This window comes from Seonamhaeicola marinus, assembly GCF_008085455.1.
The window spans coordinates 57880-115550 of the sequence record NZ_VSDQ01000409.1 but is presented as its reverse complement, the minus strand read 5'-3'; the positions used below and the strand labels follow the sequence as shown (position 1 = coordinate 115550).

General features: G+C 32.8%; 56 protein-coding genes and 1 tRNA gene (2 of these 57 only partly in view). 26 read left to right on the top strand and 31 right to left on the bottom strand.

Annotated features, from left to right (window positions below):
* A protein-coding gene (tamL, locus tag FUA24_RS05755; protein WP_148540477.1) for a translocation and assembly module lipoprotein TamL crosses the window boundary here: on the bottom strand, positions 1-2010 show its 5' portion. It extends 525 nt beyond the left edge of the window; only the first 2010 of its 2535 coding nucleotides appear in the window; the start codon lies at positions 2008-2010; its stop codon lies beyond the left edge, outside the window.
* A gap of 174 nt (positions 2011-2184) precedes the next feature.
* On the opposite strand from tamL, the gene FUA24_RS05750 reads away from it, so the two are divergent.
* Positions 2185-2904 (top strand): TrmH family RNA methyltransferase, encoded by a 720-nt coding sequence (locus tag FUA24_RS05750; RefSeq protein ID WP_148540475.1) that lies wholly within the window; start codon positions 2185-2187, stop codon positions 2902-2904.
* A gap of 6 nt (positions 2905-2910) precedes the next feature.
* On the opposite strand, the gene porT is transcribed toward FUA24_RS05750, so the two are convergent.
* Complete coding sequence (porT, locus tag FUA24_RS05745; RefSeq protein ID WP_148540473.1) at positions 2911-3642, bottom strand: type IX secretion/gliding motility protein PorT/SprT; 732 nt, start codon at positions 3640-3642, stop codon at positions 2911-2913.
* Positions 3643-3648: 6 nt separating this feature from the next.
* Positions 3649-4374 carry a bifunctional demethylmenaquinone methyltransferase/2-methoxy-6-polyprenyl-1,4-benzoquinol methylase UbiE gene (gene ubiE, locus FUA24_RS05740; RefSeq protein WP_187388182.1) on the bottom strand — a complete coding sequence of 242 codons (726 nt, stop codon included), beginning with the start codon at positions 4372-4374 and terminating at the stop codon, positions 3649-3651.
* 147 nt (positions 4375-4521) lie between these two features.
* Here ubiE and trkA point away from each other — a divergent pair, with 147 nt between their 5' ends.
* Positions 4522-5871, top strand: a complete 1350-nt coding sequence (trkA, locus tag FUA24_RS05735; protein ID WP_148540471.1) for a Trk system potassium transporter TrkA — start codon at positions 4522-4524, stop codon at positions 5869-5871.
* A complete protein-coding gene (locus FUA24_RS05730; RefSeq protein WP_148540469.1) occupies positions 5871-7364 on the top strand; it encodes a TrkH family potassium uptake protein in 1494 nt (497 codons plus the stop codon). Before trkA ends, FUA24_RS05730 begins: the two co-directional genes overlap by 1 nt.
* A gap of 11 nt (positions 7365-7375) precedes the next feature.
* On the opposite strand, the gene FUA24_RS05725 is transcribed toward FUA24_RS05730, so the two are convergent.
* Positions 7376-8032 (bottom strand): response regulator, encoded by a 657-nt coding sequence (locus FUA24_RS05725; protein WP_148540467.1) that lies wholly within the window; start codon positions 8030-8032, stop codon positions 7376-7378.
* A gap of 329 nt (positions 8033-8361) precedes the next feature.
* Between FUA24_RS05725 and FUA24_RS05720 the strand changes: the two genes are divergently transcribed.
* Both FUA24_RS05720 and FUA24_RS05715 read left to right on the top strand, forming a co-directional pair.
* A complete protein-coding gene (locus tag FUA24_RS05720; RefSeq protein ID WP_148540465.1) occupies positions 8362-8580 on the top strand; it encodes a hypothetical protein in 219 nt (72 codons plus the stop codon).
* Positions 8581-8831: 251 nt separating this feature from the next.
* Positions 8832-9101: a hypothetical protein gene (locus tag FUA24_RS05715; RefSeq protein WP_148540463.1), complete on the top strand. Its 270-nt coding sequence runs from the start codon at positions 8832-8834 to the stop codon at positions 9099-9101.
* A gap of 54 nt (positions 9102-9155) precedes the next feature.
* On the opposite strand, the gene FUA24_RS05710 is transcribed toward FUA24_RS05715, so the two are convergent.
* Both FUA24_RS05710 and FUA24_RS05705 read right to left on the bottom strand, forming a co-directional pair.
* On the bottom strand, positions 9156-10340 hold the full coding sequence (locus tag FUA24_RS05710) for a pyridoxal phosphate-dependent aminotransferase (protein ID WP_148540461.1): 1185 nt from the start codon (positions 10338-10340) through the stop codon (positions 9156-9158).
* Between the two features lie 37 nt (positions 10341-10377).
* Entirely contained in the window at positions 10378-11475 is a 1098-nt protein-coding gene (locus FUA24_RS05705) for a fatty acid desaturase family protein (protein WP_148540459.1), read from the bottom strand.
* Between the two features lie 186 nt (positions 11476-11661).
* Between FUA24_RS05705 and rsmG the strand changes: the two genes are divergently transcribed.
* Positions 11662-12291 (top strand): 16S rRNA (guanine(527)-N(7))-methyltransferase RsmG, encoded by a 630-nt coding sequence (gene rsmG / locus FUA24_RS05700; protein WP_148540457.1) that lies wholly within the window; start codon positions 11662-11664, stop codon positions 12289-12291.
* On the opposite strand, the gene FUA24_RS05695 is transcribed toward rsmG, so the two are convergent.
* The 7 genes from FUA24_RS05695 to pruA form a co-directional block, all read right to left on the bottom strand.
* Positions 12288-13178 (bottom strand): tetratricopeptide repeat protein, encoded by an 891-nt coding sequence (locus FUA24_RS05695; RefSeq protein ID WP_148540455.1) that lies wholly within the window; start codon positions 13176-13178, stop codon positions 12288-12290. The two genes, rsmG and FUA24_RS05695, sit on opposite strands and share 4 nt — an antisense overlap.
* Before the next feature lie 57 nt (positions 13179-13235).
* A complete protein-coding gene (locus FUA24_RS05690) occupies positions 13236-14192 on the bottom strand; it encodes a tetratricopeptide repeat protein (RefSeq protein ID WP_148540453.1) in 957 nt (318 codons plus the stop codon).
* Positions 14193-14279: 87 nt separating this feature from the next.
* Positions 14280-15524, bottom strand: a complete 1245-nt coding sequence (locus FUA24_RS05685) for an RNA polymerase sigma factor (RefSeq protein WP_148540451.1) — start codon at positions 15522-15524, stop codon at positions 14280-14282.
* Complete coding sequence (locus FUA24_RS05680; protein ID WP_148540449.1) at positions 15524-15871, bottom strand: YciI family protein; 348 nt, start codon at positions 15869-15871, stop codon at positions 15524-15526. Before FUA24_RS05680 ends, FUA24_RS05685 begins: the two co-directional genes overlap by 1 nt.
* Before the next feature lie 126 nt (positions 15872-15997).
* The gene (locus FUA24_RS05675; protein WP_246146962.1) at positions 15998-16981 is read right to left on the bottom strand and encodes a hypothetical protein; all 984 of its coding nucleotides are present in this window, start codon (positions 16979-16981) and stop codon (positions 15998-16000) included.
* A gap of 50 nt (positions 16982-17031) precedes the next feature.
* Entirely contained in the window at positions 17032-18750 is a 1719-nt protein-coding gene (locus FUA24_RS05670) for a peroxiredoxin family protein (protein ID WP_148540448.1), read from the bottom strand.
* 134 nt (positions 18751-18884) lie between these two features.
* Entirely contained in the window at positions 18885-20510 is a 1626-nt protein-coding gene (gene pruA, locus FUA24_RS05665; protein WP_148540446.1) for an L-glutamate gamma-semialdehyde dehydrogenase, read from the bottom strand.
* A 238-nt stretch (positions 20511-20748) separates the two neighbouring features.
* On the opposite strand from pruA, the gene FUA24_RS05660 reads away from it, so the two are divergent.
* Entirely contained in the window at positions 20749-21474 is a 726-nt protein-coding gene (locus FUA24_RS05660; RefSeq protein ID WP_148540444.1) for an NRDE family protein, read from the top strand.
* Positions 21467-22459 carry a DUF6695 family protein gene (locus FUA24_RS05655; protein ID WP_148540441.1) on the top strand — a complete coding sequence of 331 codons (993 nt, stop codon included), beginning with the start codon at positions 21467-21469 and terminating at the stop codon, positions 22457-22459. The genes FUA24_RS05660 and FUA24_RS05655 overlap by 8 nt, the downstream gene beginning before the upstream one ends.
* A 59-nt stretch (positions 22460-22518) precedes the next feature.
* On the opposite strand, the gene FUA24_RS05650 is transcribed toward FUA24_RS05655, so the two are convergent.
* The 4 genes from FUA24_RS05650 to FUA24_RS05635 all read right to left on the bottom strand — a co-directional run bounded on the left by FUA24_RS05650 (position 22519) and on the right by FUA24_RS05635 (position 26324).
* The gene (locus FUA24_RS05650; protein WP_148540439.1) at positions 22519-23475 is read right to left on the bottom strand and encodes a T9SS C-terminal target domain-containing protein; all 957 of its coding nucleotides are present in this window, start codon (positions 23473-23475) and stop codon (positions 22519-22521) included.
* Positions 23476-23663: 188 nt separating this feature from the next.
* Entirely contained in the window at positions 23664-24470 is an 807-nt protein-coding gene (locus FUA24_RS05645; protein ID WP_148540437.1) for a hypothetical protein, read from the bottom strand.
* Positions 24471-24600: 130 nt separating this feature from the next.
* Positions 24601-24987, bottom strand: coding sequence for a Co2+/Mg2+ efflux protein ApaG (gene apaG / locus FUA24_RS05640; protein WP_148540435.1), 387 nt, complete (start codon positions 24985-24987; stop codon positions 24601-24603).
* Positions 24988-25073: 86 nt separating this feature from the next.
* Entirely contained in the window at positions 25074-26324 is a 1251-nt protein-coding gene (locus FUA24_RS05635; protein WP_148540433.1) for a type IX secretion system plug protein, read from the bottom strand.
* Between the two features lie 165 nt (positions 26325-26489).
* On the opposite strand from FUA24_RS05635, the gene FUA24_RS05630 reads away from it, so the two are divergent.
* The 6 genes from FUA24_RS05630 to nqrF all read left to right on the top strand — a co-directional run bounded on the left by FUA24_RS05630 (position 26490) and on the right by nqrF (position 32641).
* The gene (locus tag FUA24_RS05630; protein WP_148540431.1) at positions 26490-27845 is read left to right on the top strand and encodes a Na(+)-translocating NADH-quinone reductase subunit A; all 1356 of its coding nucleotides are present in this window, start codon (positions 26490-26492) and stop codon (positions 27843-27845) included.
* Positions 27846-27917: 72 nt separating this feature from the next.
* Positions 27918-29135 (top strand): NADH:ubiquinone reductase (Na(+)-transporting) subunit B, encoded by a 1218-nt coding sequence (locus FUA24_RS05625; RefSeq protein ID WP_148540429.1) that lies wholly within the window; start codon positions 27918-27920, stop codon positions 29133-29135.
* A gap of 3 nt (positions 29136-29138) precedes the next feature.
* Positions 29139-29888 carry a Na(+)-translocating NADH-quinone reductase subunit C gene (locus FUA24_RS05620; protein ID WP_148540427.1) on the top strand — a complete coding sequence of 250 codons (750 nt, stop codon included), beginning with the start codon at positions 29139-29141 and terminating at the stop codon, positions 29886-29888.
* A gap of 3 nt (positions 29889-29891) precedes the next feature.
* Positions 29892-30539 carry an NADH:ubiquinone reductase (Na(+)-transporting) subunit D gene (locus tag FUA24_RS05615; protein WP_148540425.1) on the top strand — a complete coding sequence of 216 codons (648 nt, stop codon included), beginning with the start codon at positions 29892-29894 and terminating at the stop codon, positions 30537-30539.
* Between the two features lie 73 nt (positions 30540-30612).
* The gene (gene nqrE / locus FUA24_RS05610) at positions 30613-31329 is read left to right on the top strand and encodes an NADH:ubiquinone reductase (Na(+)-transporting) subunit E (protein WP_148540423.1); all 717 of its coding nucleotides are present in this window, start codon (positions 30613-30615) and stop codon (positions 31327-31329) included.
* Position 31330: 1 nt separating this feature from the next.
* Positions 31331-32641, top strand: coding sequence for an NADH:ubiquinone reductase (Na(+)-transporting) subunit F (gene nqrF / locus FUA24_RS05605; RefSeq protein ID WP_148540421.1), 1311 nt, complete (start codon positions 31331-31333; stop codon positions 32639-32641).
* 80 nt (positions 32642-32721) lie between these two features.
* On the opposite strand, the gene FUA24_RS05600 is transcribed toward nqrF, so the two are convergent.
* Positions 32722-33171 (bottom strand): Na(+)-translocating NADH-quinone reductase subunit F, encoded by a 450-nt coding sequence (locus FUA24_RS05600; RefSeq protein ID WP_148540419.1) that lies wholly within the window; start codon positions 33169-33171, stop codon positions 32722-32724.
* Positions 33172-33283: 112 nt separating this feature from the next.
* Here FUA24_RS05600 and FUA24_RS05595 point away from each other — a divergent pair, with 112 nt between their 5' ends.
* Entirely contained in the window at positions 33284-34153 is an 870-nt protein-coding gene (locus tag FUA24_RS05595; protein ID WP_148540417.1) for a DUF4846 domain-containing protein, read from the top strand.
* A 52-nt stretch (positions 34154-34205) separates the two neighbouring features.
* On the opposite strand, the gene FUA24_RS05590 is transcribed toward FUA24_RS05595, so the two are convergent.
* Entirely contained in the window at positions 34206-37475 is a 3270-nt protein-coding gene (locus tag FUA24_RS05590) for a S41 family peptidase (RefSeq protein ID WP_148540415.1), read from the bottom strand.
* Positions 37476-37683: 208 nt separating this feature from the next.
* A complete protein-coding gene (locus FUA24_RS05585; protein ID WP_148540413.1) occupies positions 37684-39123 on the bottom strand; it encodes an SLC13 family permease in 1440 nt (479 codons plus the stop codon).
* Positions 39124-39199: 76 nt separating this feature from the next.
* On the opposite strand from FUA24_RS05585, the gene FUA24_RS05580 reads away from it, so the two are divergent.
* On the top strand, positions 39200-39577 hold the full coding sequence (locus FUA24_RS05580) for a Na(+)-translocating NADH-quinone reductase subunit F (RefSeq protein ID WP_148540411.1): 378 nt from the start codon (positions 39200-39202) through the stop codon (positions 39575-39577).
* Positions 39578-39579: 2 nt separating this feature from the next.
* The gene (locus FUA24_RS05575; RefSeq protein WP_148540409.1) at positions 39580-40557 is read left to right on the top strand and encodes an FAD:protein FMN transferase; all 978 of its coding nucleotides are present in this window, start codon (positions 39580-39582) and stop codon (positions 40555-40557) included.
* Here the strand turns inward: FUA24_RS05575 and FUA24_RS05570 are convergent.
* From FUA24_RS05570 to gpmI, 5 genes are all read right to left on the bottom strand, one after another.
* On the bottom strand, positions 40554-40922 hold the full coding sequence (locus FUA24_RS05570; RefSeq protein ID WP_148540407.1) for a DUF423 domain-containing protein: 369 nt from the start codon (positions 40920-40922) through the stop codon (positions 40554-40556). The two genes, FUA24_RS05575 and FUA24_RS05570, sit on opposite strands and share 4 nt — an antisense overlap.
* Position 40923: 1 nt before the next feature.
* Positions 40924-41688 carry a class I SAM-dependent methyltransferase gene (locus FUA24_RS05565; protein WP_148540405.1) on the bottom strand — a complete coding sequence of 255 codons (765 nt, stop codon included), beginning with the start codon at positions 41686-41688 and terminating at the stop codon, positions 40924-40926.
* A gap of 2 nt (positions 41689-41690) precedes the next feature.
* Positions 41691-42509 carry a type I methionyl aminopeptidase gene (gene map, locus FUA24_RS05560; protein WP_148540403.1) on the bottom strand — a complete coding sequence of 273 codons (819 nt, stop codon included), beginning with the start codon at positions 42507-42509 and terminating at the stop codon, positions 41691-41693.
* Positions 42510-42577: 68 nt separating this feature from the next.
* The gene (locus FUA24_RS05555) at positions 42578-42982 is read right to left on the bottom strand and encodes a BT0820 family HAD-type phosphatase (RefSeq protein ID WP_148540401.1); all 405 of its coding nucleotides are present in this window, start codon (positions 42980-42982) and stop codon (positions 42578-42580) included.
* A 170-nt stretch (positions 42983-43152) separates the two neighbouring features.
* Positions 43153-44667 (bottom strand): 2,3-bisphosphoglycerate-independent phosphoglycerate mutase, encoded by a 1515-nt coding sequence (gene gpmI, locus FUA24_RS05550; RefSeq protein ID WP_148540399.1) that lies wholly within the window; start codon positions 44665-44667, stop codon positions 43153-43155.
* Between the two features lie 252 nt (positions 44668-44919).
* Between gpmI and FUA24_RS05545 the strand changes: the two genes are divergently transcribed.
* Positions 44920-45324 (top strand): ankyrin repeat domain-containing protein, encoded by a 405-nt coding sequence (locus tag FUA24_RS05545; protein ID WP_148540397.1) that lies wholly within the window; start codon positions 44920-44922, stop codon positions 45322-45324.
* 71 nt (positions 45325-45395) lie between these two features.
* Here the strand turns inward: FUA24_RS05545 and FUA24_RS05540 are convergent, their stop codons facing one another.
* Positions 45396-46163, bottom strand: a complete 768-nt coding sequence (locus tag FUA24_RS05540; protein WP_148540395.1) for a M48 family metalloprotease — start codon at positions 46161-46163, stop codon at positions 45396-45398.
* Positions 46164-46304: 141 nt separating this feature from the next.
* On the opposite strand from FUA24_RS05540, the gene FUA24_RS05535 reads away from it, so the two are divergent.
* Together FUA24_RS05535 and FUA24_RS05530 are read left to right on the top strand one after the other, a co-directional pair.
* Positions 46305-46739 carry a GNAT family N-acetyltransferase gene (locus tag FUA24_RS05535; protein ID WP_148540393.1) on the top strand — a complete coding sequence of 145 codons (435 nt, stop codon included), beginning with the start codon at positions 46305-46307 and terminating at the stop codon, positions 46737-46739.
* A 43-nt stretch (positions 46740-46782) separates the two neighbouring features.
* Positions 46783-46855: transfer RNA gene (locus tag FUA24_RS05530), tRNA-Gly, on the top strand.
* A 34-nt stretch (positions 46856-46889) separates the two neighbouring features.
* Here FUA24_RS05530 and pepE read toward each other — a convergent pair.
* Positions 46890-47597, bottom strand: a complete 708-nt coding sequence (gene pepE / locus FUA24_RS05525) for a dipeptidase PepE (protein ID WP_148540391.1) — start codon at positions 47595-47597, stop codon at positions 46890-46892.
* A gap of 153 nt (positions 47598-47750) precedes the next feature.
* On the opposite strand from pepE, the gene FUA24_RS05520 reads away from it, so the two are divergent.
* The 6 genes from FUA24_RS05520 to FUA24_RS05495 all read left to right on the top strand — a co-directional run bounded on the left by FUA24_RS05520 (position 47751) and on the right by FUA24_RS05495 (position 55118).
* Positions 47751-48554: a carboxypeptidase-like regulatory domain-containing protein gene (locus FUA24_RS05520; RefSeq protein WP_148540389.1), complete on the top strand. Its 804-nt coding sequence runs from the start codon at positions 47751-47753 to the stop codon at positions 48552-48554.
* Positions 48555-48597: 43 nt separating this feature from the next.
* Positions 48598-49338: a carboxypeptidase-like regulatory domain-containing protein gene (locus FUA24_RS05515; protein WP_246146961.1), complete on the top strand. Its 741-nt coding sequence runs from the start codon at positions 48598-48600 to the stop codon at positions 49336-49338.
* A gap of 56 nt (positions 49339-49394) precedes the next feature.
* Positions 49395-49898 carry a DUF6702 family protein gene (locus FUA24_RS05510; RefSeq protein WP_148540385.1) on the top strand — a complete coding sequence of 168 codons (504 nt, stop codon included), beginning with the start codon at positions 49395-49397 and terminating at the stop codon, positions 49896-49898.
* A gap of 110 nt (positions 49899-50008) precedes the next feature.
* Positions 50009-52327: a M1 family metallopeptidase gene (locus tag FUA24_RS05505; protein WP_148540383.1), complete on the top strand. Its 2319-nt coding sequence runs from the start codon at positions 50009-50011 to the stop codon at positions 52325-52327.
* An 86-nt stretch (positions 52328-52413) separates the two neighbouring features.
* A complete protein-coding gene (locus FUA24_RS05500) occupies positions 52414-52692 on the top strand; it encodes a Sec-independent protein translocase subunit TatA/TatB (RefSeq protein WP_148540381.1) in 279 nt (92 codons plus the stop codon).
* 164 nt (positions 52693-52856) lie between these two features.
* Positions 52857-55118, top strand: coding sequence for an ATP-binding protein (locus tag FUA24_RS05495; protein ID WP_148540379.1), 2262 nt, complete (start codon positions 52857-52859; stop codon positions 55116-55118).
* Between the two features lie 3 nt (positions 55119-55121).
* Here FUA24_RS05495 and FUA24_RS05490 read toward each other — a convergent pair whose 3' ends face one another.
* The 4 genes from FUA24_RS05490 to FUA24_RS05475 all read right to left on the bottom strand — a co-directional run.
* Entirely contained in the window at positions 55122-55763 is a 642-nt protein-coding gene (locus tag FUA24_RS05490; RefSeq protein WP_148540377.1) for an O-methyltransferase, read from the bottom strand.
* Entirely contained in the window at positions 55763-56848 is a 1086-nt protein-coding gene (locus FUA24_RS05485) for an amidohydrolase family protein (protein ID WP_148540375.1), read from the bottom strand. Before FUA24_RS05485 ends, FUA24_RS05490 begins: the two co-directional genes overlap by 1 nt.
* A 90-nt stretch (positions 56849-56938) precedes the next feature.
* Positions 56939-57478 (bottom strand): 3-hydroxyanthranilate 3,4-dioxygenase, encoded by a 540-nt coding sequence (locus tag FUA24_RS05480; protein WP_148540373.1) that lies wholly within the window; start codon positions 57476-57478, stop codon positions 56939-56941.
* Positions 57479-57616: 138 nt separating this feature from the next.
* Positions 57617-57671: the final stretch of an SDR family oxidoreductase gene (locus tag FUA24_RS05475; protein ID WP_148540371.1), read on the bottom strand. It continues 728 nt past the right edge of the window; 55 of the gene's 783 nt are visible here — the last part of the coding sequence; its start codon lies off the right edge, out of view; it ends in the stop codon at positions 57617-57619.

Sequence of the window (57671 nt, the reverse complement as noted above, 5' to 3'; positions counted from 1 at the left end):
TTCAAATTCTGTTTTAGCGTATTGCGAATAGGCTACATCTAGTAAACGGTATCTACCATTTTCATCTTTTTTTAAACCTAGAAGTTTAGAGGTATTTGCCAGCAAATTTCCTGCAAATTCTATTTTAAACTTAAATATTGAAAAGTTTTCATCAAATAAGTTTGTTCTACCGTCATTTGTAAAACTAAATGCCGTTGATAAAATTAAGTTGTTTTCAGTAAGACGATCTCGTCGCTCTTTAATGCCATTTATGGTCTGTCTTTGATCGTTTGTTATCTCGGAAGGTGTTGGGTCAGCTAAGGCGTAATCTATGAATTCATTAGCTTCATTAACAGGGTTATCGGCATTCGGAATGTTTAAATCGTCTACAGTGTAGTCAACGTCTTTAGCAATGTTATTTAGAAGACTAAATGAGTTCTGATAAATATTAAAATATTTTTCAGGATTTAAATTTCTAACATATTGAACATTAAATAAATCTAATTTATTAGTCTTTCCATTACTTGGAAACCAGTTGTAATTAAAAGTTCCGCTAAGTGATTGCTTATCTAAACCAATATTAGTTTGGCTTGTAAGTGCTAAGCCAATTTTGGTATTGGGAGACATGTGTTTTGGTATGATGCGTTCTGTGTAAAAAGGGGAAAGTAGTCTTGGTATGGTTAGTTTTAAATCTACACCATACTCCAGAATATCAAAAAAGGCATCATCGTTGTTATCATCTTTGGAAGCTCCTAAAGAACCAAGAGCAGAAATTTGAAATGTTTCTGCACCTCTAAAGACATTTCGTATTAATAAACTCGGATTAACAGAAAAACCTACAGTCTGAATATTACTTTGAGAGATATCTGCACCTAAGCTTAGACTGAATTTTTTTAAGGGAGCAAGTCGTATTATACTTGAAAGTGAATTGTCTAAATTTTCAGCATACTCAATATTAGGGTATTTAAACGTTCGTAATTGATTTATATGTCTGTAAGTTAATGTACGATCTTTTTCTCGAAACAAATCTCCCGGTGTTATAAAAATAGCATCTGTAAGTGCTCGGGGTTTGTAACGCATTTTACCGAAACTATACAGATTGTAACCTCCAAATCTAATAGAGTCTTGAAAAGGTTGATTTCTTTTACTATACGAATAATCGGTTATGATATTGACTTCGCGAATGTCATAAATTTTAAAAGGTTCTCTTCGTATTGAATCTGGAGTTGTAATGGCTCTATCACTAATAAGAACATCAATATCTACATTTTGATCTTGAAGATTTTTTATAACATCAAAACTAATATTGTCTTGGGTAAAATGAAACACGCCAGAGTTTCTAAAAGCATTAGTTAAGCGTTCTCTTTCATTAATTAAGTGAATGTCTCTGTACTGTTCCCCCTTTTCTATGAAGCTCTCAGGTAGAGAAGCTTTATAAATTGAGTCGATAACTTCAGATCCAATAGTAGAATAAATAGAATCTATGATTTTTGGAGCTCCGGTAGTAACATTATACGTTACACTAGCTCGCTTATTATCGGTTTTATTTTCTTCAAAAGTAACTTCATTATCAAACCAACCATTAGCCTTGTAATAAAGCTCTAAATTTCTTTTACTTTTTTTCGTTTTTGCTGAATTTAAAACAACAGGAGCCTCACCAGTCTTTTTTAACCAATTATTAAACCCTACCGAAGTTTCTTTTAATTGATTAACCTGCTTTTTAGAAATGTTTTTTGTTAACCTTGCCCTACGTTTTGGTTTACTATCTAACCATACTTCGAAAAGCGAATCTCGATTAGGCCTAGCCAAGTTATAAATATGAAGTCTAAGAGGTACTCCTAATATTTTTCTATTAGGACTTTGGCTAATTAAATTGTTTATAGTTTCGGAACTTGTTTTCTTACCATTAACAATTACTTTGTTATTGGTAAGTAAATATTGGTCTTCGGCAACTCTTTTGGTAGATTCGCAACCCGTAAAACATTCAATAAAAACTATAAGTAATAATATTTTTGAAAAACGTTTTTTCAAATGAAAACAGTTAAATTAGGTTATGTTTTTTTAGTTTACGGAAATAGAGAGGTCTAAAAACCTGTTCAAAAATAAACTATTTCCAAATATTAATTCAATAATTTTGCTCTCGGATAAGCTTAACCAGATATTTTCATTTTCTTTATAAAATAATACCAATCTATTATAGTTTATATGCTCTCTAAAAGTCAGATAAAATTAATAACGAGTTTAAAGCAAAAAAAATATAGACAACAGCATGGTTTTTTTGTTGTTGAAGGTGTTAAAACAATAAAAGAACTTTTGCAATCTAGTGTGAAGCTTTACGCTTTATATACGACTGAAACCTTCAATATTGATGCCAAACGAGAATTTTTAATTTCAGAAGCTGAATTAAAAAAAATTAGCTTCTTAAAAACGCCAAACAAAGCCTTGGCAGTTTTTAATATACCCAAGGAGCACCCCATAGACACTTCGAAATTAATTGTAGCATTAGATAGTGTTAGAGATCCTGGAAATTTAGGAACTATAATAAGACTGTGTGATTGGTTTGGAGTAACAGATTTGGTCTGTAGTAAAGAAACGGTAGATTGTTTTAACCCCAAAGTAATTCAAGCCACCATGGGCTCAATTACACGAGTAAATATTAGTTATGTTGATTTAGTATCTTTTTTAAAGACTACTAAACCGCCTAAATATGGGGCATTTATGAATGGTGATAATGTCTATAAAACTACATTAGTAGATAACGGTATTCTAGTTATGGGGAATGAAGCTAATGGAATATCTAAGGCCGTTGAAGATTTAATAACAGATAAAATCTCTATACCTAGGTTTGGAGAACTTCAAGAAACTGAAAGTTTAAATGTAGCCACTGCAACGGCTATTCTTTTGAGTGAGTTTAGAAGAGGATAGTTTAGTTTATTGAAATGTGAAATTCACAAAAACACCTCTAGTTTTCATGCTAGTAATATTGCTTGTCCAAGGACTATTAGGATCTTCATCTCTTACTAATTCGTCGTTTAGTCCAAAGATACCCCTAATTGATGGTGTGAATTTAAAATTGTACAAATAGAGGTCAATACCAAAACCAAGTTCATAAAAGAAATTATTTTTTTTGGTCCTAAACTGTCCGTTCTTATTGTCTTCGGGGTTATTTTCGTTGCTAGAAAGGTTTAGAGCTGTTGAAACGCCACCGACTATAAACGGTTTAAAATTATTTATACGTTTTGTTGAAATCTTTAAAAGTAAAGGTACATGAATGTAAGTGGATTTTACTTCTCTAATAAAGTCATTGTCTCTTAGAGTAGTTGTATTGTCAAAATTATCGGCACCATAATACAGCTCTCTATTTGTAATAAATAATCCAGGTTCTAAACGTAAATCTAAAAAGCTATTAATTCTTAAATTACCAATTAAACCAACATTAAAACCAGGACTTCTTTTTACATAAATATCACGTAAATCTTCGTTATAATCAAAGTTGAAGTCATAATGACTAAAACCGAGGAAATACCCCCAACGTAATAAGTTATTATCTGTAGACCCCCTACCTTGATTGGCATCATAAGTTACTTTTTCTTTTTTAAATAACTGGGCATTAGTAACTTGTATTACTAGTAAAAATGCTATCAATAGAAAAAGTCGTTTCATTAGGAATTACTTAGATGATTTATAAATTGTTGCCACACCAAAGGTTTGCGGAAAATCTTCAACATTAATAAACCCAATTTTACGCAAAATATTGTTTAAAGCCTCACCATGAGGAAAAACAGAGGCAGATTCGCTTAAATATTTGTACGCACTTCGGTCTTTGGAGAAAATCTTACCTATAAGAGGTAAAATACTTTTAGTATAAATCTTATAACCCTGTTTGTAGGGAGCCTTGGTTGGTACAGAAGTTTCAAGAATTACAAATACACCATTAGGTTTTAAAACTCTTAAAATTTCTTTTAAACCATTTTCAAGGGTTTCAAAGTTCCTGATTCCGAAAGAAACAGTAATGGCATCAAACGTATTATCTTCAAAAGGCATGTTTTCACTATCACCTAAAACCATTTCAATTTTATCATTAAGACCTTTGCTTTTAATTTTTTCTTTACCAATTTCTAGCATTCCGCTGCTAATATCTAAACCTATGATTTTAGAAGCGTTAGTTTTTGCTAAATTAATGGCAAGGTCTCCAGTTCCGGTGGCAATATCTAAAATAGATTCTGGATTGGTAGCTCTAACAAGTTCAACTACTTTTTTTCTCCATTTAACATCAATACCAAAAGAAATAACACGATTTAAACCATCATAATCACCAGAAATGGTATCGAACATTTTGGTTACTTGTTCCTTTTTGCCTAAATCGCTGTCTTTGTAGGGTTTTATTTTTGACAAACCAATAATTTTTGGCAAACCTACACAATTTATCGCTACTATAAAAAACCTAAAATGAATACTTAAGTAAATATTATATTGGCATGAATTAACAACGCTCTATGTAATTTATACTATATTTGCCCTACTTTTTATGATAAATAGGAAATGAAAATAATAATTGCTGGAGCCGGAGAAGTAGGGTTTCATTTGGCTAAATTATTGTCTTACGAATCTCAGGAAATCACGTTAATAGACCCCAATAAAAAGAGTTTAGCCTATGCAAATTCTCAGTTAGATATTAGAGTTGTTAAAGGAGATGCAACCTCTATATCTGTTTTAAAAGAGGCTAGAGTAGAACAAACAGATTTATTTATTGCAGTTACATCTAGTGAGACTACTAACATTACCATAAGTGTTTTAGCTAAGCAGCTTGGGGCTCAAAAAACAATTGCCAGAATTTCTAATACGGAATTCATAAAATATAAAGATGAGGTTGGGTTTACCAAGTTTGGTATTGATGAACTTATTTCACCACAAGCACTTGCCGCAGCAGAAATTGAGTTGTCTTTAAAACAATCTTCTTTTAATGAAAATTATGAGTTTGAGGGTGGAGCCTTAACTATGGCAGGATTAACATTATCTAGTACGGCATCTTTTGTTGGTAAATCGGTAAAAGAGGCTGCGGATATTTTTCCAGAAATTCATTTTGTTCCTATTGCTATTCAGCGTTTTGGAACCCAGTATACGATTATCCCTAGAGGAGATACAAAGTTTAAAAGAGGAGATACCGTTGTTTTTATAACTTCAGAAGGAGGAGCAGATGAACTTTGCAGACTTACCGGAAAGGTAAATCGTGAGATTAAAAATGTGATGATTTTGGGAGGTTCTCCTATAGCTTTTAAAACTGCTAAAGATTTAAGTGAAAAAGGTTTAAATGTAAAGCTTTTAGAGGGAAATAGAGAGCGCGCTTTTGAAATAGCAGATGAACTAACCAAGGTTCTGGTAATAAATAGTGATGGAAGGAATGTTGATATGTTGGATGAAGAGAATATTAGCGAAATGGATGCTTTTGTTGCTGTTGGACCAAATTCTGAGGCTAACATAATGTCTTGTTTGGTGGCTAAATCTAAAGAAGTTAAAAAGACTATAGCTTTGGTTGAGAATATGGATTATTTTGATTTATCTCATTCTATAGGCATAGATACTTTAATAAATAAAAAGCTTTTAGCTGCAAACAATATTTTTAGATATATACGCAGGGGAGAAGTAGTAGCCATGACCAAGCTTAGTAATTTGAATGCCGAATTATTAGAATTTGAGGTTAAAGACACATCTGAGGTATGCTACAAAGCCATAAAAAATATCGATTTTCCAAGAACTGCTATTATAGGAGGCGTTATTAGAAATGGTAAAGGTATGATTGCTCTTGGTGATTTTGTTATTCAAAAAGGAGACCGTGTAGTTGTATGCTGTTTACTTAAGTCCATTAAACGTGTTGAAAAACTATTCCTTTAATGAAGCTTAATTATAAAATTATTTTTCACTTTATGGGGCTATTGCTGCTATTTAATGGTGGCTTTATGTTATTGGCTTCTTTGGTGAGTCTTTTGTACAAAGATGGTGTTACCCCTCAATTGTTTTTAGCAGGCATTATCACTTTGGTTATAGGGGGTGTAGTAATGTTTTTTACAAGAAAACATGAAAAGGAAATTAATAAAAGAGAAGGCTATATCGTTGTGGCCTTTGGTTGGGTAGTAATGTCGCTTTCAGGGACTTTGCCCTATGTATTTACTCAAAGTATTCCTGAGTTTACGAATGCCTTTTTTGAAACCATGTCTGGGTATACAACCACAGGGGCTTCTATATTAAATGATATTGAAGCTATGCCAAAAGGAATTCTCTTTTGGAGAAGTTTAACGCACTGGATTGGTGGTATGGGGATTATCGTTTTAGCCATAGCTATTTTACCTTTACTTGGAATTGGAGGAATGCAGCTTTTTGCCGCAGAAGCGCCTGGACCTAGTGGTGATAAGTTACATCCAAGAATAACAGATACAGCAAAAAGATTATGGCTTATATATTTTGGTTATACTGCAGCTGAAACTATTTTGTTAAGTGTTGCAGGAATGTCCTTTTTTGATGCCATTAACCATGCTTTATGTACGTTGTCTACAGGTGGTTTTTCAACGAAGAATGCTAGTGTTGCATATTGGAACTATTCACCACTCATTCAATACATTATTATAGCCTTTATGTTTTTAGCGGGAACTAATTTTGTATTGAGCTACTTTGCTTTTACAGGTAAAGTAAAAAAGATTTTAGCTGATGAAGAAGTTAAACTTTATTTTAAATTCATTACTGTTTTTACCGTTATTGCCGCTCTTATAATATATTTTAGGGCAGATGTAAGTGCCTCTTCTATTGATCATCCCATGGTACTAGGAAAGGCAGAAAGTGCATTTAGGCATGCGCTGTTTCAAGTTCTGGCAATAGTAACTACAACTGGATTTGTAACCGCAGATTATACGTTATGGACTCCGTTTTTAACAGTTTTCTTCTTTGGATTGATGTTTCTGGGAGGTTCTGCAGGAAGTACCTCTGGTGGTGTAAAGGTGGTTCGCCATTTAATTCTAATTAAAAACGGGTTTTTAGAGTTTAAGCGTACACTTCATCCTAACGCTATTGTTCCTGTACGTTACAATAATAGAGCAATTAATAGATTTATTGTGTTTAATGTATTGGCATTTTTTATTCTTTACATGCTGTCTTTTATTATAGGTGCACTGGTTTTTTCAATGTTCGATATAGATTTTGATTCAGCAATAGGTCTTTCTGCCTCTACTTTAGGGAACGTAGGACCTGCTTTGGGAGATTTTGGGCCGGTAAATAATTACGCTGCATTGCCTGCTTTAGCTAAATGGTGGGCTTCGTTTTTAATGCTTATTGGACGTTTAGAGCTGTTTACAGTATTAATTCTATTTACACCTTTCTTTTGGAGAAATAGGTAAAAAATACGCGGTTATACGTAACCTAACTTCTTAGCGCTTTTAACTAAATTAAAAGTGCCATTATCCTCGGAATCCAATAGCGTTTTTAGCTTAGTTTTTCTCACTTCTATTGCTCTTGTAGACAATGGTATAAACTTAGTAAGATCTTTGGTTTTTTCTCCCATTGACAAATGATACAGAATTTGTCTATCAAAATCATCTATAGTAAGCCCATTTACCGTTGTAGTGTTTGAAAGGGCTTGAATAGTTTTGCTGTAACTTTTTTTCCCATTAAGTATATTTACTATAGCTGTTTTTAAATCTTTAGACTCAATGTCGGATTTAATCATAAAACCTTCAGGGTTAATCTCACTGATAATACTTAGAACTCTAGCTTGGTCCGTTATACTGGTTAGAATTAATATTTTGGTATTTGGTGATTTTTCTCGGATAAGAAGCCCTAAATCCTCACCGCAAATAAACCTTTCATTTTCCGAGATTGGTAATTGTAAATCTAAAATTGCGATTCTATTTTTTGATGTGTTTATTTGCTTAACGGCGTCATCGCAATTATGGGCAAAGGATATGTTAAAATCAAATTCTTCAATCGTATTTATAATAGTTTCATAAGCCTGAGCTATAATTTTATGATCTTCAATAATTAAAAGCTTAGTATGTTTAGCGGCCATGAATATTTTTTTTAACAGTTTTGTAGTTAAATTTTTAACAATTGGATAAACAAAAATATATATTGTTTTAGTGTAAATTGATATAAGTGAAGAAAATATGTGGGAAAACCACAATGGATAAATGGATAAAACCCATTCCTTTGTGTCGGTTGTTTTAGATATTTTTTGGGCTTTAATTAATTTATCTAATAACAGAGAGAATTTAAAACCATCAATTTTTATTGATGGTTTTATTGTTTAATATATTGATTTTTAGAGTCTTATGTTTGGTTTGTAACAAAATTGAAGTTAATTCGTTGATATTGTATAAACTAAAAATAATCAACATTATGGAAACTTTAATTACAGAACAAGATTTTGAACCAGAAGGGATTTTAAACTCAACTTATAAACGTATTGTAAGAGTAAATCTTCGCAAAAACAATAAAAACTCTTTGTTTAGTATTAAACGACAAATTAAAAACAGACAATACTACTTAATCTCAGGTGTTGGTGTAATGCTAAAAGTAGGTCTGTTTGCTTCTCTTCTTATAGCTGTGTTTTCATAAATTTCTTTAGAGAGACATCTGTTAATGATGTTTTACAATAGAACTAAGAGTATCCACTTTCTTTTTTACCTGTTAGTGATCTTTTTGTAACACTTTTAAGTGTTTTACTACATATATGGTGTAGGGCTATGAATTTTGATTTAAATGAGCTTTGTGATTTATTCAAAGGCTAGCCTAGATTTTGACTTTATTCAATAAATAAAATTGAATGATTACGCTATACATTGGTTTAACTTAAAATAAATGAAATTATGGGTGGAGGTGGAGCAATGATGAGTGCAATAGCCTCATTAAAAAATAATAGAAATTTACTATCCAAGAAAGGGAAATTAAAAAACACTTTATCTGGGAGTAAAAATAAGGACAAATTAGTGCTTAAGGTCTCTGAAACAAGTCCCCATCAATTAAAGTTGATTAGGGAAAAAGTTATTCAGGAGAATAAAAGAATTAGAAATAAAAGACTAGTTGCTATCTCAATAATTATGGCAATTGTTATTGCTGTATTTCTATATTATGTATAAATAAAAAACCACTGTAACAACAGTGGCTTTTTATTTAAATAAGAATATATTTTTCTAGCTAACAGCAGCTTTTATTCTGCTAATAGCTTCCTTAATTTGTTCTTGAGATGCAGCATAAGAAATTCTAATACAATTAGGGTTTCCAAAAGCATCACCTGTTACGGTTGCTACTAAAGCCTCTTCTAACAGATATAAAGAGAAATCTGTAGCATTATTAATAGTTTTTCCTTTTAAGGTTTTTCCAAAGAAAGCAGACACATCTGGGAATACATAAAATGCACCATCAGGAGTATTTGTTTTAAACCCTTCAATGTCATTTAAAAGTCCTAGAATCATATCTCTACGCACGTTAAACTCATCAATCATATATTTAATACGAGATGGAGACTCGTTTAAAGCAGTTATAACAGCACGCTGCGCAATACAGTTAGCTCCACTGGTAGTTTGTCCTTGTAATTTATTACATGCTCTCGCAATTTTTTCAGGAGCGCCAATAAACCCAATACGCCATCCAGTCATGGCATAAGCTTTAGAAACACCATTTACAGTAATCGTGCGATCGTACATGTCTTCAAATTCTGCTATGCTAGTATGTCCTTTTCCGTAATTAATATGTTCGTAAATTTCATCAGAAACAACATAAATATCTGGGTATTTTGCTAAAACATTTACTAAAGCCTCTAATTCTTCCTTACTGTAAACAGATCCACTTGGATTACAAGGTGAACTAAACCACATCATTTTAGTATTTGGCGTAATGGCAGCTTCTAATTGTTCAGCAGTCATTTTAAAATCTGTGTCAATAGAAGTTTTTACTTCTACAGGAACACCTCCAAATAATTTTACGATATCAGAGTAGCTTACCCAATAAGGACAAGGTAATATAACTTCATCACCATCGTTCAGCATTACACCTGCTACATTAAATAGAGCTTGTTTAGCCCCAGTTGAAACTACAATCTGAGAAGGGGAATAGGTTAAATTGTTATCGCGCTTAAATTTCGTAATTATAGCGTCTTTTAAGTCGCCGTAGCCATCTACAGGAGTGTAGGAGTTATAACCTTCGTTAATTGCGTCTATAGCCGCGTCTTTTACAAAATCAGGTACCTTAAAATCAGGTTCGCCAAGGCTTAAACCAATGATATCTTTTCCTTCGCCTCTTAATTCTCTCGCTTTAGCTGCCATAGCTAAAGTTGCAGAGGTTGACATGCTCAAAATTCTGTCAGATAGTAAGTTCATTTTTAGTTAATAAGTGTTAGTGTAAGATATTTATTTGTTATGCAAAACTAGGTTTTTTACCTAGTTCTTTAAGTTGATTATAGTGCTCAGAAACGGCTTTCCAAAAGGTGTTGTACTCGTTATATGGTAGACTAAACTCCTGAGCTGTTTCTTTAACTATTTTAGCTATTTTTTTGTAGTGTATATGGCTAATGTTAGCAAATAAGTGATGTTCTACTTGTCTGTTTAAACCGCCGGTGTAAAACCCAACTAACCAACTTTTTGGAGAAAAGTTAGATGTTGTAAACAATTGGTGTATTGCCCATGTGTTTTTCATATTACCATCTTCATCTGGTAAAGGCATTTCTGTATTAGGCATAACATGAGCTAATTGGAAAATTACACTTAAAATAATTCCAGCGGTATAGTGCATAATTAAAAAGCCAATTAAAACTTCCCACCAAGCAAAACCTAAGAAAAGAGGTAAAACTATCCAAACAGCATAATAAACAATTTTTCCAATAATTAATTTGGTCCATTGTGTTGCCGGATTAGGAAACTTACCATAAGCCAGTTTTCTTTTTAGGTAGTTATAAGTTTGTGTAAAATCTGTTGTTATAGCCCAATTTGCTGTTAATAGACCATATAAGAAAAAGGCATAATACTTTTGGTATTTGTGAAATTTAAACCATTTAGCGTGCTTAGAAAACCTAATTACTCTACCCGCATCAATATCTTCATCATGTCCCTGAATATTAGTATATGTATGGTGTAGTACATTGTGCTGTACTTTCCAGTTATAGTCATTTCCAGCTAAGATATATATGCTGCTTCCCATTAGTTTATTAACCCATTTTTTACTTGAAAATGAACCATGGTTAGCATCATGCATAACATTCATTCCAACACCTGCCATTCCAATTCCAACGGTAATCATTAAAAGAATTTGAGCCCAAGCAGGGAGATCTCTTAGGGTGAACACAATAACAACAGGCGCAACAAATATTGCAAACATAATAATAGCCTTAGTGTAAAGTTTCCAGTTTCCTGTACGCTTTATGTTGTTTTCTTTAAAGTAGTTATTTACACGTTTGTTTAATGTTTTAAAAAACTTTGCAGAATCAACTCTTGAAAAAGTAAGGGCTTGTTTAGTCATACTATTAATTTTTTTCTAAATCGTTATAGCTCATTCCTATCGACCGGCAAAGATAGGTATAAACCAATTTAAGTAATAACGTTTTTTTGTAAAAAAGTGGATATGAAAACATATTTTTGTTGAAAATTTAACAGAATTATTCAACTATATAAGAAAATTCAATTTTTGTTTAAAAAGTAGAAGTTAATGGAATTAATCTTAAAATATTTCCCAAACCTTTCAGAAGATCAAATATCAAAGTTCGAAAAGTTAGAAGCTTTATATCAAGACTGGAATTTAAAAATAAATGTAGTTTCTAGAAAAGATATTGATGAGTTGTATTTACGTCATGTATTACATTCATTGGCTATTGCTAAGCTTATTTCGTTTAAAGAGGGGGCTAAAATAATGGATGTTGGTACTGGAGGTGGTTTTCCTGGAATTCCTTTAGCTATCATGTTTCCTGATTGTTCTTTTCATTTGGTTGATAGTATTGCCAAAAAATTAAAAGTGGTTAATGAGGTTGTGGACGGATTAGGTTTAACTAATGTAAAAACAACACATAGCAGGGTAGAGGAGATTAATGATACGTATGATTTTATTGTTAGTAGAGCAGTAGCAGCAATGCCTACTTTTGTTCATTGGGTAAAGGGTAAAGTTTCAAAAAAACAGAACCATGACATAAAAAATGGAATTTTGTATCTCAAAGGGGGCGATTTAACGGAAGAACTCAAGGATTATACTACAGCCAAAATTTATAATCTAACAGACTATTATTCCGAAGACTTTTTTGAAACTAAGAAATTAGTGCATTTGCCGCAAAAATTTAAAGTTTAGTTAGATGATGATATTAAATTCATTTTTAATGCTTTCATGTTTTCGTCAAAGAAATTGGGGTGATTTTCGTACCAATACGTGCCTTTAAAATTGTTTTTGTTATACAAAATGTATTGAATATTTAATAGGGCTTTGGCATGTTTTAAGTTTATTTCTGCATTTTGTGAATCATTAAGTTTGTAATATGACATCACCAGCCCAAGGTGAGAGTCGTAGTCATTTTTATCAAAACTTAAAGCGTTTTTAAAATTTCTAACAGCTTTTCTAGGTTTGTCCAGCAATAGATTAGAACAACCTAGGGCAAAATGCACAAAAGGGTTGTTGTTATCTAGAGCCTTAGACTTAAGAAACTGCCTATGAGCCTCTTCAAATTGTTTTCTCTCCATTAAGAACAAACCGCTTTCGTAATAACTATGAGCACTTGGATAAATTGAAGTTGCCCAATGGTAATTAGCATGTGCTTCTTTGTATTTTTTTAAGTATTTGAATGAATGGGCTTTAATTAAAAAAATATCTGGTAAGGTTAAAACAGCATTTTTAGGAGTGTATTCAATAACCTTGTTTATATGTTTTATAGTGCCGGTATAATCCCCTAGATCAAAAAGTAAGCAAGCCATATCGTACCTCGCTTTAAGGAATTTAGGACTTATAATACAAGCTTTTTTATAATCTTCTAAGGCATCTTCTAAATTACCCAAATCGTGTTGAGCCAACCCTCTTTGATGATAGGCATGCGAATGTAAAGAGTCTATGGCGATTACTTTGTTAAGAATCTCAATTCTTTTGGTTAAATCTTTAGTGGTAAAAGATTTAAGATATAATTCTTTGGTTTGGCTAAAAGCTAACACAAAAGAAAAACTAAGTAAAAGTAGCAGGCGGTATTTCATAGCTGAGAAATATCAAAAACTATGCCGATGTAAGAGAATTTGTATTTAAGGTTTTTGTTAAATTTTTTCCATTTCCGCTATATTATTAACGAAAAAGTAATATTGATTTTGATACCAATAGGTGTTCTCATAAACCTCTGGAGATGTCGAACTATTGTCGGTATTTATAATCTGTTTTGCCCTATCCAAATTTTCTTTAGCCTTAGGAAAATTGTTCATTTTGTAATAGGTGAGGGCTAAACCTAAATAGGCATCAAAGTCTAAAGAGTCTAATTTTAAAGCGTTTGAAAAATCTTCAATGGCATTTTCGTATTTTCCAAGTAATAGAAAAGAAGCGCCTCTATAAAAATGCGCAAAAGTATTGTTGTTGTTTAAACGTAATGATCTAGATAAATCTCTATTGGCCTTAGCATAATAATTAATATCCATATAAAAAACACCTCTATTATAATAAGTGTTTGCGTTTGGTGAAATATAGATAGCCAAAGAATAATCTGCTAAAGCTTTTTTGGGTAGATCTAATTCTTTATAACAAGATGCTCTTAACATGTAAACATTGGGGAAATTAGGCGCTATTTTCAATACGCTGTTAAAGTTCTCTATTGCCCCTCTATAATCTTCTAAATCATATTTTACACAAGCTAAACTGTAAAGTGCATCAATGAAGCCTGAATCTAATTCATAGGCCTTTTCATAATCATTTTTCGCCCCAACCAAATCCTTTAGGCTGAACCTTGAGTTTCCTCTATTAAAATAAGAGTCTGCATCGGGTTTGTTCAAAATGATTTTAGAATAATCTAGAATAGCTCCACTATAATCGCCAACATCATTTTTAGTTAGAGCACGCAAGAAGTAGGCGTCCAGGTGGTTTCCGTCTAGTTTTATAGCTTCGTTTAATAGCTTAATTTTCTCATCTAAATCAACAGTTCTAAGCGCTTTTCTGTACAATTTGTTAGCTTGACCAAAAGACAGGAAGGGTAGAATAACAATAAAAAGGAATAGAAGTTTTTTCATATGCAAACCAAACCACAAATAATATGCCGCAATTTTATTGGAAAGATAATTAAATTTTAAATGAAAACGGAATACGGTTTAAAGATATTATAGCAAGTTTAAGATATTGGCCTTCTTTTGTTTTAAATGTTCTTTTTCAAGTGTGTTATTCACCGTATTTATGGCAAGATCAATATTTGTAAGTGCATTTTTAAATTCATTAATAGCACAATAGTAATCGGATAAGGCTCCGTAAAATAGATAAACTCTAGATTCAAAGTCTAATGGAGAGAGTTGATCAAAATAGGTTTTTGCTTGTTTTAAATTGTTCTTTTGAAGACAAACAACTGCCATGGTTAATAGATTAGATGGCATTGGTTTTAGGGTATTAAGGCACTCGTACCAATATAAAATTTTATCCCAATTTGTATCGTTAAAGGTTTTGGAGCGAAGATGTTCTGATGCAATGGCAGCCTCATAATGGTAGCAGGATAAATTACTGGTATTAACAGCTTTGTTCATCATGGCATTTCCAAGTTTTATGAGTGGGAAATACCATGTGCTCCTATCTTGACTTTTTAAATCAAGAATTTTGTTTCCTGTATTTATTTTACTTTCTAATCTAGAAGAGTGAAAACACATTAAAGCACAAAGAGCATATACATCTGGAGTTCTTGTAAGCTCTTTTTTTAGCAGAAGTTGTGTTAACCTAAGTGCCTCTCCACATAATTCTTTTCTAATTAGTATTTCCTTTTTGTTAGAATGAAATCCTTCGTTAAATATTAAATACAGAACTTCCATAACGCTCTCTAAACGGTCTGGAAGTGACTTTCCTTGTGGTATTTTGAATTTTAATGCTTTGTTTTGTATGGTTTTACGCGCTCTAGATAAGCGTTTTTTTATAGTGTCTTCTTTAGTGAGTAAGGCTGAAGAAATCTCCTTAATACTGAAACCAGATACGGTTTTTAGTGCAAACGAAATACGGTCCCTAGGATCTAACTTGGGGTGGCAAGCTGTGAAAATCATGCGTAACTGAGCATCTTCAATTTCAGAATCTAAAAACAGTTCGTTTATGGCAATAGCGTTCGTTCCTTGATTGATGTTTGGAAGATGTTTTTGCTCTGTTTTTAACTTTCTAAAAATGTCAATTACTCTATTTTTTGCAGCTTGAGTTAACCATGCTTCGGGATTTTCAGGTTGTTTTTGTCGCCAAGAAATACTAGCCTTTATAAAGGTATCTTGAACGGCATCTTCAATTATCTCTAAATTGGATAAGCCAAAAATTCTTGTTAAAACAGAAACCATCTTTCCGCTATGATAGCGAAAAAGATGGTCTATGAGTTGGTTGTCCATTATTTGTCAAAAACCATAATTTCTCTAATTTCTACTGTACCACCTAAGTCGTAATCTGGGTAGTCCTCCGCAATTTTTTGTACTTCTTCAAAGTCTTTGGCTTCCACTAAATAGTAGCCTCCCACAATTTCTTTAACTTCAGCAGATGTTAAATCAGTTACTGTTCTGTCGGCACCGACCACACGTCTAATTTGAGGCGTTAGGGCATTACCTCCCCTAAGTACTCCTGCTTTTTCCATTTTGTCATTCCACCCAAACCATTTGCCCATTCTTGTTTGCAATTCTTCTGGAGATAAACCTAAATCAGTGTAATCCGCTCCAATAAAAATCATCATAAATTCTTTCATAATTCTAAAGTTTTTAAATGTTATACTATTAAGACGTGCGCAAAAAACAGAAAGGGGACACTTATTTCAAATTTAATTTAAAAAACAATGTAGGCCATCATTTAGAGGTTAATAAATCATTAGCGTCTATTGCTTTTCAGATTCTTTTAGAATCCATTTCATAAGTTCGGTTTTGTCTAGGGCATCCCAAGTAGATTGGGTGTTCTTTTTGGGAGAAGGGTTGTCTCCTGGATATAAAACAATGAGCTCTGTGTTTTTATTTCCTGCTAATTCCAGTTCTGCCAAAAAACTTACCATATCTGTGGCATTGTTTTCATAAAAGGTTCTAAATTGTTTTTTAAGCTTATATTTTATAGAAGGTTCAATATAGGCTCTTACAGCATAGTCTTTATAAAGCTTAATGTTGTTGTTCTTTTCACTAAAATAGCTATATGATGAGAAATCGTGATAATTTTCTGGAACGGTTTCTGGCGTGCCTTTTAAATGGGTTTCCAGCATATAGTTTATAAATTTGGGTTCCCAAAGGTTGATCCTATTAATTCTTATATCTCGTCTGTGTTGGTGCCATTTTCTTGTAAAATCCAAGGTGAAATTGCAAATAACAATACCTGTTATATTAAGTTGAAACTCAAAATTGCGTTCTTTCATAAATTTAATGTAGCGCATTGCTCTATGACCAACTAAACTTGCTCCTAGGAAGAAGACATTAGTATTTGGTAGTTTATATTTAAGAAAAACGTCTTCTATGATATGATGTGTTGAAGACATTGACGATTCGCTAAAATAAAAGTCGAATGGAATTTCTGATGAAACAGATAATACCGCAAAGCCTTCTTCTGAAGCTTGATTATACATTTGCTTTGCACTGTTATTTTTTTTGTCATAACCGGAATCTTCCAAAAAAATGAGCACACCTTTAACTTTTTGGTTTTCTGGAAGCATAAGTGTATAGCCACTTTGAATATACGGTAAAAGGTCATTGGGGTCTTTACCAATTCTAAGACTATCATTTTTTAATGGGTTATATTCTTCGGCCATTTCTTGCGAAAAAGACATGTTGTTTATTGAAACAAAGAATATGAGCAGTAATAGGTTAATATGTGTTTTCACAGGTGCTTGATTCTTTAAAATGGTGATTTTAGATACGAATTGATATATCTCTACTTATCATTATAAATAATACGCTTAACATCATTAGATAAGTTAAAACCTCTAAGGTTTTTTCTAATTATTTTTCCTTCTTTATCTATTAAAAATGTTGTTGGGTAAGAGTTAATGCCGTATTTAGCTTGTATTTCGGAATTAGAAATAGCATTTAAATAATTCAAATTATTGTCTTTGGCATATTGCTCTACTTTTTCTTTTGTATCCCTGCAAGCAACGCCTAAAATAACTAAATCTTGTTCTGGTATTTCTTCTCGCAGTTTCTTAATATTGGGAATTTCACCTCTACAAGGTGGGCACCAGGTTCCCCAAAAATCTAAAAACACATATTTGCCTTTAAAAGAATCTAATGTAACTGTTGTACCTTCTAAAGTAACAAGGTTGAAATTGGGAGCTTTTAAACCCTCTTTAACCGATAGACCTAGGAGTGTTTTTTTAATTCTTCCGTTTTTTACCTGACTGTAATTTGGGCAATCTTTAATGATTGAGTTTAGAATTTCCGAAGCCTTTTTCGGATTTGATCGTTTAATTCTATAGGCTTTTAAATATAGGATTTCACCTTTTACTTCATCATTTTTTGTGTCCTTAAGAATGTCTTCCAATAGATTATCAAAATACCCAAACGGAATGTTTAATTCTTCATTTATTAAATGTATTCTCATTGGAGATGAAACTCTAGCAATTCCTTGAATTAAAGATCTGGTAAGTACCAAATCGTTATAATCTATGCCATGTAGGAGAGAGGCTTGTTTTTTTAACAACGCAATACTCTCATCGTTGTTTTTAAGTTTGTTGTATTCATCTTTTTTCTTTGATTTATACAAAAGGTACTTTTTTAGTTCAATAGGTGATATTTTAAGGAGGTCGTACCTGTAGCTAGCAAATAGCCACGGAAAATCCTTTTTGTATGTTAACTCTAATAAGTCTAACTTATCTGAAACACTATTAAAACTATTTCTATAATTATATAATTTATCTAAACTTTTGGTTCTAGAATACGAACTAATAATAGAAGATTTTAATTGACGCAATTCTTTACAGACTGTATTGTATTTTGAATTATTGCCTTTTATTTTTATTTTATAATTGGAGCTCTCATGATTGTATAAAGCAGGATTGAAAATTATTTCATTTTCACCTTCATTTAAATAATTGTGAAAATCTGCCCAAGCCTCCGTTTTTGAAGCAACAGGTAACTGCGTGCTGTGTGTTTTTTCGTTTCTGTTTAGTAAAAAGTAGAATTCACCATAATCGTTATTTGTATTGTCAACTTTTAACTTCCAAACCTTTTCTGTTTCATCAAAAACCATACTTTGATGATTTTTCCAATGACTCCATTTATTAGATTTGCCAACCACCCTAACACTATCAATTTGTTTTGAAATTTTTACATTTTCTAGTTCAACATTTATTTCAACTTTAGAGTTTTCTTTCGGAATATAAATATGATATAATAAAATTTCAGATGAAGGATGCATAATAGCTATCATATATCTGCCAACATTGAGGTCTTCAATTTTAAAAATACCATTGATACTATTATAAAGTTTATCCATTTTAGAATAATAACCAGAACTATAGTTGTATCGTTCTAAGGAAATAGAGAATTCTGAACCTTTAATATCCTTATATGGTTTTATTTTTACTTTTAAATCGGCAGAAAAAACAAATGATGAGAAAAAAAGAAGGTAGATTAGTATAATGGTATGTTTCATTAGTTGGGTTGTAGTTTATAATAAATGTCTAACTAATATATAACGAAATTTTCTACATCAATATTTTTTTAAAATACTTTAACAAAAAAACGACCTCATTTCGAGGTCGTTTTCAATACGTTATAAGCTCAATTTTATCCTAAGAATGGATATCTATAATCTGTAGGTGTTACAAATGTTTCTTTTATTAATCTTGGAGATACCCAACGTAATAAGTTTTGCGCGCTACCAGCTTTATCATTTGTTCCAGATGCTCTGGCGCCACCAAACGGTTGTTGCCCCACAACGGCTCCAGTTGGTTTGTCGTTAATGTAGAAATTACCAGCACTGTTTTGTAAAAGGTTAGTAGCTTCTACAATAGCATACCTATCAGTAGAAATAACAGCACCAGTTAAGGCATATTCACTAGTTTCATCTACAAGTTTTAAAGTTTCTGTATAGGCATCGTCTTCATAAACATAAATTGTAACTACGGGACCAAATAATTCAGTACACATCGTAGTGTATTTCGGATCTTTAGTCACTAAAACGGTTGGTTCTATAAAGTAACCTTTACTTTTATCGTAATTTCCACCAGCAATAATAGCAACATCTTTATCTTCTTTTGCTTGGTCTATGTACTTGGCCAATTTATCAAAAGAACCTTCGTGAATAACAGCTGTAATAAAGTTGTTCATATCTTCTGGAGATCCCATTTTAAAGGATGTAAGATCGGCTAATAAATGGTTTTTAACTTCACCCCAAATGCTTTGGGCAACATACACCCTTGATGCAGCACTACATTTTTGACCTTGAAATTCAAAAGCGCCTCTAGAGATTGCAGTGGCCACTTGCTTAGGGTTTGCAGATTTATGAGCAATGATAAAATCTTTTCCACCAGTTTCCCCTACAATTCTTGGGTACGTTTTGTAGTTGTGTATGTTTGTTCCAATTTGTTTCCAAAGTTCCTTAAATATAAATGTAGAACCTGTGAAGTGTAGTCCAGAAAAATCCGGACTAGCTAAAACAGTATTTGTAATCATTACTGGGTCTCCAAATACAACATTAATAACTCCTGGAGGTACACCAGCTTCTTCAAATACATCCATAATCACTTTGGCAGAATATACCTGGCTATCACTTGGTTTCCATACAACAACATTACCCATTAAGGCCATACATGCTGGTAAGTTCCCCGCAATAGCGGTAAAGTTAAAAGGAGTAACTGCATATGTAAATCCTTCTAGTGGTCGGTATTCAACTCTGTTCCAAGCGTCACTCGTACTTTCAGGTTGTTCCATGTAAATGTCTGTCATGAACTGAACATTAAACCTTAAAAAGTCTATGAATTCACAAGCGGCATCAATTTCTGCTTGGTGAATGGTCTTAGATTGTGCAATCATAGTTGCAGCATTAATTTTTGCTCTATACGGACCAGCTATTAACTCTGCCGCTTTTAGGAATATAGCAGCACGTTGCTCCCAAGGTGTTTGGGACCATGTTTTTCTAGCCTCTAAGGCAGTACTAATGGCATCTTCAACATGAGATTGTTCCGCTAAATGGTAAGAACCAACAATATGTTGGTGGTCATGAGGAGGAGACATTGTTCTGGTGTTTCCAGTTTCAATATCTTTTCCATTTATGTAAAGTGGTACATTTACTTTACTATTAAACATGTCTTTATATGTCTGTAAAACAGCTTCACGCTCTGGAGAACCAGGAGCATAACCTTTTACGGGTTCATTAACCGCAACAGGAACATTAAAAAAGCCTTTTCCCATGATTTATGTGTTTTTGTTAAAAAATTTTCAATGAATTTGCTGCAAATTTAAAAATAATTAAATTATTAATTGCGAGTTAATTTGATAAAATGGCGTTAATTTTATCGTTTTAGAATGTTTTTGGTTTTAATGTATAATTATATAAGTTTTTAGGGTTTCAGGTTATTTTATTTAAATATAGAACTTCCTAAAGTATATTTTTTGTAAGTTGGCACTTTGTATTTAGACTACAAATGGCATGTGTACCGTAACGATAATTCCCAAAGAACATAATAGTTTTATACTAACCTCTAATAGAGATGAAGCACCAGATAGAGTGTCTTTATCTCCTGATTTTTATGCTGTAGATGGTGTTAAAGTATTATTCCCTAAAGATGAATTGTCTGGAGGAACATGGATTGGAGTTAGTGAAAAAAACAGACTAATTTGTGTACTAAATGGAGGTTTTATAGCCCACACAAGAAAACTGAACTATCGAAAAAGCAGAGGTATAGTGGCAAAAGATTTAATGATTGCTGATGATGTTTTAAAGACCATTAAATCATATGATTTTTCTGATATAGAACCTTTTACAATAGTTCTTGCAGATTGGAATGCTACTTTAAAGTTTTTTGAATTGGTTTGGGATGGTAGTGAAAAGCATCTTACCGAATTACCTTTAGAACCAAGAATATGGTCATCTTCAACTTTGTATGATGAAACAATGAAAACAGAAAGAGCAAAATGGTTTCAATTGTTCAAAGAGAAAAATGAATTAAATGGTAGCGCTATGCTATCCTTTCATAAAGGTGCTGGAGAATATAATTTAGATTACGGCGTGGTAATGGATAGAGGCTATGTAAAAACGACTAGTATAACTCAAGTTGAAAAAACAGGCAGCTCTGTACACATGGCTTATGAAAACCTTCAAGATGGCGTTGTTGCTAATCAAACATTTAATTTACCTCAAATAGTTAATGAATAATACAGGTATTATTTTAACATTGGCCTACCCGGAAACTATTGTAATGGTGGCAGATGAATGGTATTCCCCTTTTTTAAGATATCTTGGAGTTGGAAAAAAAGATTATTTAAGGGCAGGACATGCGGCTTTAGTACTAATTGATAAAGCAACAGGTGTTTTAGAATACCATGATTTTGGACGCTATATTACACCAGAGCCTACAGGCCGTGTTCGTGGAAGTGACACCGATAATGAACTGTATTTTCCTTTGAAAGCTGAAATAGAAAATGATGAGATAAAAAACTTAAATGATATTTTGGAGTTTTTAGGTACACATCCTAAACTTACGCATGGTGATGGTAAACTTGTAGCTTCGGTTTGTAATGCTGTTAATTATGAGAAGGCCAGAACACATATTACCACAATGCAAAACAAACATTTTATTAGGTATGCCGCTTTTATTAAGGATGCTTGTAATTGTGCACGGTTTGTAACGGATAGTTTAATTGCTTCGGTTACTGATGGTAAAATTAAAAAGCAACTTATAAAGTCAAAATGGTTTACACCGAGTACAGTTGGAAATGTATTGTTGGCTGATACTGAAAACTATGCTTTTGAAGTCTCTGAATCTGGTGAGATTAGTCAATTTAAAGGTTCTCAAAAAAGCGAAAACCTAAGGTGTTTTTTAGATAAACTTAAAGGGCATAAAGTAAATTTGGTTGGAACTCTTGAGCCAAAACCTGCCGCTGGAGTGCATGAAAATGCACAATGGCTCTCTGGAATTGCGGCTGGCGCTTGGTTTGAATTACATGAAACCAAAAGCAAGATGGAATACCGATTTAGACGTATTTCACCTTACGGAAATGTAGATTGTGATGCAATTTTTAAGTTAGAAAAAGAAGGTTTTGATTATAGTTCGGAGTATCGGTTTGTGCATTACTCTAATTGCAAATTTTTTCATGTAGAGCAAGATGGGGAGGTTTACAGGTTTGGTATAAAACTTTAAAAAAAACACCCAATACAATAGTATTGGGTGAGTGTTTTCACTAATAAGCTATTAATGAATTAATCTTGTGAGTTGTAAAACTGATTTAGTTCATTCCAAATAAAGTCAACAATGTCATTATAATTATCTCTAACTTCTGAATGAATTGTGTCTGGCACGTTAAAGTTACTAGGAGCTTTGGTGTTATAAATACCCATGTATGATGTGAGTCCGGCTAAAAAGTAAATAGTAGCTGTACCATGAGGGGCATCATCAACGTAGAGTTCAGAACTTGGTATGGTAGTATCAAGATGATTTTCAAATATTTTACTAATTATAGAACCTACTGGGATTAGTTTTACATGAGCATCTGGTCTAGATGACCTTATAAAGTCATAGTATTCTAACCACCAATCATGGAATTCACCCATAGTATGGTTGTTATAATTTGAAAATTGTTGAGCAGTGGCTGGAAATTGTTCATTAGTTAAAAAAGGTGCCATATCTGGCCAGTTTTCATATATGTAAAATTTCATGCCATCTTCTTCTTGGGTATTGGTCCAGTCCATTAGAATCTCTGTCTTTGTTAGTAAAGAATGATTGTTATCATTTGGGTCTGGGGTATTAGCAGGTCGCCATTGCATAAAATTTCCTGGAGTAATTAATATTGAGTTGAAATTGGCATCAGAAAAAGGGGCAAGATCAGAATCCCAAACAGAAGGTATAATTTCACTTCCCCAAGCAGAAATAGGGGGTAAAGAGCCAGCGTGTCCTCCTAGAAATCCCCATTGTCCGGTATATGTGAAACTCTGATTATTTTGTTGAGAAAGAAGGTAGATCCAGTAGCCAATTTTACCTTCATCTTTTCTAGGGGAATTTTCAATTTCAATATCTACCAAGCTATGGCCAAACATGTACATTCTGACAGCTTCATGATTATTTGATTGTTCATCATCGGTTTCTTCTTCTTCCTCCTCCTCGCTATTATCTGGGTCTGTTTGTTCTTGATTAGGGTCATCATCTTCTATCGGGTCCATGGTTTGCGAACAATTAAATAGTGTAGTAAATAGTAATAGGCACAAAAAAAAGTTTGTAATTTTCATAGGTTAAGATTTGTGGGTTTATATTTTACCAGTAGAACAGTTGTGATAAACCATTTCCTACCCTAACATTTAAAGATTTTAAGTTTTTTTTAATGTTTTTGTAATTCGTCGTAGTTATTGCCTTATTTGATATTTGAATGATAGTCTTTTCCTATTTCAGATATTTGAAAATCAAATGATTTAATATGTTTTTTATAAATTAATTTAAAAACTAAAAACGATAGTAGTCCACTAATGTAAAAAAGAGGAGGGTTAATTAGGGTCAGTAAATCCGAAATATAAATGTAACCATATCCATAATTTTCAGCAGCTTCTGTTTCTTCTGTAGCGGGGTAAAAAACATCTCCAATAAAGCTAACGCTATCTAATCCCAAAAAATATAACCAACCGGCAAAAAATCTGTAATAAATAAACATAAAGGAAAGGAAAACCCAAAATTTGATTAAAAGTATTTGAGGTAATTTAGGTTTAAGGATTTTTACTATTTGAATACCGATAGAGAAACTGTTGATTAAGGGAATCCAGTTTAGGAAGTAGAATTTGTTTTTACGTTTTTTATTAATAAAGGTAATAAATAAAATAGTTGAAAAAACAGATAGAAAACCAGTTACTGTAGATAGTATATTAAAGATAGCTTGGGCAGTTGGATAATAACCTAATTTTTCATCATCAGAGGGATATAGAAGACTTCCGCTACCATCATTATAATAGAAGTCCGAAGGCCATAAAAATGGTGTTTTCCAATATGCCCAATAATCTAATAAAGGGATATATACTATCAATAAAATAATGAAACAAACGTTAAGTATTTTTTCTAGTAAATTTTTGGCATATTTCACTACTACAATAGCTGAAAGAACATATAAACATAAAAGAAAAATTGGAATAAAAACTAATTCAAAATTATTGGTGGTAAATTGACCTTCCATCGGTGAAATTTCTTTCTTAAATTTTAAATAAAGATAATAATTAGCCTAAATCAAAATGTTTAATTTTAACTATAGTCGTTTGCTTTAAATAGAAGCTAGAGAAAAATCAAAGGAGCGAGAAGTTCACGAATTAATTTATAGCAAAAGGAGCACTAAGCTTAAATAATGGAATATCTACATTAAACTGTTTGGTAGTCGTAAAGTTAACCATGGTGTAATATCCTTGCATTGCTCCAAAAGGAGATGTGAGTAAGCAACCAGAAGTATACGTATGAGATTCTCCTGGTTTTAGCACAGGTTTTTTGCCAATAACACCTTCACCATCAACTGTTTCTTCATTGTTTAAAGAATCAAGAATTTCCCAATGGCGAGATTGTAATTGAACCGAATCTTTACTTTGATTTTCAATAGTAACCTTATAACCAAAAGCATATTGTATTTTATAGTTTCTATAAAATGAGCCTTCAAAAGTGGTTTCCACCGAAATTTTTATGCCTTTTGTTATTTGTTGTACCATGTTAAGGACTGATAAACATTAAGTTTAATGAGCAAATGTAATGATTTTTTAGAGTACGCTTCAAAAAACTAGGTGAAATGCCTCTTTTAATTGCTAATATTGATAGAGGTAGTTTCACCAAGACCAATGATTTTATCATAACGTCCGCCTAAATCTCTATAGTATACTAGTACCTTATAGTTGTTTTCCGTTTGATAAAAGTTACCGCTAATGGCTCCTTCGTTAAGTGTCCCATCACTAAGAGTTACGTATTTATAATTGTAAAATCCTTGTTTTAATAAAATGGAAGCCATATAAATACCTTTTGAGGCATCATATGTCATTTTATTGGTTTCATTAACAGCGTAGTTATTAAAGTTGCCATAAACAAATAGCGTGCTGTTGGTATCAAAATCACTGTTAGGTCTTAAAGAAAAATGAATCCAAACATAATCCGACTCAATACTAACATCCGCATTGTTAACATTTGTGATAAGATAATTTCCGTTAATATCAGGATTGTAAGTGTAGGGGAGATTACTACGTTGTAAATTAGTATAAAGGTAATTATGATATAAATCTTGCAAATCTATACGGTATACTCCCGTTGCTGCTGCTCTTACATCTTTGTTTTCAAAGTATAGGTATTCATTACCTCCCCAAAAGCTTGCTTCCTTATCGTACCTATAAATAAGTTGATTACCAACTGTATATTGAGGTTTTAAGTTTGAGATTGCTGTATTTAAATTGTTATTTTGGACTACCAGCGTGTTAACGGTTTGCATGGGGTTGTTTAATTGTATAGATTTTGGGTCTATTATTATTTCCACGCGTTGTTTTTCATTTATAAAATCAATGTCTCTAGAACGTTTCATACCAATACCAACATTAGCTTTGTCTTCATAAATCATGAATTTTCTTGAAAACACTAACTCGTCATAGCTATTGTAAATACTAACTAAATAGTTGCCAGATTTTTTTAAACGTCTTGTGAATTGATTGGGGATGCTAAGTTTGTAATGCGAATAAATTTGGAGCGTATTATATGAGTTTTCATAATCTCTTATGCGTTGATTATCAAAACCATCTAAATACTCTGATTTTGCCAAGATAGAGGGAGTCCAATCAAAATTACAATGTTGAATTTTATAATAATAATCTTCTTCATCACCATTTAAAGCATCAAATTCTAGAACAACTGGTTCTCCCAATCTAATAACTGGTAACTGTGTTACAGCGGTGTTGCCTTTAAAATTTATGGTCTTAATATATTCAGGCGGATTAACTTCTTTAAGCTGACAATTAGCAAGTTGCGTAATTAAGAAAATCCCCAAAAAATAAATGGTTTTATGTAACATGAAAATGCTGTTTGCTGTAAATATAATCAAATTTGATGCCTAACCGTATTTTCTTATTTAGAATTGGTATAAATAATAAAAGGTTAACGGTTTTCAATAAAAAATTGTGTTATTAATTCGTATTTTTGCCCCGATTTTTAGACAACTAATTTCAAAGAAAAAAATATGTCAAACGACATTCGCATTAAAAAAGGTCTAAACATAAACCTTAAGGGTGCAGCTGAAAAAACGTTAGATACGGCTATAGTAAGCAACTTTTGCACCATTAGACCTGAAGATTTCCACGGCATTATTCCTAAAATGATTTTAAAAGTTGGATCTAAAGTAGAAGCAGGAGGAACTGTTTTTTATGATAAATCTAACGAAAATGTAAAATTTGCTTCTCCAGTTTCTGGTGAGGTTACAGAGATTGTACGTGGTGAGAAGAGAAGAATTTTAGCAATTAAAATTCTGGCAGACAAAACACAATCTTACCAAGATAACGGTAAGTTTGATGTAGACTCAGCAAAGGCAGAAGATTTAAAAGCACACTTGTTAGCTTCAGGTTGCTGGCCATTTGTAAAACAACGTCCGTATGATGTTATAGCAAATCCAGACAAAGCTCCTAAGTCCATTTTTATTTCTGCTTACGCTAGTGCGCCATTGGCTGCAGATTTAGATTTTACATTGCAAGGTAAAGAGGCAGAATTGCAAGCAGCTGTTACAGCACTTGGAAAATTGACTGATGGTGCAGTGCATATTTCGGTTGGAAAGAATTCTAATTCGCCATTAGCATCAGTTTCTGGAGCAACAATTCATAAAGTATCTGGTCCGCATCCTTCTGGAAATGTAGGAACTCAGATAAACAAAATTGATCCTGTTAACAAAGGCGAGGTAGTTTGGACTGTTACTGCTCAAGACCTCGTAATAATAGGAGAGTTATTGTTAACTGGTAAATTTAACGCCGAACGTGTTGTCGCAATGGCAGGTTCTGCAGTTGAAGCGCCAAGATATTTTGTCACTAAAATAGGAAGTGAAATATCTACAATGATTTACGACAAAGGTGTTCCTAAAGGAGATAATGCAAGAATTATTTCTGGGAATGTTTTAAGCGGAAAAGAAGTAAAGCCAGACGGAGAACTAGATTATTACAGTAATGTAATAACAATTATTCCTGAGGGTGATGACTATGAATTATTTGGTTGGAATAAACCTGTTTTTAATAAAATTTCTACATCTAGAGCACTAACCTTCTCTTGGTTAAATCCAAAGAAAGAATACGATTTAGATACAAATACTAACGGTGAGCACAGAGCATTTGTAGTTACTGGAGGTTATGAAGAAGTTTTTCCTTTAGATATTTACCCATTACAAATCTTAAAGTCTTGTATGTATAAAGACTTAGATGAAATGGAAGCTTTAGGTATGTATGAGGTAGCACCGGAAGACTTTGCGTTAACAGAATTTATTTGTGTGTCTAAACAACCACACCAAAAAATAATTAGAGAAGGTTTAGACTTAATGCTTAAAGAAATTGGATAATTATTCATTGAGGAACGAAATGAAAAATAACACTTTATTCATTTATCGAAGTGAAATGAAAAATATTACAAGATGGGTTTAAAACAAAATTTACATAAATTAAAAAAGAAGTATGAAGGAACCAAAATGGCACCTTTGTTCAATGGTTTCCATACATTCTTATATACTCCAGATGAGGTAACTCATAATGGAACGCATATTAAATCTGTTGATGATTTAAAGCGTACAATGAATACGGTTATCATGGCTTTAATACCATGTTTAATCTTTGGAATGTTTAATGCAGGTTACCAACACTATGTCGCTTTAGGCGAAATTTCCGCAGTTTCTGGAGGTTTCTTTAGCCCTGAGTTTTGGACTTTAGATAACTTCTTAATAGGAGCAATGAAGGTTTTACCTTTAGTCATTGTTTCCTACGTTGTTGGTTTAGCCATAGAATTTATTTTCTGTATTATTAAAGGACACGAAATTGAAGAAGGTTACCTTGTAACTGGTATGTTAGTGCCTTTAATTGTACCTGTTGATACGCCAATTTGGATGTTAGTTGTAGCAGTTGCTTTTGGTGTTGTAATTGGTAAGGAAGTATTTGGTGGTACAGGAATGAATATTTTAAACCCTGCTTTAACAATTAGAGCATTTTTATTCTTTGCATATCCTACTTGGATGTCTGGAGATAAGGTTTGGGTTCATGGTGCTAAAGAAAGAGCAGAAGAAATTGCTGGAGGTGCTAATTTAGATGCTATTTCTGGTGAGACTATCTTAGGAGGCTTAGCTCAAAATAAAGGAACTTTAGGTTATGATTGGTTAGATATGTTCTACGGATTTATACCTGGTTCAATTGGTGAGACTTCTGCAATATTAATTTTAATTGGTGGTCTATTCTTAATCTTCACTAAAATTGGTAGTTGGAGAATCATGTTGTCTTCAGTATTAGGAGCATTAGCAATGGGACTTATCTTTAATGGTGTAGCAGACATTATGCCAGCTAAATTCTTAGGATTAGCTAGTACACCTTTCTGGCATCACTTATTAATAGGAGGTTTTGCTTTTGGTACGGTGTTCATGGCAACAGACCCTGTAACAGCGTCTCAAACAAATAAAGGAAAGTGGATTTACGGTTTCTTAGTTGGTTTTATCTCAATTATGATTCGCGTATTTAACCCAGCATATCCAGAAGGTGTAATGTTAGCAATTCTATTAATGAATGTGTTTGCACCAACAATAGACCATTATGTGGTTCAAGGAAATGTTAAGAAAAGAATGAAACGTTTAAAAGCTAAAACTGCTTAAGCCATGAGTAATAAAACAGATTCAAATTCATATACAATACTATTTGCCGTTGGTATGGTAGTAGTAGTAGGTGCGTTATTAGCGTTTGTGGCCTCATCTTTAAGACCAAAAATTGATGAGAATAAGCGTATTGAAAAGCAACAAAATATTCTTTACGCTATGGGCGTAAACGAAAATGACGAAAGCAGCGCAGTTTTTATTTCTGATGCTGAAGTAGGAGACGTCTTTAAAAAATATATTACTAAGCAGTTAGTAATTACAGAAGGGACAAATGCTGAAGAAAATAATGAAGCATACTTAATAGATGTAAAGAAAGAGCAATCTAACGCCAAAGACGGTAAAGAAAGAAAGTTACCTTTATTTGTTGGAGAGAAAGATGGTAAGAAATACTATGTTGCTCCAATTAGAGGTAAAGGTCTTTGGGATGCTGTTTGGGCTTATGTTGCCATGGATGAAAATATGGTAGTTCAAGGAGCTTATTTTGATCATAAAGGTGAAACAGCTGGTTTAGGGGCAAACATTAAAGAGCGTTTCTTTATGGATGACTTTATTGGAGAACATTTAAAAGATGCTTCTGGTAACTTTGTTGGAATTGCAATTTCTAAAAGTAATGGAGATCCTTTAAATAAAGAAAAAACAGATAATGAGGTAGATGCTATTGCTGGTGCAACAATTACAGGTGATGGTGTTGCAGCAATGATTAAGTCTGAGCTTAAGCTATATGTGCCTTATTTTAAATCATTAAAAAAATAATCTATGGGACTTTTATCAAAGAAAGATCAAAAATTAATTTTAGATCCTTTAGCAGACGATAACCCAATTACTATACAGGTACTTGGTATTTGTTCGGCATTAGCTATTACAGCGCAACTAAAAGCGTCTATTGTAATGACTATTTCGGTAATCTTTGTTTTAGGATTAGGAAACGTGGTAATTTCTTTAATTAGAAATATAATTCCATCGAAAATTAGAATTATTGTGCAGTTAACTGTAGTTGCCGCATTAGTAATTATAGTAGATCAGGTGTTAAAAGCTTTCTCCTATCAGTTGAGTAAAGAACTTGGTGCTTTTATCGGGTTAATTATTACAAACTGTATTATTATGGGACGTTTTGAAGCGTTTGCATTAGGAAACGGACCATGGAAATCATTCTTGGATGGTGTAGGTAACGCTTTAGGTTATGGTTTAATACTTATAATAGTTGGGTTCTTCAGAGAGCTATTAGGTTCAGGAACGTTACTTGGATTTAAAGTATTAGGAGACCCTATTGCTAAAACGGGATTATATGCTATTGGATACGAAAATAACGGGTTTATGTTATTAGCGCCAATGGCACTTATAGTTGTTGGTATCATTATTTGGGTGCAACGTTCAAGAAATAAAGCATTAATTGAAGATCATTAATCAGTAAACAGTTGGCAGTTACAGTTTACAGTAATTACTGCTAACTGAGACTGAGAACTGAAAACTAAAAAATATGGAACATTTAGAATTATTTTTTAAATCAATATTTATAGATAACATGGTATTTGCAACATTCCTTGGAATGTGTTCTTACCTAGCAGTATCTAAAAAAGTATCAACAGCAGTTGGTCTTGGAGCAGCTGTAATTTTTGTATTGTTAGTTACAGTACCTGTAAACTGGTTATTAGACCAATATATATTACAACCAGGAGCCTTAGGTAAATGGTTAGGAGAGGAGTATGCATCTTATGACTTAAGTTTCTTATCATTTATCATGTTTATTGCAACTATTGCAACTATGGTACAGTTAGTAGAAATTATTGTTGAAAAATTTGCACCTGCTTTATACAATTCACTAGGTATCTTTTTACCATTAATTGCTGTAAACTGTGCAATTTTAGGAGGATCTTTATTTATGCAATCTCGTGAGATTCCAACAATTAGTTTAGCTACAATTTATGGATTAGGATCTGGAATAGGATGGTTCTTAGCAATTTTAGCTATTGCCGCTATTCGTGAGAAGATAAGATATTCGCATGTACCAGCACCTTTAAGAGGTCTAGGAATTACATTTATCATTACTGGTTTAATGGCCATTGGTTTTATGAGTTTTGGTGGAATGCTTACTGGTGGTGACGATGAGAAAAAAGAAGAAAAAACAGCTAAGATAGAAGAGGAGAAGAAAGAAACAATTGAAGTAGCTGATAACACAATAAAAGTAGTAGAATAACATGATATTATTAGCTAGTACAACAGGAACAATTGTAGCAACAGTAGCTGCGTTTTTAGTTTTAACGCTTGCTTTAGTTGGGTTGTTATTATTTGTAAAACAAAAATTAGCACCGTCTGGTCCTGTAAAGATTAAGATTAACGGTGAAAAAGAAATTGAAGTGCCATCTGGAGGTAGTTTATTATCTACTTTAGGTAATGAAAAAATCTTCTTACCATCTGCTTGTGGAGGTGGTGGTACTTGTATTCAATGTGAATGTCATGTTCATGATGGTGGAGGTGAAGCTTTACCAACTGAGACACCACATTTCACTAGAAAGGAATTACAACATGGAGCACGTTTAGCTTGTCAAGTAAAAGTTAAACAAGATATGGATATCAGTATTCCAGAGGAGGTATTTGGTATCAAAAAGTGGGAAGCTGTTGTTGTTAGAAATTATAACGTAGCATCATTTATTAAGGAGTTTGTTGTTGAAATTCCTGAAGATATGGGTTACAAAGCAGGAGGGTATATTCAAATTGAAATTCCTCCATGTGAAATAAAATATTCAGATATTGATATTACTGCACACCCAGAAGAGCATGAAACTCCAGATAAGTTTCAAGCAGAATGGGACAAATTTGGTCTTTGGCCACTAGTAATGAAAAATACTGAAACGGTAGAGCGTGCTTACTCTATGGCTTCTTACCCAGCAGAAGGAAGAGAAATTATGCTTAATGTACGTATTGCTACGCCACCATGGGATCGTGCTAAAAATGGTTGGATGGATGTAAATCCTGGTGTTGCATCATCTTATATCTTTAACTTAAAGAAAGGTGATAAATGTACTATTTCTGGACCTTACGGTGAGTTCTTTATTAATGAAAGTGAAGCTGAAATGTTATACGTAGGTGGTGGAGCAGGTATGGCACCAATGCGTTCGCATTTATACCACTTATTCAAAACTTTAGAAACAGGTAGAACTGTTACCTATTGGTATGGTGGACGTTCTAAACGTGAGTTATTCTACCTAGAGCATTTCTATGAGTTAGAACGTAAGTTTGACAACTTTAAGTTCTTCTTGGCCTTGTCTGAGCCTTTAGAGGAAGATAACTGGAAAGTGAAAAAAGACATTAATGACGCAGAAGGAGATGGTTTTGTTGGATTTATACACAATTGTGTAATCGATAATTATTTAAATCATCATGAAGCACCAGAAGATATAGAATTATATTTCTGTGGACCTCCATTAATGAATAAGGCCGTTCAGAAAATGGGAGAAGATTTTGGTATCCCTGATGAGAATATTAGATTTGATGACTTTGGAGGATAAGCATCCAAGTGTCATGCTGAACTTATTTCAGCGTCTTAATAAAAACAAAAAATCAACTCAATTTGAGTTGGTTTTTTGTTTTAATGAACTATATAATCGAATGTTGTTTTTTTGTATTTAAATAACTTCTGGTAATCCATAACATTCGGAATATTATCTATTTCGCATAAAAGTGAAATAGTGGCTGATAAACCATTAAACAATATATCATTGTCCGTTGGGTTCTCAGGTCTTTTGTTAGTGTGATTCAACGGAATTTGAAACCCACAAGCCTTTAAAAACGTAGCTTCTATTTGTAGTAATTCTAAAGGTGAGTATCCATTGAATTTTCTTCCTAAGGTTTGGTGCACCTTTCCAACATAATTCAAACTTAAATTACCATGATCATCGGAAAGATATTTCCAGCTATCTGTATTATCTAAAATATTACCCACAGCACATTGTTTACAACATTCTGGGTTTAAGGTATTATTATGAAAAGCAGTGTATAGTTTTTTTATTGCAGCTTCAAAACGAGAAGAGGTTTCCATATCAATTTATTTTAACCTTAAATTACAAAAAGATTGATAATCAATCATTAATTTTAACTAAATCTTTAAATAATAAACATACGAACAGGTATATGTTGTGCGTTGTGACTCTATGAAAAAACTTGTTTTATCCATCCTTTTTGTAACTACGCTTGCCTTTATTGCATTCCAAATAAAACCAATTAAGGATACAACTAAAACTATTATTTCATCAGTTAAACCAGTTAGCCTAATTAATAGTGATGGCTTAACGATAAAAACAAGGGTACAAACTCCCAAGGGATTTAAACGTGTAACTTATCCAAAAGGATCTTTTCAAGAGTACTTAAGGAATTACAAATTGAAAGCCTATGGTAGCAAGATTATTAATTATGATGGTTCCGAATACTATTGGCAACGCGGTCATATTGGAATTTTGGATATTCCAGTACCCAAAAACGGATTGCAACAATGTGCCGATGCCCTAATTAGAGTTAGAAGTGAATATTTATGGGATACTAATAGAAAGGATGACATTGGATTTAATTTCACTAGTGGTCATTATTGCTCATGGATTAAATATGCTGAGGGCTACCGACCCAAAATTAATGGTAATAAAGTAAGTTTTCATAAAACAGCTAACAAAGATGATTCTAAAGCTAATTTTTATAGGTATTTAAACTTAATTTATACATATTCCGGTACTTTATCACTTTATCATGAGTTACCCAAAATAGGAGATGTTAAAAATCTTAGAATAGGAGATATGCTTATTATCGGGGGAAGCCCCGGACATATTGTTATTATTTGTGATGAATCCACCAATGAGAAAGGAGATAAGTTATATATGCTATTTCAAGGTAATACGCCAGCGCAGAGCGTTCATTTGGTAAAGAATTTAGAAGATCATACTATTTCACCTTGGTATCATTTAGAAAAAGGAGCAATTATTCCGGTTTCCAATTATACTTTTTATGATTCGAAATTTGTAAGGTTTAAGTAAAAGAAATTAAAAACCCCAACAATATTATGTTGGGGTTTTTAGTGTTGTTAATTTAATTTCCTAAAGCTGGTGCAGAATATTTAGGTGGCGTTATGGTCTTTTTCCCTCCTAATTGTTTCATAAGTTCCTTAATTCCTTTTTCTAGTTGAGGATCTTTACCTGCCGAAAGCGATTTTGCATCCTGTCTTACTTTAATATCAGGTGCAATCCCAACATTTTCACCAATCCATTTATTATTAATAGGGTCAAATACAGCATTGTCTGGAGCTGTTAGACTTCCACCATCAATAAGCCTATAATGAACCGAAGATTTTACTAGTCCTCCCCATGTGCGCATGCCAATAAGTTTTCCGGCTTCTTGCTGTCTAAAAACCCATGGAAAAAAATCACCACCAGAACCTGCCATTTCGTTTATAAGTAAAACTTTTGGTCCTAAAATACCAGCGGGTAATTTCATTGGTTTTCCATTTGGTACTTCATTTGTTATACCTGCTCTTAGGCTTCTAGTCATTAAATCGACCATATAATCATCAAGTAGACCTCCTCCATTAAAGCGTTCATCTATTACGGCACCTTCTTTATCTTGTTGTGCAAAATAGTAGCGGTTAAAAGAGACATAACCTCCACCTCCAGTATTTGGCACCCATATATATGCTAATCTACCATTGGATAACTTATCAACTAATCGTCTATTGTCCTCAACCCAAGTTCTTTGCCTCAAAGAGTTTTCGCTTCTTATAGGTTTTACAATTTCTTTCCAAGAGCCTTTAAATTCTGGTTTAGAATTTATATGAAGAACCGTTTGTTTGTTTACAGTTCCGTCTAACAATTCATAAATATCACTATTTGCATTTGTTTCCGTTCCGTTAATACCAACAATATAATAGCCTTCTTTAATGTTTAAGCCAGGTGCATCTAATGGCCCATTTAAGCCAGGATTCCAACTTTCTGAAGTGTATATGCGTTTAATTTTCCAGCTGCTATTATCTACAACTAAATCAGCTCCCAGGAGTCCAACTTGATTTCGCTCTACCTGAGGAAAATCGCCGCCACCAACAAAGCTATGACCTACAGATAGTTCTCCATTCACTTGGTCTAAAACATAGGTTAAATCGGCTCTATGTTTAATATAAGGAACTAATGGAGCATACCTCTTATAAACTGTTTTCCAATTACGCCCATGCATGTTTGGGTCGTAAAAATAATCACGCTCATATCTCCAGGCTTCTTCAAACATTTGACCCCATTCTTGCGCGTAATTCAGTTTCATGGAGAGCTTCATTTTGATATTTTTTCCTCCTTTTCCAGAAGCACCAGCTGCATTAATTTTTTTAAGGCTACCAGTAACGCGTGCTAGCATATGTTTACCATTATTTGTTACGGATACTTGACTAGCTCCAGATAGAAACTCTTTTGATTTTTGATCTTTTAGTGTGAATTTATGAATAACAGCACCTCTACTATTAGGAATAGCTTCTCCAATAAAAGCAGAGCCTTTTGGTCCGGCTATAATGAATCGGTAAGATCTAGAAGGCATTGGTAATGATAGGATTCTCCTATTTAGACCCTCAAAATCAATTGTGATCTTTTTACTTTTATCCGTTTTTTCCTTTTTAGGAGATTCCTCTTTCTTTTCTTTTTTCTTGTCCTTACTTGGTTCTTTCTTTTCTTTTACATCTTCTTCATCACTTTTTGGTTTAAACGGAGAGGGGTCTTTTGCATTCAAATTAACCACATAAGCTGCGTAATTAGGTCTAGTTGTCATTGAACTCGTATTTGCCCAACCTGAACTAAGAGCCACGTCTGTACTTGCAAGAAAATAGAATTGTTTCATGTTTAAATCCCAAGCAGGAGAAAAGGAATCCGCAAATTCATCTGTTATAGGTGTTGTGGTATCTTTTTCCAAAGAATAGAAATACAGTCTTCTAAAATTATTATTACTAGACTTGGCATAAGCAATCCAATTAGAGTCTGGAGACCACTTTAATTGAATAGAGTTTCGTTCTAAATTGTTATTACCAACATCGATGGTTTTAATTTTTTTAGTTTCTAGGGTTACAACTCTTAATCTAACATCGTCATCTACAAAAGCAATATGTTTACCATCTGGGGACCAAGAAGGATTCCAAGCCATTTTAGATTCACCTATACTAATACGTTCTTTTTTTGATAAACCATCTTGAGAAGACAGCATTAGAGCGTAACCTTTTTTGTCTTCATCAGAAAACCATGCAATTTTATCTCCTTTTGGAGACCAAATTGGAGCTCTATCAGCAGTTCCTGAGCTTTGAGTAATATTTCGTGAATCTCCAAATTCTACAGGAACAGTAAAAATTTCACCTCTTGATTCTGCAATAAGACGTTTTCCATTAGGTGATAAAGAAACATATCTCGATGATCTAGATACATCTTCCCATTTGGTTTGTGCCCAAGGAAAATCTCCAATAACACTAATGTTTAACTTAGAGGATTTATTGTTTTCTAAGTTAAGGATATGAAGATAACCATCTCTTTCGTAGATAATTTTATTATTGTCTTCGGAAATTGATTTAATATCGGAACCTTTAAATTTTGTAACCTGATTGAGAGCTTTGGTTTTCGTATTATAGGACCAAATATTTGAAACTAAATCTCTATCAGATAAAAAATAAATAAGATCGTTTACCCAAATTGGCTGAATATCAGTAGTGTTTACATGAGGCAAAAGCTCTTCTTCATTAGCGTCTAAATCAAGAATAAAAAGAGGTGTGTTTTGTCCTCCACGATATGCTCGCCATTCAGAGTCCCATCTGCTTATTTTATCAATAACTATTTTTTTTCCGTTTGAAGAGAAAGCACCGTCATAGGCCCACTGTTTCGATATTAGCTTTGAAGGACCTCCCTTGGCAGGCACTTTCCATAATCTATTGTAGGGTCTAGGGGCTGTTTCTCTACCACTAGCATAAAGTACATGCTTACCGTCATTAGTCCAACCTCTTACACTTGCTCCACTAGGGTGCCATGTAAGTCTTGTAGCTTCACCACCTTTGGTTGAAACTATGTATACCGACATGCTTCCTGCTCTGTTAGAGTTAAAGGCAATCCATTTTCCATCTGGAGAAAAGTGAGGATTAGACTCAATAGCTGCTGTACTTGTTATTCTTTTGGCTTCTTCTGATGTTAAGGAAGAAATCCAAATGTCTCCACCATAAGTAAACACAACTTGGTCGCCGCTTAAGTCAGGTTGTCTTAAGAGTCGTGTACCTTGCGAGAAAATAAAATTGGAACTTAGTGTTAAAAGGAATACTAGAAAAAGGTTTCTAGAGTTGAATAAAAATTTCATGTTTTGTAATTGATTGATTGAATAGTTGTTTTTATTAGGTATATGTGTAATAAACTATATTAGTAGACTACTAATAATGAAAACAGTTACAGTCATTTTAAAAAAAAGTAGCCCTAGTTCACAAGTTAAATATTTTTTTATCAGTTAATTACGAATGGTATAATATTGGCAAAATATTAACAAAGACATTAGAGTGAGCTAATTAGCTCTAAAATATCAAAGGGACAATAAACTTAAAAACTATAATTAAAAGTATTACAGATATTAAGTTTAGAATAACACCAACTCTAGCCATTTGACTTACGCGAATAAACCCACTGGCAAAAACTATTGCATTTGGAGGTGTTGCCATGGGGAGCATAAAGGCACAACTACTTGCCATTGTAACTGGAATTAATAAATATAAAACAGGAATATCTAAACCTATTGCTATTCCAGCAACTACTGGGGCTAAAACAGCAACAAGTGCCACATTACTCATAAGTTCTGTCATAAATAGCATTAAGAAAATTAATAGTGAAGCCATCAATAAGATACTAATATTACTATTAGCTATTGAAGTGGCTACCACATCAACAATGCCACTAGAGGACATCCCTTTGGCTAATGCTAGACCTCCTCCAAACAGAATTAAAATTCCCCAAGCCAAACTTTGAGTATCCTTCCAAACAAGAATAAATTCTCCCTTTTTTAAGTTAAACGGAATAGTGAAAAGTGCCAAAGCACCAAAAATACTTATCATAGTATCAGAAAGTCCAAGATTAGGTAACATGGAATTTATTAGCGATCTGAATATCCATAGAGAAACGGTAACAGCAAATATTACTAGGACATGTTTTTCTCTAGAAGTTATTTTTCCAAGTTTCTCCAGCTCTTCTTTAATAATATTTTCTGAAGCTTTGAATTGCAATCCTGTATTTGGAAATAACCATTTTACCATTACCAAATAGATTATGGTTATGAGAATAATTGAAAAAGGCAGTCCTAAAATCATCCAGTTAAGAAATGAAATTTCAATATTATATTCGTTTTCTAAAAGTCCAATCAAAACTGAATTCGGAGGTGTACCAATTACGGTGGCAATTCCACCAGCATTTGCCGAAAAGGCAATACCTAACATTACGCTCAAAGCAAAATTTTGATCTTTTTTTGTGAAACCATCTTCATCATTAATCAAAAGTTGAATTACAGATAAGGCAATAGGTAACATTACAACAGTGCTTGCCGTATTGCTAATCCACATACTCATGAAAGCTGTTGCAATCATAAAACCAAGAATAACATTATTAGGAGTGGTTCCTGTTCTTTTAATAATGCTTAGAGCAATTCTTTTGTGCAGATTTACTTTTTCTAGGGCTAACGCCAAAACAAAGCCTCCAAAGAATAAAAAGACTATCGGGCTCCCATAATTGGCTCCAACTTCGGCCATCGGCATTACTTTAAATAAAGGGAATAGGAGTAAGGGTAATAATGCAGTAACCGAAATTGCTACGGCTTCAGTTATCCACCAACAAACCATCCAAAAAGCCACTCCTAAAACTAGGTCGCCTTTTTCTGAAATTACTTCAAAAGATGTTATTTTAAACAGAATAAAAACTATTGGACCAAGGAATAATCCAATTTTCTTTGGTAAGTTGAATTTGTTCATTTAGTAAAGGTTACAACCATAAAAATAAACATTTTTGAACACTAGGTTTGCGAACTTTAAATACTATTTTTGCACTATGAGTAAAGCACTTACACCCCAAGAGCTACATAATTTAGCAATGAATCATGTTGGAAAGGATTTGGAGCAACGTGGTTTTGAATTTATTGCTATAAATAGCCAGTTAAAGAAACATCCGCAGTTTGTGTGTATGGATAAGAATAAACAATACTATTTTGTAATTGTTAAAGCTGTTTTACTACCAGATAATCCCAATAACTACGATGTAATTTGGATGGAAACTTTTAAAAAGCATGCCAGAGAAAAGGATGCTAAAGTTTTATATGCAGGTGTTGGTCTAGGAAATCCGAAAGGAGAGCAGCTTCCGCTTTATCTAAATGAAGACTATTTAATAGAATACAACGGTATACAGGTTGTTGAAACTAATTTAAATTAAATATGAAGAACGCCCTTTTCTTATGTTGTGTAATAGCATTTTTTTCGTGTGAAAAAGAGCTACAAAACACAAAGTTATCTGGTGCTGTTTTTGGGACCTCGTATAATTTTATATATCATTCTGACGTGAATTATCAAAAGGAATTTGATAGTTTGTTTTATGTGTTAAATAAGTCTTTATCTACCTACCAAACCAATTCTGATATTTCTAAAATTAATAAAAATGAAGAGGTTGAAATCGATGATCATTTTATAAAGGTATATGATACATCAAAGGAGATTTTTGAACGCACTGAAGGTGCTTTAGATCCTACAATAGGAAATGTTGTTAATGCTTGGAGTTTTGGTGCTGAAGAAGCTATGAAAGATATAGATAGTATTAAAATTGATAGTTTAATGCGTTATGTTGGTTTCAATAAAACCAAAAGAAAAGATAGAATAATAGAAAAGGAACATCCCAATATTTACTTCGAATTTAACGCCCTTGCAAAGGGTTATGGTGTGGATGTTATCTCTGAGTTTTTGGAAAAGAAAGGTGTTGAAAATTATTTGGTTGAGATAGGTGGAGAAATTAGAGCCAAGGGAAAAAACGTTGAAAAAAAATCGCCATGGAAAGTAGGTGTTGAACGACCTCATTTTGATGGAAATCAGTCAATTTTAAAAGCAATACGTATTAAGGATGCGGCTATGGCTACATCTGGGACCTATAGGAAGTTTAAAGTTGATAAAGATGGAAATAGGTATTCTCATATCATTGATACAAAAACGGGCTTTTCTAGCAAAACGAATTTGTTAAGTATCTCTGTTATTGCAGCGGATTGTATGACAGCCGATGCTTATGCAACAGCTTTTAAGACTATGGGAATTGAAAAGGTAAAGGCTTTTTTAAAAGAACACCCAGAATTAAAAGTGTTTTTAATTTTTGAGAATACCAATAAAGAATTTGAGACTTTGGCTTTAAATGGATTTCCAGAGTCTTAGAATTGATTGATTATTATAAGTAACCAGCCAATAACAAACAACAAACCACCAATTGGGGTAATAGGGCCTAAAAACCTAAGTTTTTTTCCTTTGGCATCAGATAAAACTAAACCGTATATACTGAAGGAAAACAATAAAATTCCTAATGTAAAGCACCAGTAAATTGCAGTTGAAGCAAATTTGATATTAAAGCCCAGAATCAATAATACAATGGCATGATACATTTGGTATTTTACTCCAGTTTCAAAACTTTTAAGTTGTTCCTCATTTAGTACCTTTTTCAAGGCATGAGCGCCAAAGGCTCCAAAAATTACTGAAAGCATGCCGTATATAGCTCCAGTTATTATAATTAGGTCTTGATTCATTTTATTTATGTACTAAAGGAATTATTTCACCTTTTGCTAGACAGTATTTCTTTATGTCTTCCTCTGTAAAATCCAGGGTGTAATCCACCTCCTCAACGTTAAAGCCTATACTACGTAATTTTTCAAAGTAGTCTCTACCGTAAACTCTAACATGATCATATTGTCCAAATATTTTTGCACGTTCCTTTTTATCAGTAATGCTATTATCTTCAAAAGTCTCAGCTCTATTTAAATCTTGAGGAATTTGAAAAACACCCCAACCACCAGGTTTCATAATTCTATAAAGTTCTTGCATGGCTTTAGTGTCATTTGGAATATGTTCCAAAACATGATTGCAGAAGATAACATCAAAAGCATTATCCTCAAAAGGTAGGTTACATATGTCCGCTTTAACATCAGCTAATGGAGAATTTAAATCGGTTGTGATATAATTTAAATTATGCATTTTTCTGAACCTTTTATAAAAAGCTTGCTCAGGAGCAAAGTGCAGTACTTTATTGGTAGATGAGAAGAAATCAGTTTCATTCTTCAAGTAAAGCCATAGTAGTCTGTGTCTTTCTAAAGATAGGGTTGAAGGCGATAACACATTTTCACGTTGATTTTCATATCCATATGATAAAAACGATTTAAAGCTTTTGCCATCAATAGGGTCTGTGAAATTGTTTCCTTTTAAAAAGAAAGCTATAATAGGTCTTATTAAATAGCTCAACCTAATTAGTAAAGGCCTAGGTATTAAGTTTAGAGCTATTTTAAAAAGGTTTTTCATTCTTAAAGAACTAAAGCCTTTTGTCTAAACTCATCTTCTTCATCGCTTTCAATCCCTAGAGCATCATATATATAAGCAAATGTTGAAAGAAGTTCAGGCTTGCCATCTACAAGAGCAACATCGTGTTCAAAATGAGCACTTGGTTTTTTATCTTGTGTGGTAATAGTCCAACCGTCTCTATGTTGTTTTATTCTATGCGTTCCCATATTAATCATAGGTTCAATAGCTACAACCATACCTTCCACAAATTTTTTACCTTTTCCACGCCTACCGTAATTAGGCATTTCAGGATCTTCATGCATTTTAGTGCCAAGTCCATGACCTACCAGCTCTCTAACAACACCATAACCATGAGCTTCGCAATAGTTTTGAATGGCATAACCAACGTCTCCAACTCTGTTATTGGCCTTAAACTCTCTTATACCTACGTAAAGCGATTCTTTGGTTACCTCCAGTAGTTTTTCTGTTTCTTTATCTATCTCGCCTACTGGAAAGGTATAGGCATGATCTCCGTAAAATCCGTTTTTTAAGGCGCCACAATCAATTGAAATAATATCACCTTCAACTAAAGGTGTGCCATTAGGAATGCCATGAACCACTTGTTCATTTGGGCTCATACATAGCGTGTTAGGAAAATCATATAAGCCTAAAAAACCAGGCTCTGCGCCATGATCTCTAATATGTTCTTCTGCAATTTTATCTAATTGTAGAGTTGTAACTCCAGGTTTAATTTCCTTAGCTAGTACGCCTAACGTTTTCGAAACTATTAGTGCGCTTTCGCGCATAAGTTCTATTTCTTCTCTAGTTTTTACTACTATCATGCTTCAAAAAATAAGTGCAAAGATACTAAAATACTTATGATTTATGAGTTAAGAAGAATTTAGCTTACTTACTTAAAAAGACCGAAAAAGCCCTTTTTCTTTTCAATTTTTGGAGGAGCGGTATTTGTAAGCTCTTGGTAAATCTCTCCCCAACCAGGAAATCCCCCAAAGTTTCTATCATCAATAAATAGATCGGCGTTTATTTTTCGGCTTACCTCGTTATGAAATTCTTCTTCTGGAAAACTATTGTTAACGGCGTAAAATTCTAGACCATTTTCTTTACAAAATTCAACAGCTTCATCCAGCTTTGTACCACATCTATAGGTCCACAGAATAAGCCTATGTCCTTTTTCCTGAAGCATTTTTAAGGTGTCAAATGCAAATAACTGCGGTTTACCAATTTTGGGATAGGCATCTTCAACGATGGTACCGTCAAAATCAACAGCGATTACTAACTGTTTTCCAAATTTCATTTATGTGTAGATTTGAATTTGTACAAAAGTACATTATTTTTTAATATGCTATTTATTAAGGAGTTACTGCGTAAAGTCTTTAAAAAAGCTAAAAAGTAAGCTGCTCTAATTCCTAACATAAAAAAGCCTACTTAAAAATAAGCAGGCTTTTAGTAAAGATTTATAATTTTTTAAATAAGAGAATGCTGTGTCATAGCTTCTGGTTGCTCAACTCCAATCAATTTAAGAATTGTAGGAGCCACATCACCTAGAACACCGCTTTGTATTTCTTTTAAATCATTGTCTATTAAGATAACGGGCACAGGATTTGTGGTATGCGCAGTATGAGGAGATCCATCTGGATTAATCATGGTTTCGCAATTACCATGGTCTGCAATTAATAAGGTTGTATAACCATTTTCTAAACCTGTTTCGATAACATCTTTAGCGCAAGCATCAACGGCTTCACAAGCTTTAATGGCAGCTTCCATAACACCTGTATGTCCAACCATATCGCCATTAGCAAAGTTTAAACACACAAAATCAGCTTCACCTTTTTGTAATTCCGGAACTAAAGCGTCACGTAATTCATAAGCGCTCATTTCAGGTTTTAAGTCATAAGTTGCAACCTTTGGTGAGTTTTTTAATATTCTAGATTCCCCTTCAAAAGGTGTTTCTTGCCCCCCTGAAAAGAAAAAGGTAACGTGTGGGTATTTTTCTGTCTCTGCAATCCTTATTTGCTTTTTCCCATTTTTGGCTAAAACTTCACCTAAGGTCTCTGAAATATTATCTTTATTAAAAATCACTTTAATACCTTCAAAATCATCACTGTAATTTGTAATGGTAACGTAATAAAGATCTAGTTTTTCAGTGTTATAATCAGGAAAGTCTTTCTGGTTTAGCATTTCTGTTAATTCACGACCTCTATCTGTTCTAAAGTTGTAAAAGATAACAACATCATCTTTTTGAACTTTAGCAACCGCTTCACCATTAGAATCAGTAACAATTAAAGGTTTAACAAATTCATCCGTTACGTCATTATCATAGTTAGCTTGTATAGCCTCTGAAGGATTTGTTGTTTTTTCTCCAACACCATTTACAATAGCATCATAGGCTAATTGCACGCGTTCCCAACGTTTGTCTCTATCCATAGCATAATAGCGTCCTGTAACCGTTGCAAGTTTGGTATTTGTGCCAGAAATATATTCTTCTAAATCTTCAATATAACCTTTTCCAGATTTAGGATCAACATCTCTACCGTCTGTAAACGCATGAACAAAAGAATTTACACCTGCTTTGTTAGCAGCATCAATAAATCCTTTTAAATGACTCGTATGCGCATGAACGCCTCCATCACTTAATAATCCTAAAAAGTGAACATTTTTATTATTGTCTGAAGCATATTTAAGTGCATCTATTAATACTTGTTCATCTTTTAAAGTATCTTTTTCAATAGCCAAATTAATCTTTGCTAAATCCTGATATACGATTCTTCCAGCACCAAGATTCATATGACCTACTTCACTATTTCCCATTTGCCCTTCAGGAAGTCCTACATGAAGACCGTCTGTTCTTAAGGTGGCATATGGATATTTAGTATAAAGAGAATCTATAAAATCAGTATTTGCATTATCTATTGCAGAAACTTTAGGATCTGGAGAATTTCCCCAACCATCAAGTATCATTAAGATGACTTTTTTGTTCATTTTTGTTAAATTTTTTTAGCAAGGCAAATATATGGAAGTTTGTTAAAATATTCAGTGTTTAAAACTCTGAAAATCCCTGTTTTTATAAGCTTTTACGGAAAATTTTTAAAGAAAACGTTTTCGTTAATGGTTTGTGAAATAAACGTTAAAAATCTGTTATAAAAATAATTTCATGTAACAAATTAAAAAAAATGTCGTCTCTTTAATATATCAAAAAGCGAATCATATTAATCAAACTTAAAATCTTTCATCATGAAAAAATCAATTATTACAACCGCGATTGCACTTTGTGTTTCAGTTATTTCTGTAAATGCCTTAAATTCAACACCTTCAATTACTACTGATAGTTCTTATGAGTATTTCTTTAAAGTGAATTCTTTTTGTGTTTCTATAGCTAAAGGGGATTTAGATACTGTAAAGAAATTAATCGAAAGAGGTGCAGACGTTAACGAAAGGTCTAACGGAATGACTCCAGCTATGTATGCTGCTAAATTTAATAGAGTAGATATCTTAAAATTACTAATTGACGAAGGTGCAAATTTAAAATTAAGATGTACTAGCAAGAATTATACAGCTGTTAAGTATGCTGAATTACATGGAGCAAAAGATGCTGCACAGTTAATTAAAGAAACGTTAAAGAAGAAAAAGAAAAAGTAATTATCATAAATTTTTAAATAATTATTTTGAGTTAGTCAGTTAAAAGCCTCGCATTGCGAGGCTTTTTAAATTTATTGACTTCTGTATTTTCTAATTGATTCTCTAATTTTGTCTATTCGATTTTCCGGATCAGGATGCGTACTTTGAAACTCTGGTCTTCTATTTGGACCAGCTGCAGCCTTCAAAATTTCCATGACACCGATCATTTCTTCGGGGTTATAGCCTGCATCAATCATAAATTTTACGCCTAAGTCGTCACTTTCCAATTCGTCTCCTCTTCCATTAGTTAGGAGTTTTTGTTGACCAATACCACTTACTAAACCGCCCATATCAGCACCAACAGATCCAGCAGTTGCTAAACCCTGCCAATACTCACTTTCTGCTATTCTTTCAGCACTGTGTCTACCTAATACATGTCCAATTTCATGTCCTAAAACACCTGCCAATTGATCTTCATTTTCCAATTTAGAGAACAAAGCATAGGTAATGAATATTTGGCCTCCTGGAAGTGCAAAAGCATTTATGGTTCTATCATCGTTTAACAAATGAAATTCATATCTGTAAGGTGTGTCTTTAGCAATACTACTATTTACCAGTTTATTACCAACGCTTTCAACTAAAGCTTGATATTGGGTGTTAGGATATAAACCTCCATGTTGTTGCGCCATTTGTGGTGCATTTTGAAGACCAATAGCAATTTCCTTGTCTGGTGTCATGGAAATAGTTTGAGTTCTTCCCGTATAAGGATTTACTTCCTGCTGATTACATCTTTTAATAAAGAAAAAAGCAGCAATAGCAAGACCAATTAACAGCCTGTATTTTAAATTTCTTCCTCTCATGTTAGTATAAATTAGGGTTTTAATTTACAAAATAAAGTTGTTCGTAATGTTAAATTTGGTTGTAAGTACTTTTTAGACCCTCTTTTAAGCAAAAGTCACTTATTTTTGATGTGTGGTAATTTGTACTAAAAAATTATAATAATGGCATATACTTTTGAAATTCTGGAAACAGAAAAAATAGAATTAGTTATTCCTTTAGTTTATAAATTAAATAATGGAAAAATTGATAAAGCTGTTTTAATGGAGCGCTTTTCTGATATGATAACTTATAATAATTACGAGTGTGCCGTAATATATGATGGCAGTAAACTAATTGGAGTTACTGGCTTATGGTTTTGTACAAGGCATTATTCTGGAAAAAGTGTGGAGCCAGATCATGTTTTTATAGATGAGAATTATAGAGGTAAAGGTCTAGGAAAGCAATTTTTTGAATGGATTTATAACTATGTGAAAGACAAGGGTTGTGAAGCTGTGGAGTTAAACACATATGTTTCTAATGCGGCATCTCATAAATTCTACTTTAACGAAGATTTTAAAATTTTAGGCTTTCATTTTTTAAAAAAACTTAAAAAATAGTTGTGCGTTAAGAAATAGGTTTTATATTTGCAACCGCAAAAAGGCGGGAGTAGCTCAGTTGGTAGAGCGTCAGCCTTCCAAGCTGAATGTCGCCGGTTCGAACCCGGTCTCCCGCTCTTAAAAAGCTTCATCCAAAAAGATGAAGCTTTTTTATTTTAAAGCACTTAGTTCTGTATCTGATTCTACTTCATAAGCCGTTTTATTAGCTTCGAATATTCTAGCAGATAAATGTCCCTTTAAAAGAATTGATTCGCCTTCAACTCTTAACCAACTTCCTTCTCTTAAGCCTATGACTGGTGGTGTATTAAATTTGTGAAACTCTTTAATTCTAGTTTCTCTAGTTTCTCCCATATGCGTACTATTTGTATCAGGATCTAGGTAATGTGGATTTATATTAAATGGAACAAATTTTAAAGCATCAAAACTAGGCGGATAAATAATAGGCATATCGTTTGTGGTTTTTATAGTAAGTCCGCAAATGTTGCTCCCTGCACTGGTTCCTAAATATGGCGTGCCGTTTTCAACAGCAAGTTTTAATATTTCGATCAAGTTATTTTTGTAAAGCATTGTGGTAAGAACAAAAGTATTGCCTCCTCCCACAAAAATACCTTTAGCATTTTTTACCGCTTCAATTGGGTTTTCAAACGTCTGAATACCGTTCGCCTTAATATTTATTTTATCAAAGGCTTTTTGTACAATTGCAGTGTAGTCTTCATGAGAAATACCACTTGGTCTTGCATATGGGATAAATAAAATTTCTTCAGTATCTTTAAAGAACAAGGTTAGTTCATCTAAAATATATTCTAAATAACCACTACCATGTATTGTAGAAGTGCTAGCAATAATTAAGTTTTTCATTTGTATTGGTTTTAATGCGCTAACGAAATTAAAAAGTTACATTTTACTTAGTAGGTAAAAGTAGTTAAATGTGTGTTTTAACAAAAGTTTAAAACCAGAATTGAATTAAATTAGAATAATAAAACCGAACTTTAAATTCTAAACCGACTATATATGAAGCATTTTGTTTTTTTCTTAGGATTATTCTTTGCCATATCAAGTGCACAAGCCCAAATTATATCAAGAGTACAAGTACATGGAAAAATTTATGCAGATGCTAATGATATAGAAGGAATTACTATTTTCAATTCATCTTCTAATGTTGGCACTATTACTAATGATAAAGGAGAATTTACCATAGATGTAGCGGTTAACGATGTTATTAAAATTTCTGCTATTCAATTTGAAGCAATAACCATAACTGTTAATGAAGATGCTGTAAACTCAAGACATTTGGGTATTCATTTGGTAGAGCAAATTCATAAACTAGATGCCGTATTATTGAGATCTGGACTTACTGGAGATATAAATAAAGATATTGATAATGTAAGCTATTTAAAACCTATAATTCTAGATATGGGAAGTATGAATGTTGATTTTGAATACAATGATGATAAGGCTTTTGATGCCCAAGCTGTTCAGAATGATTTAAGATCTAGAATAAGTAAGGGTGAACTATACAACGGTTTTGATGTTAAGAAAATATCCAGGTTAATTTTTGGTAAAAGAAATAAGAAATATAAGAAACCAGAATACTATGTTGTAGAGCAACCCTTGGAACTTGTTGACGTGTATTCGCATGAATACATTAGTAAAATGTTTGAAATACCATTAGATCAAGTTGAAGATTTTGTTGCATATGTAGACACGCAGGATTTAGACGAAGAATTGCTTAAAAAGGATAATGAGATTAAATGTTTACAGTTCTTATATGAAAAGAGTAGGCAATTTTTAAAGGCTCAGAATGACAAGAAGTAAAATCCTCTTTTTGTTTTTTCTTGTGGCTGTAAAAACAAACTTTTTGTTTTCACAGACAGTTGAAATTTCCGGAAAGGTAATTAGCAAAACAGATTTAGAAAATATTCATGTCATAAATAAAACGGCACAGGTTTTTACAATTACTAATGCCAGAGGAGAATTTACAATTACTGCAAAAGTTAATGATACACTTCAGTTTTCTTCTATCCAGTTAGGAATAAAAAGTATTGTTGTAAATAAAGGTGCAATAATTTCTAAAAAAATGTTGGTGCCGTTAGATGAACAAATTAATGAATTAGAAGAAGTTGTTGTTGGTAAAGTACTTACTGGCAATTTATTGTCAGATATTGAAAATGCCGATACAGATAGGCCGATTAATTTTTATGATGTGGGAATTCCAGGGTATAAAGGTAAGATTGCAACGCAAAGTGAGCGAAGATTGTTTGAAGCTAATGGACAAAAAATAAAGTGGTATACGCCTTTAACGGGGGCTATTCCATTAAATCCAATTTTAAATGGTATTTCTGGAAGAACTAAATTACTTAAGGAAAGGGTTAAATTGGAAAATGACAAAAACCTAATTCGAAAAATAAAATCTGAATTTTCGGAAGGCTTTTTTAGTAATCATCAATTAGAGGATGACTTAAAAGATGATTTTTTCTTCTTTTGTCAAGAGGACATTAATTTTACAGATCGGTGTAAAGGAAAATCGGATTTAGAAATACTAGAGTTTCTTAATGAAAAGTATAAGCACTATATAAAAAATCTTCAATCCACAGATTAACCTTTTGGAACACTTTTTGAATTCCCAATTATAATTACTTTAGCAAAAAATAATATATGAAGCCATCTAAGCTCTTTATCTTTCTTTTAGTACTACCATTATTTGCATTTAATAGCTGGCACAAATACTATATAAGTGTAACGGAAATAAATTATGTTCAAGAAAAGCAATCTGTTCAAATAATAACTCGAATTTTTATAGATGATTTTGAAAATTTATTGAGAGAACGCTATGATGATTCGATAACATTAGATGAAGAAAATGAATCTGCTACTACGAATATGTATATTACTAGGTATTTATCTGATAAATTAAAGATTAAGATAAATGGTAATGCATCTGTTTTTAAATTTATTGGAAAGAAATACGATCTAGATGTTATGAAATGTTACATTGAAATTGAAAATGTAGAAGACATTAAATCTATGGAAATTAGTAATAAGGTTTTATTTGATATGTTCGACGATCAGCAGAATATCATAAAAACAAAAATATATTCCAAACAAAAAAGTTTTGTTCTAACCGCTCATGACACCAAAGGGGTGTTAAATTTTAATTAAAATAAGTTAAAACCATCTTAAAATACTTATTTTCGTTCAGTTTAAAATTAGAAAGCTATTTTTTGTTATAAATAGCAATGTAAAATTGTAATAATCTCTAAAATTTGAAAATGGAAAAACTTAGGTATTACCTTCTCTCTTTAATTTTGGTTTCTGGAGTAACCTTTGCTCAAGAAAATGAAACAGAAAAAGAAAAGGAAGAAGTTAAAACAGGACACACTAACACAAATAAGTTTAAACAATTATACGATGAGTTTTCATCGCCAAACATGTATAGAGCTGCTTCTGGAGCTCCTGGTAGTGCTTATTACCAACAGCAAGCAGACTATAAAATGAATATAGTCTTAGACGATAAAAACGCCAAAATTTCTGGTTTTGAAACTATTACATATACAAACAATTCCCCAGATGTTTTAAAATATTTATGGGTACAATTAGATCAAAATCAAAGAGCAAAAGATTCTAAATCTCCTTTAATAGAAACAAGCGGATTACAACCTGTAATGAGACCAGGTCAGTTCACTTCAAAATTTATCAAAACACCTTTAGAAAGAGGGTTTAACATTGAACAAGTTACTGATGCCAGTGGTAAACCTTTACCACATATGATTAACAGAACTATGATGCGTGTTGAGTTACCAAAACCAATGGCTACTGGTGATAAGTTTTCATTTTCTATTAAATGGTGGTATAACGTAAACAATCATGTTGAAGAGGGTGGACGTTCAGGGTTTGAGTATTTTGAAAAAGATGGAAATAGATCTTATGTAATTGCTCAATTTTATCCAAGAATGGCTGTGTACAGTGATGTTGAAGGTTGGCAAAATTCGCAGTTTTGGGGTCGTGATGAGTTCGCGTTACCATTTGGCGATTTTGAAGTAGATATTACAGTACCAGCAGACCATATTTTAGATGGTACAGGTGTATTAGTTAACCGTAAAGAGGTGTTTTCTAAAGAAATGATGAAGCGCTATGAAGCGGCTAAAAAATCTTATGACAAACCAGTTGTTATTGTTACACAAGAAGAAGCTGAAGCAGCTGAAAAAGGATTTTCGGATAAAACGAAGACCTGGAAATTAAGAGCTAAGAACGTACGTGATTTTGGTTTCGCAACTTCAAGAAAGTTTATTTGGGATATGATGGCTGTAAAAATTGGAGGTAAAGATGTTATGGCAGTGTCACTGTACCCTAAAGAAGGGAATCCTCTTTGGGAAGAGTGGTCTACTAAAGCAGTGGCTAGTACGCTAGAATCTTATTCTAGAATGACTTTCGATTATCCTTACCATAAGGCAATTTCTGTTCATGCAAAAAGACAAGGAATGGAGTATCCAATGATTTGTTGGAACTATGGTAGACCAAAAGAAGACGGTACTTATAACGATCGTACAAAATATGGTATGATGGGGGTTATTATACATGAAGTTGGGCATAACTTTTTCCCTATGATTGTAAATAGTGATGAGCGCCAATGGACATGGATGGATGAAGGTTTAAATACATTTATGCAATACGTTGCAGAACAAGATTTTGGTGAGAAATACCCAGAAGCCTTGTCGCCACAGCATGAAAACTTCCCTTCAGATAGAGGTCCTGCAAAATTAATAGTACCATACATGGGCGGAAATCAAGATTTTATTGCGCCTATTATGACCAAAGGGCTTAATACATACCAATTTGGTAACAACGCTTATGGTAAACCGGCAACTGCTCTTAATATTTTACGTGAAACTGTAATGGGACGCGAATTATTCGATTATGCATTTAAAGAGTATGCAAAGCGATGGATGTTTAAACACCCAACTCCAGAAGATTTCTTTAGAACAATGGAAGATGCTTCTGCATTTGATTTAGATTGGTACTGGAGAGGATGGTTCTATACTACCGATTGGGTGGATATAGGAGTGAAGGATGTTAAAAAATTCTATGTATCCTCAGAACCTAATAAATACGTAAGAGATATTGCTGCGGAAAGAGGGTTAAAGTTAGAAGATTTACCACCTTTAGTGTATTTGGTTGAAGAGGATAGTGAAGACTTTAAAGAAAACATGAAGACATCTTCTCTTTTTGATAACTCTACGCCAATTAAGGAATATATAATGGACAATTTTACTCCAGAAGAGCAAAAATCTATTAAATCGCCTAACTACTTTTATAATGTTACTTTTGAAAAACCAGGAGGTTTGGTAATGCCAATTATTGTAGAGTATACTTATGCAGATGGCTCTAAGAAAACGGAAACATATCCTGCGCAGATTTGGAGATTAAATGACAACGAGATTACTAAAGCTATTGCTTCAGATAAAGAAATAGTAAATATAGTTGTAGATCCTAAATTGGAGACTGCAGATGTAGATACTACGAACAACGCTTGGCCAAAGAAAGTTGAGGAAAGTGAATTTGACCAGTTCAAAAACAAAATAAAAGGTTAAGAAAATAACTTTAAAAATTAAGCCGACTTTTTTAAGTCGGCTTTTTTTATTCTATAAACTGTCACTATATTTGTTTCGTGATTTCAATGTCTACATTTTTATTTATAAGCGGCCCAGAAATAGTACTAATACTATTTGTTGTGGTTATGGTTTTTGGTGCCGATAAACTACCTGAAATTGCTCGTGGTTTAGGTAAAGGTATGCGTACTCTTAAAGACGCTACTAACGATATTAAGCATGAAATAACGAAAAGTGCAGAAGAGCATGGTATCGATACAGATGTTACCAAAGACGTTAAAAAAGAACTGGATAAAGTAAAAGATGATTTAGAAGATTTTACTGGTTCTATTAAGCGTAAGTTTTAGTCCGTTTTTGTAATTCATCGATTTTAATTTCCTTTTAAATGCTGTTTTATGTATTTCATCGAGGTTTTTGATGAATTTTTCAAACATGTTTTTGCATTTCATCGAATAACTAAATTTGGTTTCCTAAAGATTTGTTAGCTTAGATTTCCCAAATCTCTCAAATCATGTTAACAAGGTTATTTTTTTATTTCTTGTTACTGCCTCTTTTTCTATTTGCTAATGAAGATAGAGATGTAATAAAAGAAATAGACAGAATTAATACGATTTCTCAAAATCATTTTAATGAGCATAGGATTTTAGAATCTTTCAAGGGCTTTTTAAAATCTAAAAAACTGGCAGATTCTATTAGTGACTACTATGGAATTGCAATATCTAACTTTAACTTAGCCAAGATTCATTTTTTAATGAATAATCATGAAGATGCCAAAGCCTATTATAACAATACCTTAGAGGCGGCAAAACGCATTGATAATGACTATTTAATTGCTAATACGTATCTTAATCTTGCAGAAATTTATACCAGGGGATTAAAGTTCTCATTGGCTCAAGACTATTTGGAAAAGTCTATTAGTTTTTCTGAAGAAAAGAATTATCATACCAGTTCAGAAATAGAAGCATTAAGCAGGGTAGCCTTAAAGGCAAGAATAAACTTGTGTAAATTGAGTTTAGATGTTGGAGATTTAGAAGACGCATATATGTGTCTTTTAGTTTCTGAAAAGTACCTAGAAAATATTACTGATAGTTACTCTAAAAGTAGACATAACTATTTCTTTGGATTGTATTATGCCAAAAAGGACTTAAATAATTATGCCTGTAATAAATTTATTGAAGCCATTAAATTAGTTGATTCCGAAGAAGATAACTACGAGTTTCTAAGCGAATTATACAAAGATTTGTCTTTGGCTCAATCTAAATCAGGGAATTCTTCTAAGGCCTATTCTTCATTATTATTACACAATGTTTATAAGGATAAATTAATAAATCAGGAAAAGGTTCGGCAGGAAATTATCGTAAAGTCTAAATACCTTTTAGAAGACTACAAAAATGATATTAAGGAGGCTAATTTGGCCAAATTAGAACAAACAAAGATTGCAAATAAATTAAGAAAAGAAATTATTGCAATATTAATAATGTTAGTTCTGTTAGTGTTATCCCTAACATTTATTGGTTTAGGTTACATATCTAAGAAGAAGTTAACTAAGGCCTTAAAAGTTAGAAATTCAGAATTGGAAATTGCAAGAAATGAGGCTTTAAAATCTTCGGAGTTAAAATCTAAATTTATTTCTAATGTTACCCATGAATTGCGAACGCCTTTGTATGGTGTTGTTGGTATGACCTCACTTCTTTTAGAAAAAAGTAACTTAAAGAAAAAGGACAAAAAAAGACTTAAGTCCTTAAAATACTCAGGAGATTATCTTTTAAATCTTATCAATGATATTTTGCAAATTGGTAAAATTGAAGCTAAAGAGATCAAATTAAAAGAGAGTTCGGTTAATCTTAAATCGCTGTTTGAAAATATTATAAACTCGTTTCAGTCTAGAATAAAAGAAACTAATAATAAAATTAGTATTGAGATTGATAAAGAGGTGCCTAAATACATTCAATGTGATAAGGTTAGGTTATCTCAAATTATTTTTAACTTATTTGGGAACAGTATAAAATTTACGAAAAACGGGGTCATTAGTTTAAAAGTGAAATGTTTAAATAAAACTAATAATAATGTACGTTTGCTGTTTGAGGTAGAAGATAATGGTATAGGTATATCAAAAGATAAGTTTAAAACAATCTTTGATGTGTTTTCGCAATTAGACGAAAGTAATTTTGAGTATCAAGGAACTGGGTTAGGTCTGGCAATAACTAAAAATTTAATTGAGTTATTTGATAGTAAAATTGAAGTAGATAGTGAGGAAGGTAAAGGAACTGTGTTTAGGTTTGAAATTGAATTTGCTATTGATTTAGAACGAGTAGACAAAAAAGAGAAAAAGACAATAAGTAAAAGTTTAATCAATCAAAATAACTACCATATTCTTGTTGCCGAGGACAATAAAATTAATCAAGTAGTAACCAAAAACCTGCTTAGAAAACAGAATTATTCATGCACTATAGTTGGTAATGGTAAATTAGCTGTAGAAGAATTTTATAAAAATAGAGATAAGTACGATTTAATTTTAATGGATATTAACATGCCGGTTATGAACGGTAATGAAGCTACTGAAATGATTTATGAATTTGATAAAGATATTCCAATCATAGCTTTAACCGCTGCCGATATTGAGGAAGTAAAGACTAATTTTGAAGAAATAGGATATAAAGATATTATCATAAAGCCGTTTGATAACTACGAGTTTTTTCAAATAATTAATACTCAAATTCATAAACGTCTTCAAAGGAAAGCAAATGCAGAAGCACTTTCGAATGCCAGTTAGGCACTAGAGCTTTCTGCTAATAGTTAGGCCGTCTCTAATTGGTAAAATTACCGTTTCTAGTCTGGAATCTTCTTTGAGCAATTTATTGTAATCTAAAAGGGCTTTGGTAGAATGATCATCTTTTTTAAGCGTCTCAATAACTTTACCACTCCAAAGAACATTGTCGGACAAGATAATACCACCAGGGTTTAATTTATCAACAATTATGTTATAATAATTAGGATAATTGTCTTTATCGGCATCAATGAAAATAAGGTCAAAATTTAGTTCTAATTCAGGAATAATTTCAAGTGCGTTTCCTAAATGCTGAATAATTTGGTCGCCGTAATTAGACTTATCAAAATACTTTCTTTGGAAGTCAAATAGCTCTTCGTTGACATCAATGGTATGTAAAACACCACTACGTTGCATGCCTTCCGCTAAACATAATGCAGAGTATCCCGTATACGTTCCTATTTCAAGAATGTTTTTAGGGTTTATTAGTTTGGAAATAATACTTAGAACACGACCTTGATAATGTCCACTTAGCATTCTTGGTTGTAATATCTTTTGGTATGTTTCTCTATTGAGTTGTTGTAGTAATTCTGGTTCGTTTTCAGAATGAGCAACCACATAATCGTCTAATTCCTCAGGAATAAAATGCATTAGGATAAAATTCTATTAGTTAAGTTTTGTTTTTCTTGTTCATCATCACCGAACAGCCATTGCAATACATTGTTATACCAAATAGCGTCATACTCGTCTTGATTTAGAATCTTATGTTTCATAGCCAAATCTAAAATTTTACCCGGATATGAGGATTGCTTATCACTTTCCATTTCTCCAAGGGGGTATGGGTCATCTAGCCCCATCACTACTTGGGCAGAACCATGATTTCGGATTAATAATTCTAAACCTCCAGTATCATGAACCAAGGTGTCAAAGAAAATATTTTTATGTCCAACCGCTTTTCTTGGATGTTGCATACCCTCAAAAAGATCTGGTCTTCCATCAAAACCTTGTATACGTCTGCCTAAATTTATTTGAGATAATTGGCTGCCATGGGCAAAACAAGTACGCATGTTAGGATACTTTTCTTGATAACCATTTAAGGTTAAAAAGTGATAGGCATCGGCACATTGGGCCAACATCCAGATGAGGTGAAAACGCCAAGATGTATTTTCTAGTTTTATAAACTTCTCGCCATCATATGGATGAATTTCTACTGCTAGATTGTATTTATTTGCGAGTTCAAAAATAGGCTCGTTTTCCTCGTCATAGATACAACGCCAAGTACCAATGGTATCCATATAATGTGTTGGTAAGCAAAGTAAACGAAGTCCATGTTCTTCTACACAGCGCTCAATTTCCCAACAGGCACTCCTTAAAAAACCTGGATGCACAACAAAACCACAGGTAAACTTACTTGGGTTATCATGCTGAATTCTAGCATTAAAATCATTTTGAAAGCGTAAGGCGCGTTTCATTTCTTCAACACGAAGCCCATTTCCATAAAGCTGGGAAAGGTTAAGAACAACAGCATGGTCTATTTTGTTACGTTCCATCCATTCTAGTTTTTCGTGTAGGAAGAAGCTAGAGTCCGTTACTGGTCGCTTCCAGCCCTTTTGTAGCATGAATTTTTTGTCTTTATCAACCCAAAAAATACCTTTTTCACGCATATAATCTGGTATCTCTTCTGGATAGGGTAGCAAATGTGAGTGACCGTTTATTCTAAGTTTACGCTGTTTCATTACAATATATTATTGAATGGCTATAGTATTGATATCTTTTGTTTAAATGGATTACTTTGTCATTTTTTCTCGTAATGACGATTATTTAATTTATTCAGATGTTTTTTTTCGAGGAGGTTCCATAACTGTTCCACATTCCGAACATGTGCGTTTCTTTTCACTACTGTAAAACTTTTCAAAAATTACAGGCATATCAGTTTCGATATTATCCAATTTAAACTTCTTTCTGTAAAGAAGGTTATCGCAATTTTCACAATACCATTCCAGAGCGTCCTTCATTTTTTTAGAACGAGGATATTCAATGACTAAGCCAACGGTATCAGCCAATCTTTGAGGAGAATGTGGCACTTTAGCAGGAAGTAAATAAATTTCACCCTCTTTAATATGCACGTTTTCCGGTTTTCCGTCATTGATTATTTTTAGGACCATATCACCTTCAACCTGATAGAAAAACTCTGGAGTTTCATTGTAATGATAGTCTTTTCTGTTATTAGGCCCACCAACAACCATAACTATATATTCACCATCTTTCCAAACACACTTATTCCCAACAGGAGGTTTTAAGAGGTGTCTATTTTCATCAATCCACGCTTTAAAGTTTATAGGTTTTACTAATTTACTTTTACTCATAACAAGCCCCTCTTAATCTCCCTAAATGGGGAGAAACTCAAATCGGGTATTTGAGTTTTTTATTTTATAAATATTCTATATAAAGATAATATATCTTGTGTTAATATCCCCTCTCTTTTGACGGGTTAGGAAGGGCTTTTACAAACTTTTTGTTCTTCCTCCATCAACTGGAATGTTAATTCCGTTAATGTAA

Coding starts and splice junctions, on each gene's coding strand:
- FUA24_RS05595 (WP_148540417.1), top strand. CDS start 33,284: ATGAAAAAACTTGTTTTATCCATCCTTTTTGTAACTACGCTTGCCTTT.
- FUA24_RS05505 (WP_148540383.1), top strand. CDS start 50,009: ATGGAAAAACTTAGGTATTACCTTCTCTCTTTAATTTTGGTTTCTGGA.
- FUA24_RS05715 (WP_148540463.1), top strand. CDS start 8,832: ATGGGTGGAGGTGGAGCAATGATGAGTGCAATAGCCTCATTAAAAAAT.
- pruA (WP_148540446.1), bottom strand. CDS start 20,510: ATGGGAAAAGGCTTTTTTAATGTTCCTGTTGCGGTTAATGAACCCGTA.
- map (WP_148540403.1), bottom strand. CDS start 42,509: ATGATAGTAGTAAAAACTAGAGAAGAAATAGAACTTATGCGCGAAAGC.
- FUA24_RS05630 (WP_148540431.1), top strand. CDS start 26,490: ATGTCAAACGACATTCGCATTAAAAAAGGTCTAAACATAAACCTTAAG.
- apaG (WP_148540435.1), bottom strand. CDS start 24,987: ATGGTACAACAAATAACAAAAGGCATAAAAATTTCGGTGGAAACCACT.
- FUA24_RS05650 (WP_148540439.1), bottom strand. CDS start 23,475: ATGGACCCGATAGAAGATGATGACCCTAATCAAGAACAAACAGACCCA.
- FUA24_RS05705 (WP_148540459.1), bottom strand. CDS start 11,475: ATGACTAAACAAGCCCTTACTTTTTCAAGAGTTGATTCTGCAAAGTTT.
- FUA24_RS05635 (WP_148540433.1), bottom strand. CDS start 26,324: ATGTTACATAAAACCATTTATTTTTTGGGGATTTTCTTAATTACGCAA.
- nqrE (WP_148540423.1), top strand. CDS start 30,613: ATGGAACATTTAGAATTATTTTTTAAATCAATATTTATAGATAACATG.
- FUA24_RS05600 (WP_148540419.1), bottom strand. CDS start 33,171: ATGGAAACCTCTTCTCGTTTTGAAGCTGCAATAAAAAAACTATACACT.
- FUA24_RS05645 (WP_148540437.1), bottom strand. CDS start 24,470: ATGGAAGGTCAATTTACCACCAATAATTTTGAATTAGTTTTTATTCCA.
- FUA24_RS05490 (WP_148540377.1), bottom strand. CDS start 55,763: ATGCATTTTATTCCTGAGGAATTAGACGATTATGTGGTTGCTCATTCT.
- FUA24_RS05575 (WP_148540409.1), top strand. CDS start 39,580: ATGAAGAACGCCCTTTTCTTATGTTGTGTAATAGCATTTTTTTCGTGT.
- FUA24_RS05555 (WP_148540401.1), bottom strand. CDS start 42,982: ATGAAATTTGGAAAACAGTTAGTAATCGCTGTTGATTTTGACGGTACC.
- FUA24_RS05545 (WP_148540397.1), top strand. CDS start 44,920: ATGAAAAAATCAATTATTACAACCGCGATTGCACTTTGTGTTTCAGTT.
- FUA24_RS05720 (WP_148540465.1), top strand. CDS start 8,362: ATGGAAACTTTAATTACAGAACAAGATTTTGAACCAGAAGGGATTTTA.
- gpmI (WP_148540399.1), bottom strand. CDS start 44,667: ATGAACAAAAAAGTCATCTTAATGATACTTGATGGTTGGGGAAATTCT.
- FUA24_RS05510 (WP_148540385.1), top strand. CDS start 49,395: ATGAAGCCATCTAAGCTCTTTATCTTTCTTTTAGTACTACCATTATTT.
- FUA24_RS05535 (WP_148540393.1), top strand. CDS start 46,305: ATGGCATATACTTTTGAAATTCTGGAAACAGAAAAAATAGAATTAGTT.
- FUA24_RS05690 (WP_148540453.1), bottom strand. CDS start 14,192: ATGAAAAAACTTCTATTCCTTTTTATTGTTATTCTACCCTTCCTGTCT.
- FUA24_RS05565 (WP_148540405.1), bottom strand. CDS start 41,688: ATGAAAAACCTTTTTAAAATAGCTCTAAACTTAATACCTAGGCCTTTA.
- FUA24_RS05585 (WP_148540413.1), bottom strand. CDS start 39,123: ATGAACAAATTCAACTTACCAAAGAAAATTGGATTATTCCTTGGTCCA.
- FUA24_RS05485 (WP_148540375.1), bottom strand. CDS start 56,848: ATGAAACAGCGTAAACTTAGAATAAACGGTCACTCACATTTGCTACCC.
- FUA24_RS05500 (WP_148540381.1), top strand. CDS start 52,414: ATGTCTACATTTTTATTTATAAGCGGCCCAGAAATAGTACTAATACTA.
- porT (WP_148540473.1), bottom strand. CDS start 3,642: ATGAAACGACTTTTTCTATTGATAGCATTTTTACTAGTAATACAAGTT.
- FUA24_RS05660 (WP_148540444.1), top strand. CDS start 20,749: ATGTGTACCGTAACGATAATTCCCAAAGAACATAATAGTTTTATACTA.
- FUA24_RS05480 (WP_148540373.1), bottom strand. CDS start 57,478: ATGAGTAAAAGTAAATTAGTAAAACCTATAAACTTTAAAGCGTGGATT.
- FUA24_RS05495 (WP_148540379.1), top strand. CDS start 52,857: ATGTTAACAAGGTTATTTTTTTATTTCTTGTTACTGCCTCTTTTTCTA.
- FUA24_RS05540 (WP_148540395.1), bottom strand. CDS start 46,163: ATGAGAGGAAGAAATTTAAAATACAGGCTGTTAATTGGTCTTGCTATT.
- FUA24_RS05580 (WP_148540411.1), top strand. CDS start 39,200: ATGAGTAAAGCACTTACACCCCAAGAGCTACATAATTTAGCAATGAAT.
- pepE (WP_148540391.1), bottom strand. CDS start 47,597: ATGAAAAACTTAATTATTGCTAGCACTTCTACAATACATGGTAGTGGT.
- FUA24_RS05680 (WP_148540449.1), bottom strand. CDS start 15,871: ATGAAAGAATTTATGATGATTTTTATTGGAGCGGATTACACTGATTTA.
- FUA24_RS05570 (WP_148540407.1), bottom strand. CDS start 40,922: ATGAATCAAGACCTAATTATAATAACTGGAGCTATATACGGCATGCTT.
- FUA24_RS05750 (WP_148540475.1), top strand. CDS start 2,185: ATGCTCTCTAAAAGTCAGATAAAATTAATAACGAGTTTAAAGCAAAAA.
- FUA24_RS05695 (WP_148540455.1), bottom strand. CDS start 13,178: ATGAAATACCGCCTGCTACTTTTACTTAGTTTTTCTTTTGTGTTAGCT.
- FUA24_RS05670 (WP_148540448.1), bottom strand. CDS start 18,750: ATGAAACATACCATTATACTAATCTACCTTCTTTTTTTCTCATCATTT.
- FUA24_RS05620 (WP_148540427.1), top strand. CDS start 29,139: ATGAGTAATAAAACAGATTCAAATTCATATACAATACTATTTGCCGTT.
- FUA24_RS05615 (WP_148540425.1), top strand. CDS start 29,892: ATGGGACTTTTATCAAAGAAAGATCAAAAATTAATTTTAGATCCTTTA.
- FUA24_RS05590 (WP_148540415.1), bottom strand. CDS start 37,475: ATGAAATTTTTATTCAACTCTAGAAACCTTTTTCTAGTATTCCTTTTA.
- FUA24_RS05730 (WP_148540469.1), top strand. CDS start 5,871: ATGAAGCTTAATTATAAAATTATTTTTCACTTTATGGGGCTATTGCTG.
- FUA24_RS05655 (WP_148540441.1), top strand. CDS start 21,467: ATGAATAATACAGGTATTATTTTAACATTGGCCTACCCGGAAACTATT.
- trkA (WP_148540471.1), top strand. CDS start 4,522: ATGAAAATAATAATTGCTGGAGCCGGAGAAGTAGGGTTTCATTTGGCT.
- FUA24_RS05685 (WP_148540451.1), bottom strand. CDS start 15,524: ATGGACAACCAACTCATAGACCATCTTTTTCGCTATCATAGCGGAAAG.
- FUA24_RS05725 (WP_148540467.1), bottom strand. CDS start 8,032: ATGGCCGCTAAACATACTAAGCTTTTAATTATTGAAGATCATAAAATT.
- FUA24_RS05520 (WP_148540389.1), top strand. CDS start 47,751: ATGAAGCATTTTGTTTTTTTCTTAGGATTATTCTTTGCCATATCAAGT.
- nqrF (WP_148540421.1), top strand. CDS start 31,331: ATGATATTATTAGCTAGTACAACAGGAACAATTGTAGCAACAGTAGCT.
- FUA24_RS05710 (WP_148540461.1), bottom strand. CDS start 10,340: ATGAACTTACTATCTGACAGAATTTTGAGCATGTCAACCTCTGCAACT.
- FUA24_RS05625 (WP_148540429.1), top strand. CDS start 27,918: ATGGGTTTAAAACAAAATTTACATAAATTAAAAAAGAAGTATGAAGGA.
- rsmG (WP_148540457.1), top strand. CDS start 11,662: ATGGAATTAATCTTAAAATATTTCCCAAACCTTTCAGAAGATCAAATA.